Origin of the sequence: Flavobacterium bernardetii, assembly GCF_011305415.1 — a bacterium.
Classification (GTDB): domain Bacteria; phylum Bacteroidota; class Bacteroidia; order Flavobacteriales; family Flavobacteriaceae; genus Flavobacterium; species Flavobacterium bernardetii.
Genome location: NZ_JAANOQ010000001.1, coordinates 517,302 through 574,972, shown reverse-complemented (window position 1 = coordinate 574,972; position 57,671 = coordinate 517,302). Strand labels below are relative to the sequence as shown.

General features: G+C 29.0%; 51 protein-coding genes, 1 other RNA gene and 1 riboswitch (2 of these 53 cut by a window edge). Of the genes, 20 read left to right on the top strand and 32 right to left on the bottom strand.

Features of this window, described 5'->3' with window-relative positions; translation table 11 throughout:
* Nucleotides 1-1,627, top strand: partial view of a molecular chaperone DnaK gene (dnaK, locus tag G6N05_RS02640; protein WP_166125009.1) — the 3' portion only. Its footprint begins 254 nt before the window's first position; the window shows 1,627 of its 1,881 coding nt (coding positions 255-1,881); its start codon lies off the left edge, out of view; the stop codon is at nucleotides 1,625-1,627.
* A 94-nt stretch (nucleotides 1,628-1,721) separates the two neighbouring features.
* On the opposite strand, the gene G6N05_RS02635 is transcribed toward dnaK, so the two are convergent.
* A complete protein-coding gene (locus G6N05_RS02635) occupies nucleotides 1,722-2,612 on the bottom strand; it encodes a Brp/Blh family beta-carotene 15,15'-dioxygenase (RefSeq protein ID WP_166125008.1) in 891 nt (296 codons plus the stop codon).
* A 120-nt stretch (nucleotides 2,613-2,732) separates the two neighbouring features.
* Here G6N05_RS02635 and G6N05_RS02630 point away from each other — a divergent pair, with 120 nt between their 5' ends.
* The 5 genes from G6N05_RS02630 (at nucleotide 2,733) to G6N05_RS02610 (ending at nucleotide 7,480) form a co-directional block, all read left to right on the top strand.
* Entirely contained in the window at nucleotides 2,733-3,446 is a 714-nt protein-coding gene (locus tag G6N05_RS02630; protein ID WP_166125007.1) for a bacteriorhodopsin-like, read from the top strand.
* Nucleotides 3,447-3,555: 109 nt separating this feature from the next.
* Complete coding sequence (locus tag G6N05_RS02625) at nucleotides 3,556-4,149, top strand: hypothetical protein (RefSeq protein WP_166125006.1); 594 nt, start codon at nucleotides 3,556-3,558, stop codon at nucleotides 4,147-4,149.
* A gap of 175 nt (nucleotides 4,150-4,324) precedes the next feature.
* Complete coding sequence (locus tag G6N05_RS02620) at nucleotides 4,325-5,941, top strand: glycosyltransferase family protein (protein ID WP_187002992.1); 1,617 nt, start codon at nucleotides 4,325-4,327, stop codon at nucleotides 5,939-5,941.
* A 77-nt stretch (nucleotides 5,942-6,018) separates the two neighbouring features.
* Nucleotides 6,019-6,966, top strand: coding sequence for an NAD(P)H-dependent flavin oxidoreductase (locus G6N05_RS02615; protein ID WP_166125004.1), 948 nt, complete (start codon nucleotides 6,019-6,021; stop codon nucleotides 6,964-6,966).
* Between the two features lies 1 nt (nucleotide 6,967).
* Nucleotides 6,968-7,480, top strand: coding sequence for a DUF4442 domain-containing protein (locus G6N05_RS02610; RefSeq protein WP_225875114.1), 513 nt, complete (start codon nucleotides 6,968-6,970; stop codon nucleotides 7,478-7,480).
* On the opposite strand, the gene G6N05_RS02605 is transcribed toward G6N05_RS02610, so the two are convergent.
* From G6N05_RS02605 to G6N05_RS02590, 4 genes are all read right to left on the bottom strand, one after another.
* The gene (locus G6N05_RS02605) at nucleotides 7,481-8,164 is read right to left on the bottom strand and encodes a carboxypeptidase-like regulatory domain-containing protein (protein WP_166125003.1); all 684 of its coding nucleotides are present in this window, start codon (nucleotides 8,162-8,164) and stop codon (nucleotides 7,481-7,483) included. It lies immediately after the preceding gene.
* Nucleotides 8,165-8,173: 9 nt separating this feature from the next.
* Nucleotides 8,174-8,887 (bottom strand): peptidase associated/transthyretin-like domain-containing protein, encoded by a 714-nt coding sequence (locus tag G6N05_RS02600; RefSeq protein ID WP_166125002.1) that lies wholly within the window; start codon nucleotides 8,885-8,887, stop codon nucleotides 8,174-8,176.
* Nucleotides 8,888-8,984: 97 nt separating this feature from the next.
* On the bottom strand, nucleotides 8,985-9,920 hold the full coding sequence (locus tag G6N05_RS02595; RefSeq protein ID WP_166125001.1) for a malate dehydrogenase: 936 nt from the start codon (nucleotides 9,918-9,920) through the stop codon (nucleotides 8,985-8,987).
* Between the two features lie 65 nt (nucleotides 9,921-9,985).
* On the bottom strand, nucleotides 9,986-11,974 hold the full coding sequence (locus tag G6N05_RS02590; RefSeq protein WP_166125000.1) for an endonuclease: 1,989 nt from the start codon (nucleotides 11,972-11,974) through the stop codon (nucleotides 9,986-9,988).
* Nucleotides 11,975-12,077: 103 nt separating this feature from the next.
* On the opposite strand from G6N05_RS02590, the gene G6N05_RS02585 reads away from it, so the two are divergent.
* The 4 genes from G6N05_RS02585 to G6N05_RS02570 all read left to right on the top strand — a co-directional run bounded on the left by G6N05_RS02585 (nucleotide 12,078) and on the right by G6N05_RS02570 (nucleotide 18,817).
* Nucleotides 12,078-14,867, top strand: a complete 2,790-nt coding sequence (locus tag G6N05_RS02585; RefSeq protein ID WP_166124999.1) for a M1 family metallopeptidase — start codon at nucleotides 12,078-12,080, stop codon at nucleotides 14,865-14,867.
* Between the two features lie 166 nt (nucleotides 14,868-15,033).
* The gene (locus G6N05_RS02580) at nucleotides 15,034-17,436 is read left to right on the top strand and encodes an alpha-ketoacid dehydrogenase subunit alpha/beta (protein ID WP_166124998.1); all 2,403 of its coding nucleotides are present in this window, start codon (nucleotides 15,034-15,036) and stop codon (nucleotides 17,434-17,436) included.
* Between the two features lie 74 nt (nucleotides 17,437-17,510).
* Nucleotides 17,511-18,350 (top strand): 50S ribosomal protein L11 methyltransferase, encoded by an 840-nt coding sequence (gene prmA, locus G6N05_RS02575; protein WP_166124997.1) that lies wholly within the window; start codon nucleotides 17,511-17,513, stop codon nucleotides 18,348-18,350.
* 191 nt (nucleotides 18,351-18,541) lie between these two features.
* Complete coding sequence (locus tag G6N05_RS02570; protein ID WP_166124996.1) at nucleotides 18,542-18,817, top strand: ATP-dependent Clp protease adaptor ClpS; 276 nt, start codon at nucleotides 18,542-18,544, stop codon at nucleotides 18,815-18,817.
* Between the two features lie 121 nt (nucleotides 18,818-18,938).
* Here G6N05_RS02570 and G6N05_RS02565 read toward each other — a convergent pair whose 3' ends face one another.
* The 3 genes from G6N05_RS02565 to G6N05_RS02555 form a co-directional block, all read right to left on the bottom strand.
* Nucleotides 18,939-19,208: a heavy-metal-associated domain-containing protein gene (locus G6N05_RS02565; RefSeq protein ID WP_166124995.1), complete on the bottom strand. Its 270-nt coding sequence runs from the start codon at nucleotides 19,206-19,208 to the stop codon at nucleotides 18,939-18,941.
* A gap of 76 nt (nucleotides 19,209-19,284) precedes the next feature.
* On the bottom strand, nucleotides 19,285-19,698 hold the full coding sequence (locus G6N05_RS02560) for a DUF6691 family protein (protein WP_166124994.1): 414 nt from the start codon (nucleotides 19,696-19,698) through the stop codon (nucleotides 19,285-19,287).
* Between the two features lie 2 nt (nucleotides 19,699-19,700).
* Nucleotides 19,701-20,267, bottom strand: coding sequence for a YeeE/YedE family protein (locus G6N05_RS02555; protein WP_166124993.1), 567 nt, complete (start codon nucleotides 20,265-20,267; stop codon nucleotides 19,701-19,703).
* A 143-nt stretch (nucleotides 20,268-20,410) separates the two neighbouring features.
* Between G6N05_RS02555 and G6N05_RS02550 the strand changes: the two genes are divergently transcribed.
* The 4 genes from G6N05_RS02550 (at nucleotide 20,411) to G6N05_RS02535 (ending at nucleotide 23,135) form a co-directional block, all read left to right on the top strand.
* Complete coding sequence (locus tag G6N05_RS02550; protein WP_166124992.1) at nucleotides 20,411-20,887, top strand: DUF4199 domain-containing protein; 477 nt, start codon at nucleotides 20,411-20,413, stop codon at nucleotides 20,885-20,887.
* Nucleotides 20,888-20,894: 7 nt separating this feature from the next.
* Complete coding sequence (locus G6N05_RS02545) at nucleotides 20,895-21,344, top strand: 2-dehydro-3-deoxyphosphooctonate aldolase (RefSeq protein WP_166124991.1); 450 nt, start codon at nucleotides 20,895-20,897, stop codon at nucleotides 21,342-21,344.
* A gap of 71 nt (nucleotides 21,345-21,415) precedes the next feature.
* Nucleotides 21,416-22,234, top strand: a complete 819-nt coding sequence (gene kdsA, locus G6N05_RS02540) for a 3-deoxy-8-phosphooctulonate synthase (RefSeq protein WP_166124990.1) — start codon at nucleotides 21,416-21,418, stop codon at nucleotides 22,232-22,234.
* Between the two features lie 25 nt (nucleotides 22,235-22,259).
* Entirely contained in the window at nucleotides 22,260-23,135 is an 876-nt protein-coding gene (locus tag G6N05_RS02535; RefSeq protein ID WP_166124989.1) for a hypothetical protein, read from the top strand.
* 38 nt (nucleotides 23,136-23,173) lie between these two features.
* Here G6N05_RS02535 and G6N05_RS02530 read toward each other — a convergent pair whose 3' ends face one another.
* Nucleotides 23,174-23,533 (bottom strand): DUF1801 domain-containing protein, encoded by a 360-nt coding sequence (locus G6N05_RS02530; protein ID WP_166124988.1) that lies wholly within the window; start codon nucleotides 23,531-23,533, stop codon nucleotides 23,174-23,176.
* An 86-nt stretch (nucleotides 23,534-23,619) separates the two neighbouring features.
* Here G6N05_RS02530 and G6N05_RS02525 point away from each other — a divergent pair, with 86 nt between their 5' ends.
* From G6N05_RS02525 to creD, 3 genes are all read left to right on the top strand, one after another.
* Nucleotides 23,620-24,246, top strand: coding sequence for a hypothetical protein (locus tag G6N05_RS02525; RefSeq protein WP_166124987.1), 627 nt, complete (start codon nucleotides 23,620-23,622; stop codon nucleotides 24,244-24,246).
* Between the two features lie 27 nt (nucleotides 24,247-24,273).
* A complete protein-coding gene (locus G6N05_RS02520; RefSeq protein WP_166124986.1) occupies nucleotides 24,274-24,570 on the top strand; it encodes a winged helix-turn-helix domain-containing protein in 297 nt (98 codons plus the stop codon).
* A 96-nt stretch (nucleotides 24,571-24,666) separates the two neighbouring features.
* Nucleotides 24,667-25,962 (top strand): cell envelope integrity protein CreD, encoded by a 1,296-nt coding sequence (gene creD / locus G6N05_RS02515; protein ID WP_394351448.1) that lies wholly within the window; start codon nucleotides 24,667-24,669, stop codon nucleotides 25,960-25,962.
* 68 nt (nucleotides 25,963-26,030) lie between these two features.
* On the opposite strand, the gene G6N05_RS02510 is transcribed toward creD, so the two are convergent.
* From G6N05_RS02510 to G6N05_RS02490, 5 genes are all read right to left on the bottom strand, one after another.
* Entirely contained in the window at nucleotides 26,031-27,344 is a 1,314-nt protein-coding gene (locus G6N05_RS02510; RefSeq protein WP_166124984.1) for a Na+/H+ antiporter NhaC family protein, read from the bottom strand.
* A 65-nt stretch (nucleotides 27,345-27,409) separates the two neighbouring features.
* A riboswitch (SAM-I-IV-variant riboswitch) is annotated at nucleotides 27,410-27,504 on the bottom strand.
* Between the two features lie 148 nt (nucleotides 27,505-27,652).
* On the bottom strand, nucleotides 27,653-29,425 hold the full coding sequence (locus G6N05_RS02505) for a sugar MFS transporter (RefSeq protein WP_166124983.1): 1,773 nt from the start codon (nucleotides 29,423-29,425) through the stop codon (nucleotides 27,653-27,655).
* Nucleotides 29,426-29,583: 158 nt separating this feature from the next.
* Nucleotides 29,584-30,036 carry an RES family NAD+ phosphorylase gene (locus tag G6N05_RS02500; RefSeq protein WP_166124982.1) on the bottom strand — a complete coding sequence of 151 codons (453 nt, stop codon included), beginning with the start codon at nucleotides 30,034-30,036 and terminating at the stop codon, nucleotides 29,584-29,586.
* Nucleotides 30,037-30,039: 3 nt separating this feature from the next.
* Entirely contained in the window at nucleotides 30,040-30,498 is a 459-nt protein-coding gene (locus G6N05_RS02495) for an MbcA/ParS/Xre antitoxin family protein (RefSeq protein WP_166124981.1), read from the bottom strand.
* Nucleotides 30,499-30,600: 102 nt separating this feature from the next.
* Nucleotides 30,601-31,806, bottom strand: a complete 1,206-nt coding sequence (locus tag G6N05_RS02490; protein WP_166124980.1) for an NAD(P)-dependent oxidoreductase — start codon at nucleotides 31,804-31,806, stop codon at nucleotides 30,601-30,603.
* 305 nt (nucleotides 31,807-32,111) lie between these two features.
* On the opposite strand from G6N05_RS02490, the gene ssrA reads away from it, so the two are divergent.
* Nucleotides 32,112-32,512, top strand: a transfer-messenger RNA (tmRNA) gene (gene ssrA / locus G6N05_RS02485).
* A gap of 113 nt (nucleotides 32,513-32,625) precedes the next feature.
* Here the strand turns inward: ssrA and G6N05_RS02480 are convergent.
* The 9 genes from G6N05_RS02480 to G6N05_RS02440 form a co-directional block, all read right to left on the bottom strand.
* On the bottom strand, nucleotides 32,626-33,279 hold the full coding sequence (locus G6N05_RS02480; protein ID WP_166124979.1) for a nucleotidyl transferase AbiEii/AbiGii toxin family protein: 654 nt from the start codon (nucleotides 33,277-33,279) through the stop codon (nucleotides 32,626-32,628).
* 4 nt (nucleotides 33,280-33,283) lie between these two features.
* Nucleotides 33,284-33,772 carry a helix-turn-helix transcriptional regulator gene (locus G6N05_RS02475; RefSeq protein ID WP_166124978.1) on the bottom strand — a complete coding sequence of 163 codons (489 nt, stop codon included), beginning with the start codon at nucleotides 33,770-33,772 and terminating at the stop codon, nucleotides 33,284-33,286.
* Nucleotides 33,773-34,015: 243 nt separating this feature from the next.
* Complete coding sequence (locus tag G6N05_RS02470; protein WP_166124977.1) at nucleotides 34,016-34,303, bottom strand: helix-turn-helix domain-containing protein; 288 nt, start codon at nucleotides 34,301-34,303, stop codon at nucleotides 34,016-34,018.
* Nucleotides 34,304-34,672: 369 nt separating this feature from the next.
* Nucleotides 34,673-35,890: an McrC family protein gene (locus G6N05_RS02465; RefSeq protein WP_166124976.1), complete on the bottom strand. Its 1,218-nt coding sequence runs from the start codon at nucleotides 35,888-35,890 to the stop codon at nucleotides 34,673-34,675.
* Nucleotides 35,883-38,720, bottom strand: a complete 2,838-nt coding sequence (locus tag G6N05_RS15520; RefSeq protein WP_187002991.1) for an AAA family ATPase — start codon at nucleotides 38,718-38,720, stop codon at nucleotides 35,883-35,885. Before G6N05_RS15520 ends, G6N05_RS02465 begins: the two co-directional genes overlap by 8 nt.
* 19 nt (nucleotides 38,721-38,739) lie before the next feature.
* Nucleotides 38,740-40,122, bottom strand: a complete 1,383-nt coding sequence (locus tag G6N05_RS02455) for a protein NO VEIN domain-containing protein (RefSeq protein WP_166124975.1) — start codon at nucleotides 40,120-40,122, stop codon at nucleotides 38,740-38,742.
* Between the two features lie 72 nt (nucleotides 40,123-40,194).
* Entirely contained in the window at nucleotides 40,195-41,778 is a 1,584-nt protein-coding gene (locus G6N05_RS02450) for a coiled-coil domain-containing protein (RefSeq protein WP_166124974.1), read from the bottom strand.
* A 15-nt stretch (nucleotides 41,779-41,793) separates the two neighbouring features.
* Nucleotides 41,794-43,482, bottom strand: a complete 1,689-nt coding sequence (locus tag G6N05_RS02445; RefSeq protein WP_166124973.1) for an ATP-dependent nuclease — start codon at nucleotides 43,480-43,482, stop codon at nucleotides 41,794-41,796.
* A gap of 24 nt (nucleotides 43,483-43,506) precedes the next feature.
* Nucleotides 43,507-46,668, bottom strand: a complete 3,162-nt coding sequence (locus G6N05_RS02440) for an Eco57I restriction-modification methylase domain-containing protein (protein ID WP_166124972.1) — start codon at nucleotides 46,666-46,668, stop codon at nucleotides 43,507-43,509.
* Between the two features lie 424 nt (nucleotides 46,669-47,092).
* Here G6N05_RS02440 and G6N05_RS02435 point away from each other — a divergent pair, with 424 nt between their 5' ends.
* The gene (locus G6N05_RS02435; protein WP_166124971.1) at nucleotides 47,093-47,620 is read left to right on the top strand and encodes a hypothetical protein; all 528 of its coding nucleotides are present in this window, start codon (nucleotides 47,093-47,095) and stop codon (nucleotides 47,618-47,620) included.
* A gap of 2 nt (nucleotides 47,621-47,622) precedes the next feature.
* Here the strand turns inward: G6N05_RS02435 and G6N05_RS02430 are convergent, their stop codons facing one another.
* The 6 genes from G6N05_RS02430 to G6N05_RS02405 all read right to left on the bottom strand — a co-directional run bounded on the left by G6N05_RS02430 (nucleotide 47,623) and on the right by G6N05_RS02405 (nucleotide 53,544).
* The gene (locus G6N05_RS02430) at nucleotides 47,623-48,249 is read right to left on the bottom strand and encodes a BfmA/BtgA family mobilization protein (protein ID WP_166124970.1); all 627 of its coding nucleotides are present in this window, start codon (nucleotides 48,247-48,249) and stop codon (nucleotides 47,623-47,625) included.
* A 140-nt stretch (nucleotides 48,250-48,389) separates the two neighbouring features.
* Nucleotides 48,390-49,247, bottom strand: coding sequence for a toprim domain-containing protein (locus G6N05_RS02425; RefSeq protein ID WP_166124969.1), 858 nt, complete (start codon nucleotides 49,245-49,247; stop codon nucleotides 48,390-48,392).
* A gap of 221 nt (nucleotides 49,248-49,468) precedes the next feature.
* Entirely contained in the window at nucleotides 49,469-50,662 is a 1,194-nt protein-coding gene (locus tag G6N05_RS02420) for a VapE domain-containing protein (RefSeq protein ID WP_166124968.1), read from the bottom strand.
* Between the two features lie 99 nt (nucleotides 50,663-50,761).
* Nucleotides 50,762-51,070, bottom strand: coding sequence for a DUF3853 family protein (locus G6N05_RS02415; RefSeq protein WP_187002990.1), 309 nt, complete (start codon nucleotides 51,068-51,070; stop codon nucleotides 50,762-50,764).
* A gap of 204 nt (nucleotides 51,071-51,274) precedes the next feature.
* Nucleotides 51,275-52,255, bottom strand: a complete 981-nt coding sequence (locus G6N05_RS02410; RefSeq protein ID WP_166124967.1) for a hypothetical protein — start codon at nucleotides 52,253-52,255, stop codon at nucleotides 51,275-51,277.
* A 2-nt stretch (nucleotides 52,256-52,257) separates the two neighbouring features.
* Complete coding sequence (locus tag G6N05_RS02405; RefSeq protein ID WP_166124966.1) at nucleotides 52,258-53,544, bottom strand: site-specific integrase; 1,287 nt, start codon at nucleotides 53,542-53,544, stop codon at nucleotides 52,258-52,260.
* 248 nt (nucleotides 53,545-53,792) lie between these two features.
* Here G6N05_RS02405 and G6N05_RS02400 point away from each other — a divergent pair, with 248 nt between their 5' ends.
* Nucleotides 53,793-54,422, top strand: a complete 630-nt coding sequence (locus G6N05_RS02400) for a 4'-phosphopantetheinyl transferase family protein (RefSeq protein WP_166124965.1) — start codon at nucleotides 53,793-53,795, stop codon at nucleotides 54,420-54,422.
* A 4-nt stretch (nucleotides 54,423-54,426) separates the two neighbouring features.
* Here the strand turns inward: G6N05_RS02400 and G6N05_RS02395 are convergent, their stop codons facing one another.
* The 3 genes in view from G6N05_RS02395 to G6N05_RS02385 are tightly spaced (at most 5 nt apart) and all read right to left on the bottom strand, a layout consistent with a single transcriptional unit that may run on beyond the window.
* Nucleotides 54,427-55,716: a phenylacetate--CoA ligase family protein gene (locus tag G6N05_RS02395; RefSeq protein WP_166124964.1), complete on the bottom strand. Its 1,290-nt coding sequence runs from the start codon at nucleotides 55,714-55,716 to the stop codon at nucleotides 54,427-54,429.
* On the bottom strand, nucleotides 55,713-57,386 hold the full coding sequence (locus G6N05_RS02390) for a C45 family autoproteolytic acyltransferase/hydolase (RefSeq protein WP_166124963.1): 1,674 nt from the start codon (nucleotides 57,384-57,386) through the stop codon (nucleotides 55,713-55,715). Before G6N05_RS02390 ends, G6N05_RS02395 begins: the two co-directional genes overlap by 4 nt.
* Nucleotides 57,387-57,391: 5 nt before the next feature.
* A protein-coding gene (locus tag G6N05_RS02385; protein WP_166124962.1) for a phytoene desaturase family protein crosses the window boundary here: on the bottom strand, nucleotides 57,392-57,671 show its 3' portion. The gene runs 1,238 nt beyond the window's last position; the window shows 280 of its 1,518 coding nt (coding positions 1,239-1,518); the start codon falls outside the window, past its right edge; the stop codon is at nucleotides 57,392-57,394.

Below are 57,671 nucleotides of genomic sequence, written 5' to 3'. Positions count from 1 at the left end.
TACTGTTGCTTACAAAGTTGTAAAAGGAGATAATGATACACCACGTGTAGATATCGATGGTCGTTTATATACGGCACAAGAATTATCTGCAATGACTTTACAAAAAATGAAAAAAACTGCTGAAGACTATTTAGGTCATTCAGTTTCAGAAGCGGTTATTACTGTTCCTGCATATTTTAACGATGCACAACGTCAAGCTACAAAAGAAGCTGGTGAAATTGCAGGTTTAAAAGTTATGAGAATTATCAATGAGCCAACTGCTGCGGCATTAGCTTATGGATTAGACAAACAAGCTACTGATCAAAAAATCGCAGTATTCGATTTAGGTGGTGGTACTTTTGATATTTCTATCTTAGAATTAGGAGATGGTGTTTTTGAAGTATTATCTACTAATGGAGATACTCACTTAGGTGGAGATGATTTTGACCAAGTAATTATTGACTGGTTAGCAAACGACTTTAATGCTGCTGAAGGTTTAGATTTAAGAAAAGACCCAACTGCTTTACAACGTTTAAAAGAAGCTGCTGAAAAAGCTAAGATTGAATTATCTGCTTCTGCTCAAACAGAAATTAACTTACCATATGTTACTGCTACGGCTTCAGGACCAAAGCACTTAGTACAAACTTTAACTCGTGCTAAATTTGAACAATTAGCTGATTCTTTAATCAAGCGTTCAATGGAGCCAGTTGCTAAAGCTTTAAAAGATGCTGGTTTATCAGTTTCTGATATTGATGAAGTTATCTTAGTTGGAGGTTCTACTCGTATCCCAGTTATCCAAGAACAAGTGGAGAAATTCTTCGGTAAAAAACCATCAAAAGGAGTTAATCCTGATGAAGTTGTAGCAATTGGTGCAGCTATTCAAGGTGGAGTTTTAACTGGTGATGTAAAAGATGTATTGTTATTAGACGTTACACCTTTATCATTAGGAATTGAAACTATGGGTAACGTTATGACTAGATTAATCGAGTCTAACACAACTATCCCAACAAAAAAATCTCAAGTTTTCTCAACTGCAGCAGATAACCAACCAAGTGTTGAAATTCACGTTATTCAAGGTGAAAGAACAATGGCAGCAGATAACAAAACTATTGGTCGTTTCCATTTAGATGGTATTCCACCAGCAGCTAGAGGAATTCCTCAAATTGAAGTAACTTTCGATATTGATGCAAATGGTATCATTAAAGTTTCTGCAACTGACAAAGGAACTGGAAAATCTCACGATATTCGTATCGAAGCTTCTTCTGGTTTAACAGCTGAAGAAATCGAAAGCATGAAAAAAGATGCAGAATTAAATGCTGAAGCAGATAAAATTGCTAAAGAAACTGCTGATAAAGTAAACGAAGCTGATTCAATGATTTTCCAAACGGAAAAACAATTAGGTGAATTTGGAGAAAAATTATCTGAAGATAACAAAACTGCAATCAACTTAGCTTTAATTGAATTAAAAATGGCTCATGAAGCAAAAGATGTTGCTGCAATTACGCCTGCTTTAGAAAAAATCAATACAGCTTGGACTAACGCATCTGCTGAAATGTATAACACTGGAGACGCTCAAGGAGCTGCACAAGCACAACCACAGGCATCAGGTGATACAACTCAAGATGTTGAATTCGAAGAAGTAAAATAATTTACGATTGAAGATTTACGATTTACGAAGTAAAATTTACGAGTAAAAAATAAATTAAATAATTAAGAACCGAGTAAGAAATTACTCGGTTTTTTTATTGCCCAGATTTATCCTTTAGCATCATTAAAACAACAACCACATGAGGAAAAGTAATTGCAGCTAAAAAAGAAAAAAACAAAGTATTAAAAAGCTTAATATCTTGAAATAAGAAATAAAAAAGAAATAATCCTATAAGCGAAACTACCCAATAAAATAATGCCTCTTTTATGTATTTCATGAAAGTAAAATAATTAAAAGAACCATATAAAAATTTAGTTTGATTTATAATAGAAGGCATACTGTGCCAAACAATAAAATAAATCGTAAAACCCCATATAAGTGAAGAAACTTTAAAAATAATTGCAAAAATCAAAAGATAAAATAGTTCGTTTAAAAAAATACTTTGATTTACTTTTAACTTCTTAAAAACGAAAATATAATTCATTGTAAATAAAATTAAAATCAAATAAAGTGTATTTATAATTAAGAACTCATCAATTGAATATGAGGTAATTTCATACACAACAGCAATTACGTCATTTATATGAAAACCAAACAATAGAAACAACACCAACAACCCATATAAAGTTTTAAAAACAAAATTATATTGTAGTAATTCTCCTTTTAGGTAATCCAATTGTTGTTCTCCAAAATGATAACCACTAATGATTACAAATAGTAATAACGTTATAACTGGTAAAAAATAAAAAAGTACAGCACCAAAAATTACAACCGTAATATATAAGTATATTATTTTCATTTTAGAAAGCTGATTCTTCCTATTCATTATACTTTTTGAAATTAAGATATCGTTAGCTCCATGCAAAATTCCAAAAGACAGAATTAAAACAAACCCAATTCCAACTTGTAAATCATTAGAAAAAAAAGAGGTAATCCATAATCCAAGAAAACTTAGAACTATAGCAATACTTGGATAATTATTCATAATAAATATTTTTTGTTTAAATAATATTAAAAAAAGATAAACAAAGTTAGCTATTCTGTTTAACATTTATTAACTTTGATTAAACAAATTAACATTCACTAATAATTAAAAACAAATTTTATGACAAATTTTAGCTTAATTTCAAAAATGTTACCAAATGATTACGTTGGATTTACTTTCTTCGTAGGCTGTATGGCTATGATGGCTGCTTCAGCATTTTTCTTCTTATCATTAAACCAGTTTGATAAGAAATGGCGTACTTCGGTACTAGTTTCAGGATTAATCACTTTTATTGCAGCTGTACATTACTTTTACATGAAAGAGTATTGGGCAGAATTTGGAGAATCACCAACGTTTTTTAGATACGTAGATTGGATTTTAACAGTTCCATTAATGTGTTTAGAATTTTATTTAATACTTAAAGTGGCAGGTGCAAAAACAAACTTATTATGGAAAATGATAGTTTTGTCTGTAATCATGTTAGTTACTGGATACTTAGGCGAAACAGTATACAAAGATGCTGCAGCCTTATGGGGATTCATTTCTGGAGTAGCTTATTTTGTAATTGTATATGAAATATGGCTGGGATCTGCAGCTAAATTAGCAAAAGCAGCAGGTGGAAATGTTTTAGCAGCTCACAAAATATTATGCTGGTTCGTATTAGTTGGTTGGGCAATTTATCCATTAGGATACATGTTAGGAACTGATGGTTGGTATACTAGCATTTTAGGAAAAGGAAGTGTTGATATTGCTTACAACATAGCTGATGCTATAAACAAAATTGGATTTGGATTGGTAATTTATAATTTAGCCGTTCAATCACAGAAAGATTAAGTTTTTAGTTTATTTTTTTTGAAGAAACCGTGTTAAAGTTTTTAGCACGGTTTTTTTATTGAAAATAATTTGTACATTGGGTGCACCAAAAACCATAAATTACAACACAATGAAAAACGTATTTATAGCATTATTATTAGTTACTACGACAATAAGTTTTGCTCAAAAAGCGAAAGCAACACCTAAAGCTGCTACTGGAGCTTTAGCAACTTTTGAAAATTTAAAAGCAGAAATTATTACTGAAGGTGGCAAACAAAAATTAGCCATCGTAATGGACAACGCTGGGAAAAAAGAAAATATCATTTTAAAAGATATTACTACAAAAGACAAAGCACAACAACCTACTAATTTTAAAATTAAAGCATTTACTGTTGCAGGCGTGAAATTATATCACTTTAGTTATACTGAAAATATTATTACAGAAACCAAACTAAAAAAAGAAAATGCATTAATAACTTCAAATGAAATTTGGGATTTATCTGCTACAAAACTTAAGATTTTAGGAAACATACAAACGGTTACAAATATTAAAGAAATTAAGAAATTAGGTAAATCAGAAGCTACAGAAACGGTTGAAAAAACACGTAGAGAAGGTTTTGAATTTGTTTTAACTAAAGATTTCGAAGTGTTATTATCAACTAAAACACTAACTAACAAATATAAATTTAACGCCACTACACGTCGTTACGATCCAAAAAAATAAATCTTCTTTATAATTTATAAAAGAGTTCCCTTTAGCGGAGCTCTTTTTTCATATACATGCATAATATTTTCACTTTAATTGAATAATTTTATCAATTAAAAAATTATGAATAACAGAATTTGTGAATATTTAAACCACTAATTTGAATAGTAAATACCAAGTTATGAATAAAAAAATGCTATATTTTTATGGATTTTCTATTGTATTATTTCTCTTTTTATACATAAATACTATAAGTTATAATTATATTGAAGGAGACGATGCATGTTCCATTTTATATCATCTTTGTGGGAGAAACCTAGACATCCAACAACCCTATGCAGAATATAATTCAGGCTTTGATTATTTATTAAGTTTTGTGGAAAATAAAGAATCTGAATTACTTTTCTTTTCCATAAATATTTCTTTTTTATCAGGGTTAATTATCTATCAATTAATAGGATATTTTCTTAGTTTAATTTTTGAAGTCAACAATAAATTTGTCATATTTCTTTGTCTGATTCCGTTTATTATTCCAGAGTTTATATTTATAAATTTATTTATGAATACCACAAATCTCGGTTTCCTTTTTGCTTTATTATCTTTAATATTTTACTGGAAATACATAACTAATTATAAATCTAAACATTTACTATTTTCTATATTATTTATTGCAATTGCCATTCCATTCAGATGGTCTATTATAATTTTCTATCCAATTTTTATCTCTTTTTATTTTTTTAAAAATAGGGATAACACTATTAATTACAGAAAATTATTTCAAATAACAACCATTCACTTTTTAATATCTTTTGCAATTGGCTTGTTATTAATAAACATTACAGGTTATAATATTAACGACTTTATAAACACCATGTTATGGGGAAACAATTACATGGAAAATGCACAAAGATCAAAACTTCATTTGATTTCTTCAGCAATGAGTTTCTTTACTTTTCCCTTTGTTATCTTAGTTATTTTTGGATTACTATATCTGAAAAAACAGATAATTGGTTTAACGGTAAATAAAATTATCTTTTTATTTATTGGAATTATTCCTTTCTTAATATTAGGGTTTTTTCCGAGTTTAAAATATTTGGTTAGTTTAATTCCAATATTCTTATTATTAGCATTCTGGGGATTCAATCTCATACTATTATATAAATGGAGTAGATATATATTTTTTAGTTCAATACTATCCATTTGGTTTATAGGAATAAAAATAAGTACAGATTCTTTAACTTTTGGTGATGGATTTTACCAAAAGGAAAGTTTAAAAATTGACAAAAATTATAAATTCAAATATAATGTTGATGAAAGAATCCGCATTGATAAAATTTATTTAGATTTTGATGGTGGATTTTACATGCCAACTCCAGAAGGCCCAAGACCATTATTTGGCTATTTCCATGTGATTTTTGGAAATTTATGGAAAAATAATTTTGATAGAATAAGTAAAAATGAATCTAAAATTGTTGATGATATCATTAAAAATAAAGACAAAAAAATAATTCAATTAAAACCTCATGAATTTATTCAATGCAAATTAATCAATAAGGGATTTTTACCAAATAAGCCATTTATTTATAACTCGAAAAATAAAGAATATTATAGAGAATTCATTAATAAAAAAGATACAATAAGACTTCTATCCGTTCCTTATGGTGTTGAGAAAGAAAAATTTATCGAAGAATTTATCAACAAAAACACAAAAACATACTTTGTTAGTTATTCTTCAAATTTTATTATTTACACATTATTAAAATGTCCAAATACGACATTTATTAATGCAAATACCATTTACAAAAACTAAGGATTTCATCATGCAAAACTCTTTTTTTTATATGCATGCATAATATTTTTTACTATATTTGAAAAAACTTTACACTCATGCAAAAATTACAACTAACAGAAATTCTAAATATAAAACATCCAATTATTATGGCGCCAATGTTTTTGGTGTCGAATACTAAAATGGTAATTGAAGGTATGAAAAGTGGCGTAGCAGGTTGTATTCCAGCCTTAAACTACAGAACTTTAGAAGAATTACGAAGTGCCATCATTGAATTGAAAAATGCAAAAGTGGAAGGTGGAAGTTTTGGATTCAATTTAATTGTGAATAAATCAAACGTAAAGTATAAAGAACAACTACGCATTTTATGTGAAGAAAAAGTCGACTTTATTTTGACTTCGTTAGGTTCTCCAGAAGAAACTATCAATGAAGCACATAAAGTTGGCATCAAAGTTTTTTGTGATGTAACCGATTTAAGTTTTGCAAAAAAAGTAGAAAGTTTAGGTGGCGATGCTTTAGTTGCAGTGAACAACTTAGCTGGCGGACACAGAGGAAATATTAGTCCTGAAGAATTAATCAAACAATTAAACGAAGGCACTTCCCTACCTGTAATTTCTGCTGGTGGCGTGAGTAAAAAATCGGATATTGATAAAATGCTTTCTTATGGTGCGATTGGAGTTTCTGTTGGAAGTCCGTTCATTGCTTCAATAGAATCTGGCGTTTCTCAAGAATACAAACAAGCTTGCGTCGATTATGGCGCAAAAGACATTGTAATGACTGAACGTATTTCAGGTACACCTTGTTCGGTAATAAATACACCTTATGTTCAAAAAGTAGGTACAAAAACCACTTGGTTAGAACAACTTTTAAACAAAAACAAAAGTTTGAAAAAATGGGTCAAAATGATTCGTTTTTATATCGGTATGAAAGCTACAGAAAAAGCAGCTACTGAAGTAACTTACAAAACCGTTTGGGTGGCCGGACCAACTATTGAAGACACGCACGCGATTTTACCTGTTTCAGAAATTGTAAAGAAAATGATTTAAGATGTACGACCAACTTTTTACATTTTTAAACAAATATTTCAAGAAAGCAACACTTTTCAGAGTATTGTTTAATATGTCACCCATGTATAAAAGAAGTTGTGGGAAAATTATTTTCGCTTCCGAAGATTTACATGTAGTGAAAATCAAAATTCCGTTATCGTATAAAAACAAAAATTATGTAGGTTCCATTTTTGGTGGAAGTTTGTTTGCTGCTACGGATCCAATTTACATGATTCAATTGATGCAAATTTTAGGAAAAGACTTTGTAGTTTGGGACAAAAAAACGAACATCAAATTCAAACGACCAGCCTATGAACACGCGTTTGCAACGTTTGAATTTACTACTTCCGAAATTAATGAAATCAGACAAAAAGTTGAAGCTGAAAACGAAGTAGATTACACCAAAATTCTCCACATCACAGATAAAAACGGAACTATTTTCGCCGAATTAGACAAAACCTTATATATTTCCACAAAAGGGTTTTATAAGCAAAAAAGAAGTTTAAAAAAGTAATTAATATGGTTTATACCAATTGGTTTTTTTTCGAAATAATCTTCCAAAAAATGTTCGTTTTTTAAAAGCAAGTACGCCTCCTTCAATTGACACATTTTCATTACTAAGCTGAATATTAATTATGTTTGAACTAACTATAACATTAGCAGTTTGATAACCCAAGTAACTAAATTCTAAAACATCTCCAAGATTTGCTTTTATAGCATAAGTTGATTTTTCATCTGTTTGAACTCCAAATGAAGTGTTTTGAATAACAATAGTCGCTCCTGGTAAAAGTATTCCGTCATTACCTGTAATAACGCCAGTAATAGTGATTTTTGCTAAAGAATCAGTAACTTCATTTAAACTTTTAGAATCGGTCTGTTCCACAATAGGCTTTTCTTGAGCAACAACATTTTCAGTTCCTAATCCTAAAAACGCTAAAACTGATGTCGCTAAATAAGCAAAATAATTAGATTTTGATTTTGTTTCGATTAAATTTCTATTGAGTTGTGAAACATTAATTCTTCCGCATAAAGTATCATTTTTAGAAATCAATTTAATGATTTCATTATCGGATAAATACGTGAAATCTAAAACGGTTTTCTGACAAGACTCACAAAATCTACCCTTCTCAACTGGAGTCATATTTTGCCAACCTTGATGACAAGGTTCTGGAATAGAGATTTGAATGTTTTGCTTCATAATATAAATTTATCTAAACCAATTGCCAATTTTATGAAATGTTCTGCCTAAAAAAGTTCTTTTTTTAATAATTGTCGTTGCTGAAACTTTATAAATAAGACCTGTAGTACATGAAGATCTATGTATTATGGCAGAATTTTCTAATACTATTTCTAAAAAATTATTATCCGAAATTTTACATTCAAAATCATTGTATTCTTCATTTGCATCATTTAAAATAAAAATTCTTTGATTTTTCCTTACACAAATCTCAAATTCTCCTTTTAAATCAGTCAATACAGGTTTTTGATTTCTGATATGTATAAAAATATTACCTATTCCATTACCCAAAGTATCTTTTACAATTCCTCTGACAAGAAATTCTCTTTCATCAAAATCAGTAGAACTTTTACTATTATTTTGGACAACTAAAGGTTTCTCCTGTGCGACAATAGTTGAAGTTCCTAATCCTAAAAACGCTAAAACAGAAGTTGCAAAATATCCAAAATAATTAGATGTTCTTTTGGTTTCGATTAAATTTCTATTTAATTGCGAAGTATTAATTCTTCCACATAAAGTATCATTTTTGTTTACCAAATTGATAATTTCATTGTCTGATAAATACGTGAAATCTAAAACCGTTTTCTGGCAAGACGCACAAAATCGACCCTTTTCAACTGGTGTCATATTTTGCCAACCTTCATTACAAGGTTCTGGAATGGAAATTTGAATTTTAGATTTCATTTTATAAATGTAATTATTTTCGTAAAGAATCACAAATCAAACAATAAAAAAAGCCTACAAGAAAATCCTGTAGGCTTTATATATAGTTGAAAAGTGATTAAGCTAAAACCGCTTTTAAATCTCCATTCATTGCTCTTACTGCATCTGCAGATTTTGCGAAAGTTGCTTTTTCAGCATCGTTTAATTTGATGTCAACGATTTCTTCTACTCCGTTTTTACCAATAATACATGGTACACCTAAACAAATATCAGATTGTCCGTATTCACCTTCTAATAAAACTGAACAAGCAATCATTTTGTTTTGGTTATTTAAAATAGAATCTACTAAATACGCTACAGAAGCTCCTGGCGCATACCAAGCTGAAGTACCTAATAAACCTGTTAAAGTTGCACCACCAACCATAGTATCAGCAGCTACTTTATCTAATTCTTCTTGAGATAAATAGTTAGCCACTGGCGCACCATTATAAGAAGCTAAACGTGTTAATGGAATCATAGTAGTATCACCGTGACCACCAATAACCATACCTTGTACGTCGTTAGCTGGTTTGTTTAAAGCTTTTGATAAATAATATTTGAAACGTGAACTATCTAAAGCTCCACCCATACCAATAATTCTATTTTTTGGTAAACCTGTAGCTTTTAAAGTTAAATACGTCATAGTATCCATAGGATTAGAAACTACCACGATAATTGTATTTGGAGAAAATTTTAAAATATTTTCAGCTACTGATTTTACAATTCCAGCGTTGATACCAATTAATTCTTCACGAGTCATACCTGGTTTTCTTGGAATTCCAGAAGTAATTACTACTACATCAGAATTAACTGTTTTAGAATAATCATTAGTTACTCCAGAAACTTGTGTGTTAAAACCTGTTGTTGTAGCACATTGCATGATGTCCATTGCTTTTCCTTCAGCAAATCCTTCTTTAATGTCTAATAATACTACTTCACTTGCAATTCCTCTGTATGAAATTACGTCTGCACATGATGCACCTACATTCCCTGCTCCTACTATTGTTACTTTCATTTTGATAAATTAAATATTGATGTTGTTATTTTTTACAAAAATATTGATTATGAAACAATTTTACGTTATTTCACTATTATTTTTTTTACAATTTGTTTGTCTTCGTTACTAATTTTTACAAAATACATTCCAGTTTCAAAATCAATTGGAATCATTTGGTCTTCATTAATAGTTTTTTCGAATACTTTCGCACCAGAAACAGAGAAAATTTCCACTTTAGATGTCCCTAATAAACCTGAAATAAAAATATGTTCTGCTGCCGGATTAGGGAAAACTTTTACTTCTGAAACATCAAAAGATTCCGAAGCTAATGCTGCAAACCAAGGCTGACCGTAATTCGCACCAAAAATATAATTAGCCAACAAAGGATAATCGATAAAAGGATTTCTATTATTTTGCCAAGTTTGAACGTAGTTATTTCTATTCATTTCAAAATCATCTCGTGCATCCGAAACATTCCAAGCTAATAAAGTAGCTAAATCTCCAATATTTCCTGAAGATGTGGATGTACTTGGTAAATATTCACTAGGATCACCATTCAAAACATTTAAACCATTGAAACGAACAGCCATATAAAAACAAGCTCTTGCAACATCGCCATGCCAAGAACCTTGTGTTCCTACTGGTCCTGCATAAACTGTTGGTGAATTTACTGTTCCATAATTTTTATTATTCCTAGATGAATTTTCTTGACCGTTTTCAGCTCTAATATGATGGGCATCAGAAACACCGTCAACAGTTGCAGCAGCACTTGTATTGTTCCAAATACTAATTCCGTCAGCATAATCTCCTAAAGCAACATCAAAACCACCTCTCGATTGACAAAAAATATGCTCTCTATTCCATTTTCCAACAATACTGCTTCCGTTTTGTTGATCAATTTTCGACATAGGAACTTCTAAATACATGTCCCAAATTTCTCCACTATTTAAGGGATTCGTATCAGCAACTCTAATAATATCCCACATATCGGCATAACTATGTAAGTGTACTTCAGAAGGATTCGCAATAATCTCTTGTAAAGCTTCTTTCAACTCAACACCAGATAATCCTTCCAAAAAAGCATAATATCCAGCAGGAGCTGTACTTGAAACTAAACCAAATGTTGGCGCAATTGGTGTTCCAAAACCAGCGACTTGAAAATCTGTATCTCTAACTCGACGTAAAATTGAATTATTATTCACTTCAACATCAGCTGGAAATCCAGAAATATTTAAAATCAATTCTTCATCACCTTCATCTAAAACATCATCAATTAAAGTTAAAGTTGTGTTTGCAGTATTAGTACTAGATAAAATAGTAATATTCGTATTTCCTGAAAAATCTGAACTATTAAAGCCTCCATTATCTAAAGAAACATTAAAAGTTGTATTTGAAGTTACAGGTGTAGTAGTTGTAAAAGTAATATTTACAGGTTGACCCTCGGTATAACTTGCAGCATCAAAAGTTGTGGTTATGTAATTAATTGGAGTACCTGTTCCATCATTATTCGCTTTTGGAGTTGGCGGTTTAACTTCGTACGTTCCATCCGATTTTCTTTGAATTGAATGCAAAGGAGAATTTATCGTTCCGTTAATAGCTTCATTATAAGAAACCGTTTCTCCTAATGCAGTCATTAATGCAGTTGGGTCAGGGTCATTAGAAACATTAATTATTGCATCAACTAAATTTGTTGAAGTTGCAGGAGTATTTAAAGGAAAATCACTACCATTTGCTAAATATAGTGCCACACCATCCGGTCCATTTTCTAATTTTGAATCTGGAAAAATAATTGCCGGAGAGGGAAAAACTTGAGAGTTACCAACAATGAAATTTCCATTAATATCAGTTGAATATCCATCTAAATCTATGGAGTAAACACTTAAACTATTCGAACCATTATACAAAACCAACACATAACCATTTAATGAAAAATTAGGTGTCGATGATTTTAATTCAATAAATTCTTTTTGATCTGTTGAAGGTGTATCGGGATCAATTTCATTAATCACAACTTGAGCATAAGAAAGTGAAGAAAAAACTATAAAAAACAATAATCGTAATTTTGTTTTCATTAAAATTTCATTTGAGGTGATTAACAAATATAGATAAGATAACACTAATTTCTTATGAAATTTTCAATTATTTTTAGTAATATTGAAGGCAATTAAGAAAAAGATGACAAAACTTAAAATATTATTATTTTTTATGTTAACAATGGTTTCATTTGCTCAAAATGAAGTGAAAATTAACGCAAAATTATTAGAGAACGGAAAGAAAATGGAAGTGATTCAAGAAATCATTTTAAAAAACACGTCTACTTCCGTTTTAACTGAAATTGCGCTGAATGATTGGAATCATGCTTTCTCGAGTAAAAAATCAGCTTTAGCTAGCAAATTTTCAGATGAATTTAATAGAAGTTTTCATTTATCAAAAAAAGCCGACAGAGGTGAAACGCAAATTTTTGAAATAACTAACCAATTTTCGAAACCGCTTTCCTTTTATAGAAATGAAAACCAAGTAGATATTGTAAGAGTAAAGTTGGAAAATCCGCTACAAATTGGCGAAACAACATTATTAAAAATTAAATACCAAATAACTTTACCCAACACTAAGTTCACCAAATACGGTTATTCGCAAAACAAGATATTGTTGAAAAATTGTTTTTTAACCATTTCTGCTTTCGATACTGAAACACAAAGTGAAGAAAATAGCGATGATTTAACTTCAGAATTCAGCAACTACAAACTTAACATTCAACACGATAACTTATTTTTAACTACAGATTTAGATGTTGCCTTTTCAACTAGTAATTCTTCTCAGTTAATTGGAAATTCACGTACTAATTTTTTTATCGCATTAGAAAAGGAAATTAGTTACGAAGAGTTTAAAAATGAAAAAATCAATGTAATTACAAATTTAAAAACCAAAGATGTAGCCATATATCAAAAGGTTTTAATTATTGATAAAATCACAAATTATGTTGCCGAAAACATAGGCGTTTCCAAACAAGAAAAAATCATGGTTTCCCAAGAAGATTATGACCGTGAAGCTTTTTATGGCTTAAATGAATTACCTTCTTTTATTTCGCCATTTAATGATGATTTTGTTTTTGAATTGAAGTTTTTAAAAACTTATTTGAACAATTTTTTAGCCGCAAATTTGAAAATCAATTTTCGAAAAGACCATTGGATTTTAGAAGGAATTCAGCATTATTACATTAAAAAATACATTGATGAAAATTATCCAGATACTAAAGCTTTTGGAAGATTATCTCGTTTCGGAATTTTAAAAAAATATAAAATAATTAATATGAATTTTTCAGAACAATTCATTTATAATTATTTATTAATGGCAAGAAAAAACATCGATCAGCCAGTTGGAACAGATAAAAACACGCAAATAAAATTCAACGAAAAAATTGCAGGAAAATTCAAATCCGGACTTTCTCTTCATTATTTAAATAACTATTTAGGAAATAATATTCTTGAAAATTCTATTAAACAATTTGTAGAGATAAATGCAACTAAAAAAACTGATAATAAAGTTTTTAAAAATATAATAGAAACTAATTCTAACAAAAAATTAGATTGGTTTTTTGATGAATTAATTTATTCTCGAAACAAAATAGATTATAAAATTAGTAATGCCAATAAAGTTAATGATTCCATTGAGGTTACTATAAAAAATGTAGGTGATGCAAAAGTTCCTGTTTCCATTTACGGTTACAATAAAAACAAATTAGTCAGCAAAAACTGGGTTGAAAACAATACAGAAACATTCAAATTTTCGTTAAAAAATGACAGTATTACGAAGTTTGTTTTAAACGACAATTACGAAATTCCAGAAATTAATAACAACAATAACAGTTATAAATTAAAAAACCGTTTATTAGGAAACAGAAAAATCAGATTTACCTTTTTTAAAGATATCGAAGATGCCAAGTACAACCAAGTTTTTTACGTTCCAACAGCTGAATTCAATTTATATGATGGAATTTTACTTGGAATGAAACTCAATAACAAATCAATCATAAACAAGCCTTTTACTTATGATGTAACACCCAATTTCTCTACAAAAACAAAAACGATAGCAGGAAGTGTAGGCTTTGGTTTTAATGATCAAAATAGAAATAGTGAACATTATAATACCCGTTATGGAATTTCTGGAACACGCTTGCATTACGCTCCTGATGCGTTTTACACTAAAATTACACCAAGTATAAATTTCAGCTTTAGAAATCCAAATTTTAGAAAAAATGAAGGTGAAGGAATTACAATCAGACAAGTTTATGTTAACAGAGAAAAATCAAATATTGTAACCAATCAAAATACAGAAAATTATTCTGTTTTTAACTTACGATATGGTTATGGAAACAGCGAATTAGTAAAGCAGTTTTCTTATGGAACCGATTTGCAAGTTTCTAGTACTTTTGGTAAAGTTTCAGGGCAAATTCAATACAGAAAACTATTCGAAAGTAACCGTTACATCAACTTAAGAGCTTTCGGTGGATTTTTCACACATAACGACAATACTAACGATTTTTTTAGTTTCGCAATTGACAGACCATCAGATTATTTATTCGATTATGCTTTAATTGGCCGAAGTGAAAGCAAAGGTTTGTTTAGTCGTCAATTTGTTAACGCTGAAGGTGCTTTTAAATCTATTTTTGATACTCGTTTTGCTAATCAATACATTTTTACTACAAATGCAAGTTTTAACATTTGGAATTGGATTGAACTATATGGCGATGTTGGAACATATAAAAATCAAGGCTTTAACGCCAAATATATTTATGATAGTGGTGTGCATTTAAATTTAGTTCAAGATTATTTTGAATTATTTTTCCCTGTTTACTCTTCCAACGGATTTGAATTGAACGATAAAAATTATGGAGAAAGAATTCGGTTCATAATTACCATTAGCCCAAAAACTTTAACCTCTTTGTTTACAAGAAGATGGTTTTAAGTATCAATAATTTTACATTATTCATATATAATATGTAGTATTTCGGAAAATTACTGCACTATTTTTACTTAAAACAGAATAAAATTATACATTATTCATAAAAATCACTTTCAAATGAAAATATTGCAATAAAATATTTAAATTTGTATCAAAGCATTGTAATATTATGAGCAAATCAAAAACTGCAGAAACTATATCTTTCGAAGATTTTAAAAAAGAAGTTTTAACCGATTTTAAAATTGCATCCGTTAGTCGTGAATGTAGTCTTCTTGGTAGAAAAGAAGTACTTACTGGAAAAGCTAAATTTGGTATTTTTGGTGATGGAAAAGAAGTACCACAATTGGCCTTAGCCAAAGCGTTCCAAAATGGTGATTTCCGTTCAGGATATTACCGTGACCAAACATTTATGATGGCTATTGGCGAATTGTCAATCGTTCAGTTTTTTGCAGGTTTATACGGTCATGCCGATGTGAATTTCGATCCAATGAGCGCCGGTCGTCAAATGGGTGGGCATTTCGCAACACATTCTTTAGACGAAAACGGAAATTGGAAAAACTTAACCAAACAGAAAAATTCAAGTGCAGACATCTCTCCTACTGCTGGGCAAATGCCTCGTTTATTAGGTTTAGCACAAGCATCAAAAATATATAGAAATGTTTCAGAAATTCCTACTGAAAATAATTTCTCAGTTAAAGGAAACGAAGTAGCTTGGGGAACAATTGGTAACGCATCTACTTCTGAAGGTTTATTTTTTGAAACTATGAATGCCGCTGGTGTTTTACAAGTTCCAATGGTAATGAGTGTTTGGGATGATGAATACGGTATTTCAGTTCATGCTAAATATCAAACTACAAAAGAAAATATATCTGAAATATTGAAAGGCTTACAACGTGATGAAGAAAATAACGGTTACGAAATTTTCCGCGTTAAAGGTTGGGATTACCCAGCTTTAGTTGATACTTACCAAAAAGCAGCAGAAGTAGCAAGAGCAGAACATGTGCCGGTTTTAATTCACGTAAACGAATTAACACAACCGCAAGGTCACTCCACTTCAGGTTCTCACGAGCGTTATAAAAATGCAGAGCGTTTGGCTTGGGAAACAGAATTCGACTGTGTAGCGCAAATGAAAAAATGGATGATTGAAAACAATATTTCTTCTGCAGAAGATTTAGAAGAAATTGAAGCAGCATCTAAAAAAGAAGTTTTAGAAGGTAAAAAAGAAGCTTGGGCAAATTACTTAACTGCAATTAAAGAAGATCAAGCGGCTACTGTTGCTATCTTAAATCAAGTCGCGCAAAGTTCAGAAAACAAAGTTTTCATTGAAAAATACGCAAATGATATTGCTGCGATAAAAGAACCTATTAGAAAAGATTTATTAGTAGTTACAAGAAAAGTTTTAAGAATGCTTTCTGGTTCAAACAGAGAAACTTTAGCGACTTGGATTTCTAATTTCATTGAGAGAATTCAACCAAAATATAGCTCACATTTACATTCAGAATCGAAACAAAATATAGCTTCAACAACAGAAGTAAAACCAACTTATGATGCTTCAGCTGAAGAAGTTGATGCGCGTTTAGTTTTAAGAGATAATTTCGATAAAATTTTCGCAACGTATCCAGAAACTTTAATTTTTGGTGAAGATGCTGGAACTATTGGTGATGTAAACCAAGGTTTAGAAGGAATGCAAGAAAAATACGGAGAATTACGTGTTTCAGATGCAGGAATTCGTGAAGCAACAATTTTAGGTCAAGGTATCGGAATGGCAATGCGTGGTTTACGACCAATTGCTGAAATTCAATATTTAGATTATTTGTTATACGCCATTCAAATTATGAGTGACGATTTAGCAACGTTGCAATACAGAACTCATGGTCGTCAAAAATCGCCATTAATTATCAGAACTCGTGGTCACCGTTTAGAAGGTATTTGGCATTCAGGTTCTCCAATGGGAATGATTATTAACGCAATTCGTGGTATTCACGTTTTGGTGCCAAGAAACATGACAAAAGCGGCAGGATTTTATAACACCTTATTAAAAACTGACGAACCTGCTTTGGTAATTGAATGTTTAAATGGTTACCGTTTAAAAGAAAAAATGCCAACTAACTTAGGGGAATTCCAAACGCCAATTGGTGTAGTTGAAACCATCAAAGAAGGAAAAGATATTACATTAGTTTCTTACGGTTCTACTTTAAGAATTGTAGAACAAGCGGCTAAAGAATTATTAGAAAACGGAATTGACGCTGAAATTATTGATATTCAGAGTTTATTACCTTTCGATATTTCTCACGATATCGTAAAATCAGTAGCGAAAACCAACCGTTTATTAGTCATTGACGAAGACGTTCCTGGTGGAGCAAGTGCTTTCATTTTACAAGAAATTATTGAAAACCAAAACGCGTACAAACATTTAGATAGCGCACCTCAAACCTTAACAGCTAAGGCACACCGCCCAAGTTATGGAACAGATGGGGATTATTTCTCTAAACCAAGTGCCGAAGATATTTTTGAAAAAGTATACGAAATGATGAACGAATCAAATCCGAGTAAGTTTCCAAAATTATATTAATTAAAAACTCAAATATTAAAATAGGAAGTAGTAATTTTGCTTCCTATTTTTTTATGACTAAAATTTAAAACCGAATGGCAAATACCTATATCGCATACCATTTTACAATTGAACCAAATGAACTTGGTTCGGAAATTTTAATTGCACAATTAGAAGAAACCGCTTTTGAAAGCTTTGAAGAAACCGAAGAAGGTGTTTCGGCTTATGTTCAAAAAGACGTTTGGTCTGAAAATATTTTAAACGATATTGAAATTCTTACGAATGAAAATTTCAAGATTTCTTATACAACCAACGAAATTGAGCCTGTAAATTGGAACGAAGAATGGGAAAAGAACTTCTCTCCTATTGATGTAGACGGAATTTGTCATGTTCGCGCACCATTTCATCCAGCAACTAATGCGAAGTATGAAATTGTTATTGAACCAAAAATGAGTTTCGGAACAGGTCATCACGAAACGACTCACATGATGATTCAACATCTTTTAGAATTAGATGTAACGAATAAAAAAACAATTGATATGGGTTGCGGAACTGCCATTTTAGCAATCTTAGCTGAAATGAAAGGCGCGCATCCAATTGATGCGGTTGATATTGACAATTGGTGTTATTTAAACTCCATTGAAAATGCAGAACGTAACAATTGCAAACATATTTCCGTTTATGAAGGCGATGCTTCTTGGTTGAATGACGGCCAGAAATACGATGTGTTTATTGCGAATATCAATAGAAATATCTTATTGAATGACATGGCGACTTATGTAAACTGTATGAATGACAATTCAGTTTTATTATTAAGCGGATTTTACACAGAAGATTTTGAAGCGATTAACGAATGTTGCGAAAAATTAGGTCTGACTTTTGAATCAAAAAAAGAAAGAAATAATTGGTTGGGATTAAAATACTCAAAAAAATAATTCATAAGCGTCAGTTCGAGTGTTCCGATTTTTCATCGGAATGTACAGAGAAAAACTATACTTCTAGATTAAATTTCTTCTCCTAATAAAAAAATGAGAAAAGAAAATCAATCAAAAAGACGAAAAATATAAATTGAACTAACATAAATTACAAAAATTTAGTAATTTTGTACCAGAATAAACTATTAGTTATGAGCACATTAACAGAAACACTAGAAGAAGTATTAGTTCAAGAAGCCGTTGGCGTAAACAACGAAATTGTTTTATACAACGACGATGTCAACACGTTTGATCATGTGATTGAAATGTTAGTCAAAATTTGCAACCATACTTGGGAACAAGCCGAACAATGCGCTATTTTGGTTCATTACAAAGGACAATGTACCGTAAAAACTGGAGAATTACCAAAACTAAAACCGCAATGCATATCGTTACAAGATGCAGGTTTAAGTGCTGTAATCATATAAAAAAATCGACCAATTGGTCGATTTTTTTTTGCTACTTTGTCATTCTGAACTTGTTTTAGAATCTTGAGCAAAAAATTATAGAATCTGAAACAAGTTCAGATTGACAAGTACAACATTTGTTTTAAGAAGTTATTTTTCCAAATGCACAACTCACGTAAGATTTTGCTTTTGACGTTAAATTATTTGCTTCACCATCTTCTGGATAACCAATTTCTGCAAGAGCTTTTTTCACCAAATCTAAAGTATGTTCTTCAGAATACTCAAATGTAACTGAATTGTCTTCTACTTCTATACTAACTTCAGAAACATCATCTAAAGCGTTTAACTTTTTAGTAATTGTATTGACACAACCACCACATTTCAAATTTTGTATATGAACTATTGTTTTCATCTTTACCTATTTTAATAACATAAAATTACGAAAATAGCACAGATAAAAAACTGATAATTATCACTTTAACAAAATATTAATGCGGCAATTTATTTTTCAAAATTCCGTAAATATATGTGCCTAGTAAAGCACCAAGCAATACTACACAAATAGATAAAACGCCATTTCCAATTAAAATAAAAATGGGCCCAGGACAACTTCCTACTAATCCCCAACCTAAGCCGAACATAGTTCCACCAATTATATATCTTGAATACGAGAAATCTTTATCTTGAATATCAATTTCTGCACCTTTAAATCCTTGAATGTCTTTTTTCTTAATGAAAACAATTCCACAAACACCAACAAAAATGGCTGTTCCAATAATACCATACATATGAAAACTTTGAAACATAAACATTTCATAGATTCTATACCAAGAAACGGCTTCTGCTTTTGTTAATACAATTCCGAAAACTACACCAACTATAAAAAACTTTATTAACTTCATAATTACGAACCAAAAATTAACGGAATTAAAAAATGAGCAGAAATTAATCCGCCAAGAAAAAAACCAACTACAGCAATAAGCGATGGAATTTGTAAATTACTTAATCCAGAAATGGCATGACCAGAAGTACAACCACCTGCATAAGGCGTTCCAAAACCAATTAAAAATCCACCAATTAATAAGATAAAAAATCCTTTAATTGTGAATAAATTTTCTAAACTAAATAAGGCATCTGGACCTAATTTTCCATTTGGAGCATCAATATTTAATTGTCTTAAATTTTCAATTGTTTTCGGATTAATTTGAAGAATATCGGGAGAATCCATCAAAAAATAAGAGGCAATAAAACCTCCTACAACAGCACCTAATGCAATAGATAAATTCCATTTTTGTGCTCTCCAATCAAAGTCAAAATATTCGATTTTCTTTTTAGCAAATGTCATACTACAGATATTCCTTAAGTTAGATGACATTCCAAAAGTTTTACCAAAATAGGTTAACACTAACATAATAAGTCCGATTAAAAAACCAGAAACTGCCCAGTGCCAAGTACCTTGAATTACTTCCATATATTGTTAAATATTATTTTTCGAATTAGTATATTTGTTCTCGATTTCACATGTTTCTGCAAAGGTAACACATGTATCGTATTTTTTAACCATAAGTGTTTGCTTACGCAGACTTTTTAATAGAGATTTCAAAGATACAAAAAATGAGTAAATTTAAAATAGAATTTAAATGGGCAATATACTACACTTTTTTAGGAATTATGTGGTTTCAGCTGGAAAAGTATTTAGGTTTTCACGATAAAAACATTGCCAACCAACCCGTTTTTACCAATTTAATCTACATTTTCATTTTCGGGATTTATATTCTTTTTTTAATAGATAAGAAAAAGAACTATTTTAACGGTATTATGACTTGGCAACAAGGTTTAATTTCTGGTTTAGTTCTATCGGTTTTAGCGATGATATTAGCACCATTTTCCATATATTTCAAATTAAAATATGTCAACCCAAACTTTTTCGAACAAATGATTCATGCTTCTACAGCAAGAGGAATTAAGTTAGAAAATGCAGTTACGGTTTTTAATATGAAAGCTTACATCACTTTAGGAGTAGTAGATTGCTTATCCTTTGGTATAATATTTGCAGCTTTGGCTTCAGCACTAGTAAAAACTAAAAAATAATTTCATTATGCACAAAATAGTTGTTTTAAGCTTTCTTGTCTTATTTACTTCATGTATAAGCACAAAAAACACCATTCAAAATATTGATGACACAGCAGTTTTACCCAAAATTGTTGGCGCTCAATTTATTTTAACAGAAACTGCCACAGATTCAAAATATGGTTACAGTGAATTTTACCCAGTGAATTTAGGGTTTTCTAAATTTGAAAATAGTAATAATTTAAATATAAATCGCTTTTTTAGTGCCATTGCTGGACCAAATGGCGAAAAAGTCACTTATAAACTATTAGAAACCTGTTGTCCTTTTCCAAGTAAAAATAATAAAATGGGAGCTGGAACTTTAGATTTATACGAAATTTACTTTGATGGAAATCTAACGGATAAGAAAATTTACATCAATACATTTGAAAAAGGAAAAGTAATTTGTCCGAAAGGATTTTCAATAAAAAAACTTTAAACTTCTAACAACTAAACATATAACTTTAATTACCTTTGCACCAGAATTAAAAATACACTAAACTACTCCACATGAACTTAGATAATATTCCACAAATAAAACATTTAAACAGCGGTAACTTTTTCGTATTAGCTGGACCTTGCGCCATTGAAGGTGAAGAAATGGCTTTACGAATTGCAGAAAAATTAGTTACAATTACAGATAATTTACAAATTCCTTTTGTTTTTAAAGGAAGTTTCAAAAAAGCAAATCGCTCTCGTGTAGATAGTTTTACTGGTATTGGCGATGAAAAAGCTTTAAAAATATTAGAAAAAGTTTCTAAACAATTTGGTGTTCCAACGGTTACAGATATTCATACAAATGAAGATGCTGTAATGGCAGCAGAATACGTTGATATATTACAAATTCCAGCCTTTTTAGTTCGTCAAACAGATTTAGTTGTAGCAGCTGCAAATACTGGTAAAACCGTGAACTTGAAAAAAGGACAATTTATGAGTCCGGAAAGCATGAAACACGCCGCTCAAAAAGTAAAAGATTGTGGAAACGATAATTTTATGATTACTGATAGAGGAACAATGTTTGGTTACCAAGATATGATTGTAGATTTCAGAGGCATTCCTACTATGAAAGAATTTGGAACAACTGTTTTAGATGTAACACATTCTTTACAACAACCGAATCAAACTAGCGGTGTTACTGGCGGAAGACCAGATATGATTGAGACTATCGCTAAAGCAGGAATTGTAACAGGTGTTGACGGAATTTTCATCGAAACACATTTTGATCCAGCAAACGCAAAAAGCGATGGTGCTAATATGTTACATTTAGATTACTTCGAAGGTTTAATGACAAAATTAGTTGCCATCAGACAAACCATAAATAAATTTTAAGAATAAAATAGTACCTAATTCCCAAATGAAAAAATTCTTAACACTTGTTGTAGCATTAGTTTCTATAACAAGTTTCGCACAAACAGAAAACCAAGTTGATTTACCTATAACTAAAGAAAAATACACTGCTCATAATAAAGGTAAATTTTATATTTATTGGGGTGGAAACAGAGATAATTACGCAAAATCAGACATTCATTTTACAGGTGAAAACTATGATTTTACCTTATATGATGTAACCGCACAAGACAGACCAAAAGGTTGGCATGTAGATTATATTAACCCTACTAGAATGACGATTCCTCAAACGAATCTTAGAATCGGATATTTTATCAATGACCATTATAATATTTCTATTGGATATGACCATATGAAATATATTATGGATAATGATGTTAGAGTAAAATATAGCGGATATTATCCACAAGAAGGAGAAATTTCAGGTACAACAGGAAACACATTTGGCGAACATGCAACCGCAGATGAAATTACCTTAACGCCAGATTTTTTAACCTTTGAACATACAGATGGTTTAAATTATGTAAATACAGAAATTAATAGATTTGATGACATTTCACATTTATTGAGACTTCCAAATACAGATAAATTTCAAATAAACTTAACCGAAGGTATTGGTGCTGGATTTTTATTCCCAAGAACAAATGCAAAAGTTTTTAATAAAGAAAGATACGATGAATTTAATGTTGCCGGCTATGGAATTTCTGCAAAAGCTGGTTTAAATTTCACTTTCTTTAAATATTTCTTTATTCAAACAGAAATTAAAGGTGGTTATTTAAATATGAATAATATTAGAACCAGCTATAATCCATCTGACAAAGCCGAGCAAGAAATATGGTTTTTACAAAAAATAATAACTGTAGGTGGAATTTTCAAACTTTAATTCTTCAAACATAAAATATAGAAAAACGTGATAAATTCTTATCGCGTTTTTTTATACAACAGCATTGCTTCTTGGATGACTTCCCTTAAAACTTTATCAGGAATTGTTTCTAAATCAAAATAACGTAACGATTTAATTTGCGTTCGCCCTTCTGAATTTAAATAGTTGATATGATTAGTTAATTGATTACCATAAAAAAATGCAACGTCAACAAATTTCTTTTTATGACTGGCATTAATATAACAAAAAGGTTTTTTTCCAACATAATAAACCGGAATATTCCATTTGAATAGCATTACAACTTCTGGAAATTCTAGTTCGATTACATCACAAACGTAATATATAACATCCTGATAATGTTTAGGTTGATTTAAAATATATAATTCTGAAGGTTTCATTTAAAAATTCATTTAATCAAAAATAGTCAAAAAAAGTTGTCCATTTAAAATTAAATCATTTACTTTGTATTTCAAAGCACTTTAAAATGGAAGATAAAAATTATTTAAACGACTTAAAAGAAATTAAAGAAATGATGAGTAAAAGTTCTCAGTTTATTTCTTTAAGTGGTTTGTCTGGTGTGTTAGCGGGTTTTTATGCTTTAGTTGGCGCGTATCTTGCCTACAAAACTATTTACTTTGATACTTCAACTTCAGGAAATTATGCGAATTTGATAATTTCAGAATATGCGGTAACTAAGTTGTTTCTAATTGCTGCTATTGTTTTGGTTTTATCTATTTCAACAGGAATACTTTTAAGCATTAAGAAAGCTAAAGAAAGTAATGATAAAATTTGGAATGCTACTTCAAAACGTTTGGTTATTAATTTTATGATTCCTCTTGCAGTTGGAGGTTATATGGGTTTGTATTTAATTGAAAAAGAAAATTTTAGTTTACTAACACCACTAACTTTAATATTTTATGGATTAGCGTGTGTGAACGCAAGTAAATATACATTAGGTGATGTAAGATATTTAGGTTTAACAATGATATTATTAGGAATTATAAATACATTTTTTGTTGGTTTCGGATTACTTTTTGGTGCTTTAGGCTTTGGTGTTTGTCATATTTTCTATGGCGGAATGATGTGGTTTAAATATGAGAGAAATAATTAAACTATAATCAAGTTCTAAATACGAAAAATGAAAAACATCATCCAAAACATCAACAAAGCGTTTGACCACAGAATACGACTAGGAATTATGTCGGTTTTGATGGTTAATGAATCTGTGGATTTTAATACGATGAAAGAATTTTTAGGTGCAACAGACGGAAACTTAGCCAGTCATATTAAAGCATTAGAAGCTGATGAATTTATTTCAGTCGAAAAACAATTTATCGGTAAAAAACCAAATACAAAATACAGCATTACTCCTATTGGTAAAAAAGCCTTTCAGGATCATATTGCGGCGTTAGAAAAATTATTACATCAGAAATAACGCTATTTTTTTATTCATTAACTTTGAAAAACAAAGTACTTTAATACATGAAAATCAAACAATAAACAAATAACCAAAACAAGTAAAACTATGGAAATCAACATCAAATCACCAGATCAAACAGAAAACAAATCGTTTTTTCAATCATCAACCGCAAAAATGATGATGGTTGGAATACTAACTTTAGTTTTGTTAATTCCGCTGTTCTTCGTACAAGATTTAATTACAGAACGAAGCATCCGACAAAAAGAAGTGGTTTCAGAAACGACTTCAAAATGGGGTGGCGGGATTTATGTATACGGACCAATTTTAAAAATTCCGTATAAAAATCCAATCTCAGGAAAATCAAATTTTGCATATTTCTTTCCAGAAGAATTGAATAATTCTGTAACGGCAACTATGGAAAAACCTTTAGAACGAGGCATTTTTAAATCGAATGTATTTTCAACTAAGATGAATTTCACAGGTTCTTATTCGCAACCTAATTTTCAAATTCGAAATATTCCGGATGCGAATGTGTATTGGAATCAAGCGAAAATTATAATTAGAACCACCAATTTAAAAAGTTTGAAAGATGAAGTGAAGATAAAATTTGGCAACCAAAGTTTTAAATTCGAACCAGGAAATTCCGAAAATAATGATAGCATTCAAACTTTAGAATCTACTACATTCGATTATAAATCGATTGCCAATTCGAGTCCTTTCAGTTTCGATATAGCTTTCAATGGAAGTAAACAAATTAAAATTGTTCCTATCGGAAAAACAACAGATTCTAAAATGACATCCGATTGGAATTCACCAAATTTTAATGGTAACTTCTCTCCTACTTCACGTGAAATTACGGCTGACGGATTTAAAGCTAATTGGAAAATTTTACATTTCAACAGACCTTTTGCACAACAGTATTTTGAAAACTTACCAGAATTATCAAACTATGCTTTTGCCACAGATTTCATCACGACAGTTGACGAATACCAACAAAACGAACGTGCAAGTAAATATGGATTTTTAGTAATTGGATTAACGTTTTTAATCTTCTTTTTAATTCAATCCATAAGTAAAATCAACATTCATATTTTTCAGTATTCTATGATTGGAATTGCTTTGATTATGTTCTACACGTTATTGATTTCAATTACCGAACACAGTAGCTTTTCGTTGGCATACATTATTGCTGCCATTGCCGTAATTGCACTGATTTCCTTGTATTCGATATCGATCTTGAAGAATAAGAAATTCCCAACCTTTATTGCTATTTCATTAAGTGTGTTGTATTCGTTTATCTTCGTCATTATTCAATTAGAAGATTATGCTTTATTAGTCGGAAGTATTGGTTTATTTGCAATCTTAGCAGCCGTAATGTACTTTTCAAGAAAGATAGATTGGAAGTAAATTGAAAACATAAAAAAACTCCGATAGGTTTTAAATTCTATCGGAGTTTTAAATTCTAATTTCAGAAATTATTTAATATATTTAACAATCCACTTATCCCAAAATTTGGTATAAATGGCTAAAATTGTAACTAAAAATAAAAAGAAATAATACCAAGCGTTAGACACTAAATCTATCCAACTTAACGCTCCTTTTGAAAAACTAATGATTAATAAAACCTGAGCACCGTAAGGTAATAAACCTTGAAAAATACAAGAAAAAATATCTAAAATGGTTGCTGTTTTTTTAGCATTAAGTCCAAATTCATCGTTAATTTCTTTAGCGATTCCACCTGTTACTACAATCGAAACCGTATTATTAGCTATAGCCACATTTACTAAACTAACAAGTGCACCAATACCCATTTGTGCAGAACGTTTTGTTTTTACACGTTTTTTAATCTGATGTAATAAAAAGGCAATACCACCTGCTTTTTCAACCAAAGTAGCCAAACCACCAGTTAACATCGACAACAGAAATATATCTGTCATACTTGTAAATCCTTGATAAATGGCTTTAGAAAAAGTTAATATTGTAAAATCACCAATCGTAAATCCTAAAATACCAGCTGCAACAATTCCAATAATTAAAGTAACGAAAACATTTATACCGATGACAGCTAACACAATTACTAAAATATAAGGCAGAATAGAAATCAGTTGATAACTACTACCAGCTTGTACAGGAATTTGACTGCCACCATAGCCTAAAAATAGTAAAACCAAAAGCGTTAATATAGCCGCCGGTAAAGCAATTAATAAGTTAATTTTAAACTTATCTTTCATCTGACATTCTAACGACTGAGTAGCTGCAATAGTAGTATCAGAAATCATAGATAAATTATCGCCAAACATGGCACCACCTAATAATGCACCACCAATTAATGGCAAAGAAGCTCCCGATTTATCTGCCAACGAAATAGCAATAGGACCTAAAGCAACAATACAACCTACGGAAGTTCCCGTAGCAGTAGATAAAAAAGAGGCAATAACAAAAATCCCTAAAGGAAAAAAAGAAGAATTAATATTTTCTATTCCTAAATTTACAACGGCATCAACACCTCCAGTTACAGAGGTTACAGTCGCAAAAGCGCCAGCCAAAAGATAAATCAAACACATGGTGATAATTTTGGAATCGCCACAACCTGCAATCAATTGATCTACTTTTTCATCTGTACTATTTTTAAATAAAATAAAAGCGGCAATAATTCCTAACGTTACAGCCACAGAAGAAGGCAAAGCATAAAAATCATTAAATAAAATTCCACTTCCTAAAAAAGTGAAAATAAAAACTGCCAAAGGCAACAAAGCATAAAGACTGCCTTGATTTTGATTTGAATTCATAAAATATTATTTTCTATTAAAATTATTTCACACGAATAATTCATCAAAAAACAATAAAAATGAGAGTAAACAACATTTTTTCCAAATAAATTGGCTTATCGTTTTAGCACCTTGCTTGTTGTTGCAGGTTGCTATCTTTGAAAGATTCGTGATAACGGGTGCAAAATTAGGTTAAAAAAAAAATCTAAAAAATATTTTTGAAAAACTTAACTTAATTTTAAAGATTGTTAATGATATAAACAGGATATCTAAAAAAAAACTCCGTAAATCTAAAAGACTAACGGAGTTTATATGAATATATATTGAAATTAATGGCTTCCTTCAACTTCAATTGCATCTACATCAATGTTTTGTTTTTTCAAAATTCCTTTAACCAAAATGGCAAATAAAGTTAAATAAGCAAAACAAACAACAGCTACAATATACGATTGGTGAATCCCAATGATATCAGATAATTTTCCTTGAATTGGAGGAATAATTCCACCACCTAAAATCATCATCACTAAAAAAGCAGAACCTTGAGACGTATATTTTCCTAAACCAATAATTGATAAACTAAAAATAGCTGGCCACATAATACTACATGCTAATCCACCCGCTAAAAAGGCATAAATAGCAACTGTTCCGGTTGAAAACAAACCTATTAACATAGCGATAATTCCAAAGCTTCCGAAAATCATTAAAGTTCTTGCTGGTTTATCTTTACTCAAGAAGAAAGCAATAATTTGAACAAAAATACAAACAACATAATAGTATAGTGGTTTCATATCCTTTCCAGAAATGATATTTACACCTAAAATTACTGCGAAAGCAATTAATGGAACAATGATTAAAGCGATTGTTTTTTTAGATCCTTGTAAATTAAAAACAGAAATAGCTCCAGCCCAACGACCAATCATTAATCCACCCCAATACATAGAAATATAGGGCGCAATATCAGAAGACTGCATACTTCCGAATTCTTGTAATTTTAATAATTCTCCTAAATTACTTCCGATTGCCACTTCTACTCCAACATAAACGAAAATGGCTAACATTCCCAAAACCAATTGCGGATATTGCATCGCTCCCCAACCGTTTACATTTTTCTTAGCTGATAAATAGGAATATAAAATTCCGCCTAAAACTACTAATAATGCTCCTGAAAGCCATAACATACGAGATTGTTCTAAAGGAACTTTTAAGGCTGAAACTTCAGCTTCTTTTTGACTTATAGCGGCATTATGATTTATCAAACCTTCTTCTGTGAATCTAGCCACTTTTAAAGTTTCTTTGGCCTGATCAATTTCTTTATTCAAAGTTACTATTTTCAAAGCTTCAACACTTTTATAACTTTGGAAAATTGGAGTAAACATTGCACCTAATAGAACCGTCATAATTACCAAAGTTCTTAAAGCTTTATTGGCTTTTTCCATTGGTTCTGTAGCAATTCCAGCAGGAACTTTTTTCGAAAAATAAAATAATGCTGCTGAGCCAACAAACAACAAACCAACAACTACATACAAAATTACTACTTTATCTAAAGGCAAACTTTTAATCTGTTCATCTGAAACGGCTTTGGCACTTCCAAATAAAGCGAATGCTACTAAAATCGGACCTATAGTTGTTCCTAATGAATTAATTCCACCACCTAAATTGACTCTACTCGCACCTGTTTTTGGATTACCTAATAAAATCGCAAACGGATTTGCAGCAGTTTGTTGTAAGGAGAATCCTAAAGCCACAATAAATAATCCTACTAACATTCCGGCATAAACACTTGCTTCAACAGCTACAATCATAGCGCCTGCACCTAAAGCAGAAAATAACAAACCGTAAACAATACTTTTCTTGTATCCCCAAGTTCCTACAATATCTTTTCCTGAGCTATTTCCCATGGCAAAAAGCAATAAAGCACCAATATAATAGGCCGTATAAAATGCAAAATCAATTAATTGCGATTGAAATTGATCTAAGGAGAAAAAGTTTTTACAAAATGGGATAAAAATACTGTTACCAGCAGCAATAAATCCCCAAAAGAAGAACACTGTAATTAGTGTATATAAAGCTGGATAATTAGTTTGTTTGTTTTCTAAATTCATAAGTAGTAGTTTATAGTTTTAAATTTTAGTTGGATGCTAAATAACAAAATAATATGACAAAAATTTATAAAATTGAAGTTTAATTTTTAAGGAAATGTCCAATATTGTGTTTTTATATAGTTTCTAATTGCTTCAAATAATAAAAATGACGTTTAATACTATTTTGTTAATCGTTTATCGAAGGCGAATTCTTGAATGGTAAATTTAATTTTCTTAAAATCGGGATGATTTGGATTAATTAACACATTTCTTTCCTTTGGAATAATGGCTGACGGAACAAACAAAATGGCAGATTGCTGATTTCTTATCCAAGAATCGCCTATGACTCTACAAACTAGATGTCCATTCTCCGTTGCATTATCCCATTCTTTTGGTAAATCTTTTGCATTAATTTCCAAAGTTTTTATGGTATTTGGAAACGTAATCGTTAGTAAACTATAATCTGCATCGCTACCAAAACCATTTCTGTGCACCAAGTTTTCCAAACACGCTAACGAACAATTTTCGGCTGCATAAATGACAAATAAACCTGTAGAATTCCATCTTGCGGCATAACCCGAAGCCGTTAAACTATTCGCCCATTTCGTATGAACAATTCTAAAAACCTCCATAAATTATGCGGTTGCCCCGAATTCTATTCGTTTTAATTCTTCGTATATTAAATGAATACCCGTTGAAGTATTTAAAAATTGAGCCGGTTTATTGTTATTAAAAAAAGGATTTTCTTTATCTAACCATTGATTAAAAACTGTTGAATTACCAAAAACAACATTCCCTAATTCATATAAAGTGCTTAATTCTATGGCTAATTCTGCAATTCTTGAAGGGATTTTAGTTTCATTATTTTTATACTTAATGAATGTTTTTGGTGTAATTTCAAAAATATTTTCTGAAAGAATTTTTATGGTTAAACCAGTAATAGCAATCACTTTAGTAAATAATTCTTTTGAGTTTTGAGCAATATTATCTAATACATTATTTTTAATAAATGATGAAGGCAAATAAATAGCCATGGGTTCAGAAGCCATATTTAAGGTATCTTCTTGAACAATATAATTTTTATCTTTTTTCATAATATGTATTTTTACATCTAACAATAAGCAAATTTACATATATATTTTGAAGTTTTAAAATTTATTGCTAAAAAAAAATCCCAATTACTTGGGATTTTAAAATTATTCTTTACCATCTAAATAGTCTTGCAAATAAGCAAAACGAGGTGTGAGTTTTCCGTTTTCAGTAATTTTAGCTCGAGCTAAAACACCTGTTGCATCATTATTAAAGAAAGCCGGTATTACATGTTCTAAAAACATTTCTCCAAAGCCTTCGCTGGCGTCTTTTGGTAATTCACAAGGCAAATTATCTACAGCCATTACTACGATAGCACTTGGATGAAACATATCAGCTTCCTTGTGTTCGCTAGGTAAATAACCATAATTTGGTTCTGCAATTGTACTTGCTCTTAAGGTACAAGCAATTGGTCCATCAATATCACAAGAAATATCTGCCACAACTTTTATTTTACATTTTGGAGAAGCCAACATTTCTTTCGATAAAATTACAGGCGCACCATTTCCATAAAAATGTCCAGCCATAAAAATATCTGAAACTTCTGCAAAACGTTCAAAATTTGAATTATAATTTTGTGGATTAGCATAAAAATCTTTCTTATCGAAAGCAGAACCATCTTTATGAATGTTGTAATCTTTTACATCAATCATTGTATAAACTGGATAAGTATAAGTAGTTGACAAATAATCTTCAACCGATACTTCCTTTACTTTCATACCGTCCAACATTTCTTTCGCGCCCATAGCTACTTTACCTTTACCAGATAAAACAATTTTAATTGGTGGCAAGAATGGTTTTTTAAGTTGCGTAATTAACGCTTCTTGATTGGGAAGGTTTTCTGCTTTTGGTAAATTAAAAATTTCGTATTTTAAACCGAAAGCTCTAAATCCGTTGTAAGCTCCAACAATACCTGCGTAACGACCAAAACCAATTAATCGGGTATTGTTTTCATTAACAATCGTTTCGTGATCATATAATTCGATATTTTTATCGATACATGCTTTAAGTAATTTTCTATTATAAGCTTGTTTTTTTATAGTATGAGAAAAGAAAAAATATTTTTTATTTGGAATTAAAGCATCAACTGGAACTTCTTTTACTCCAAGCAAAACATCACAATCGGAGATGTCTTCTGAAACTTCAAAGCCTTTTTCTGTATATTCTAAATCTGAAAAAACTCTTATATCTGATGCTTCCACTTTAATTTCAGCATCTGGGAATTGATTTTTAAAATCCAAAAGCTCTGTTGGAGAGAAAACAACTCTACGATCTGGTGGATTTTTTCTTTCTTTAATTATTCCGAACTTCATTTTTTAAACATTATTTATTCAATAGTTTACAAATATAACAAATTAACAATTAAAATTAAAGATCACCATCACTTTATAAATATTCATACAGCAGAATAATCAATCTTATTGTTTTTTAAGTTATTCATTGATATTTACATATTTTTTTAACATTTTTATTAAAACTCTATAAAAAAATTTAAAAATAATAAGGTTAATAAAACAAATTTAATTAAATCGTCGTTTCCTTTCAAATATTATGAAATTTAGTATCTTTGGCATTGAATTTGTGGAATAGCGTTTGTTGAAAAACTATTTTTCAAAATGGGGTCGACTGGTTTTGACAGCGAGTGGCACTGAAAAGTAAGCATGTCGAGCATTGTATTTTTGGCTCGTAAATATCAATTATACACACTTTTTAAACGGCGAAAATACTTACGCTTTAGCTGCATAATCCGAATTATAGTACGATAATGCCATGTCCCAACCAGGTTGGGAAGCTGGATTTCTCTCAAAAGCCTTGGTTTGTGGCGGTTGATCAAGAGGAATGGTAAAAATAAACCTAGGAACGGTAAAACTTTAAATCCGCTCTGACACTGATAAAGTTAAGCATCGAGTGGCTGTTTTTGGCCGGGCTAGTTGTCGAAAATTTAAACAAAAACTAAACATGTAGAAAGCTCTTTGATGGCTTGTTTGGACGAGAGTTCGATTCTCTCCGACTCCACAATTAACACTGATTTTCAGTGTTTTACAAAATTTACACCCAATTTTACACCCAGTTATGTAAAATTGGGTGTTTTTTGTTTTAGTGCATTTATTTAATTTTTAGAGTTCTAAAACTTAATTATTGCTTTTAAATTTCACAATAATTTCTTCTATATCTTCTTTTATGAATTCCCAATATTTGCCTTTGAAACAAATAGGATTGAATTCATCATCTGCTAAACTAAAATCAGTAAAGTTTTGAATAATCAAATCTCTATCGTGAGAGTATGGATATCTTTGCTCGTGTAACTCTAACATTTGGGTTAAACTATAATTTTCAAATAGTTCATGTAAATCCCAAAAATCTTTTTTGCGACCACCTCTTTGAACTACATCTAACTTCATAGCAATGATTTCTTCAATCGTAGCCATTCTAATAGTATCTTCTAAACAATAAGGTTGAATGAATTTATCTGTGTAAAAAATATCTAACTTTAAGGTATTGTCTTTATCCTCCCCTACTAAATAGGATTTACCCATTCCTGGAATAATATTTGAAAGATGGTCTAAATATTTGAAATTAGATTCTAAATACTTCTCAATGGCTTCAAAATCAATTTCACCATAATCCACATCACTAAAAAGGTCAATATCTATTGACTCTCTATGCCCGATTTGTAAACTCAATGAAGTACCTCCAACTAATCTAAAGTTTTCAAACTCTTTAGCTGCCATTAATTGAAGTAAACCTTCTTTTAATAAATCATTTACGGTTTTGTAGTAAAGCATTATTCTATTTATTTTTATAGATAGTATATGGTTTTCCTGTTGAAGTATAAAGCGCAATGTTTATTTTATCAGCACCATAAAAATGAATTAATTCTTGTTTTTCCGTTTCATTTCCTCGTTCAAAAATTCTTCTGATAACAGCTTTATAATGCTTATCCCAATCAATCATAGTTATATCGGTATCCCAAAATAATGATTTTCGTATTAAAGATAAATTAGGTGTACTGCCTTCTCTTTTGTGTTTTTCTTCATTTATATCAAAATAGGTTTGAAGTATTGCTAAAGTTCCTTCTTCTAAACCAAGTCTTTCTTCAATCTTAAGTGCTAAAGCTGTATTCAATTTACGCTTACCTTTGGTAATTGCATTAAGTGTTTGTGGATGTTCTCCTATGGACAGAGCAAAAGGACGCTGTTGAAGCGCTCTTTTTTTAAATTCTCGCTCCAAAATAATTCCTGGGTGAATCCCTTTGTATTTTTCTAAATAGATATTCATAGTACAAATGTAAACAAATTTGTTTACATATTGCGAAAATATTGCCAGAGTTTTTATTAAATAGGAATTTGATTACTGATCAGTAATTCAAATAAATTTTCAATTTTAAGTTCAATATTTTTCATATGTTCAGAACTTCAACATCACAGAAAACTCTGTAAAATACTAATTTTACAAGTTTTTTTATTTATGGTTGCCGTTTTTGTTGCCGTTTTGTTTTGTATAAAAAGATATAACTTTTACTTATAAAAGCTCGATATCTTGAAGTTTTCGACCTAAAATATCATCAGCAGCTAACTTTAAAAAGTCATCTTGAAGTCCTAATACTCTCAAAACATTAAAATAGGCTCCCATTGCTACACCAGGATTTCCAGATTCTATTAAGTACAAAGTAGATCGAGAAATATTAGCACGCTCAGAAACTTGTAAAGTAGTTAATTTTCTTCTTTTACGAGCCAATTTTATATTTTCACCTAATTTTTCAAGGAGTAAATTGTACTTAGGGAAAATAATTTGCTTTTTAGTATTCATACAAAAATGATTGTTATTCTACATGAAATTAGTCTTTTTGTTTTAAATAACAATCATTTTTGAAAGTTAAACATTAATAAAGTAATGTATTTATATATAAATCTTAAGTTTTTTGCTCAAAAAACTTAACAAAACAATTAATAGATAATCAAAAAAAAATTTCGACTATTAAAAAAAATGGATTAGTATTCTAAATAAAGAATATTATTTTGCGAAAAAAATATTAACCTTAATTATTTACTAACCTCTGTATCTATTAGTGAAACAAAAAAGTTTGACTATTTAATAATTATTATTTGTCACAAATTTGGTAAGTATTTGTGACAAAATATAATCTTTATGAATGTAAAGGACAAATACAACTCTACACTAAATCAACTTTTGAAAAATTGATTTACTAATAATACTTGCATCTATTAATACAGCATTTTCAAGTATTTTAACAAAACCTAATTTACATTTTTTTTCCAGTCCATTATAATGGAATTTACCAAACTTGGTATCTTCTTGATTTACTTTCGGATATAACAACATACTTTTTTCTGCTTCCCAATGAAGATTATAAGTAAACATTTGCTTTAAATCATCATCAGAGGGTTTTTTAACATCAATAATTTTCCATTTTGTATCAATAACAAAATTTTCATTATTATCGTTTGTAATTACAATATCAGGTCTTATGGTTTTATATTCCCAAAATTTATCAGAATTTTGAAAACTTACTGAAAAACCAACTGGTTTATGTTTTTGTAGTATTCTATAAATGTATTCTTCCCATAACTTATTCATGTCAAATAACAAGGTTAGCATATTGTCATTACCTGAATTTAAATTAGGTGAATAATTTAAAATAATCATTTTAGCAATATCTAAAGCTCTGCTGTAAGAAACCGAATTTCTATTTAATATTACTATATCAAAATGGCTTTTATTAATATTAACTTCTTGATAATCTTGAAACTGAAATAATAATCTGTTTAATTTATCTTTAAATTCATTATTTAGTAAATCCTTTAAAATGATTAATCCTTTGAATAATATTTGATGAATTAAATGGTCTTTGTCATAAACTTGATGCTCACAATAAAAACGTTCTTTATGAATTAAGTTTTTTTGAATGTTATGTGTAAAAACAAGTTTACCTTTTAAAGCTAATTGATTACTTTGAACTCTTCTATATTTTTTAATTAATCCTTTCTTTATTAGAATTTCAATTTCATTAAGATACATTTCAAAATAAATGTCCAGGATCGAATTATATTTTTTCTTCAGATTGGTTTCGGAAACATTATCGATATTAATGTGTTTACAAACTTTAAGCATCTGAAGTAATACACTTTGCCACGTTCCTTTTTCAGGATTATCATTATTATCAGCTTTTGGAAGAATTTCTATAGTTAAACCACCGATTTGAATTACTCCAACATAGCTATTAAATAATATTCCATTATGAATAATTGTAAAATATTTGTTTTCATTTTTTTCATTAAAACGCACCATTGCATCAAAATGATTTTTAGAAAAACCAAATTCTCCAATTTTTAATTTTTTGTATTCAAATACTTGTATAAGTTTCGTGTTACTCATAAATTGAAGTAAATGTTTTAGCAGTCCAATTAGCAAACGATGTGAATTCGTATACGATTTTATCTGTAAAATTACTTATATCGTTCTCTTCACCATATTTAAAATTACTAGGGAATTTCGGTTTAGTATCTTTGTGCTTTATAAATTCGCCACCGATAACCAATCCAATTTTACCAAAGTCGCCAAAGAAATACTCTTCTAACAATGGAATAATACTATCTTTAAATACTAATTTTAATTCATCAAAAGAATTTGTATTTATAAGGAATGAATGTCCTATTTGATGGTCTTTATCAATTAGAAGCTCTATTCTTTCGTTAATGATTGTTAGTATTGAAATTAAATTAATTTCATTTCTTTCAGAATCAGTAATTATTCCTTTTGAAATATGTTCAGTAAGTAATAAATTAGGCTTTGAAGGCATTTCAATGAATGAGAATCTTCTTCTTAAAGCAGTATCTAATGCTTCTACACTTCGGTCGGCAGTGTTCATTGTACCAATAATATATAAATTATCAGGTACAGAAAATTTATCATTCGAATAGGGTAAATCTACTACTAAAGCTTCTTTATTTGGCTTTAAAACTCCTTTTCTTTTATCTTTTTCAAGTAGTGTAATTAATTCTCCGAAAATAGAAGATACATTACCTCTATTGATTTCATCAATAACTAAAACATATTTTTTTGGTTCTTCAATTTTAGTTTCTTTTTTGAAGTTTTCATTAAAAGCTTCAATTTTAACATCATCATTATAAAACTGATATATAGTTTGCTGTGATATTTCTTTACGTACAAAAATATCAGTTGTAGAATTCATATTAGTAGCTAACCATTTTACTGTTCTAAATTGATAATTATCAATCTCTTTCGTGTCATCATAGAAATAATCACTTTCTATAATTCCAATTGCATCAATAATTTTATTTCCTTTAGATATAACTACTATATCACCAATTTTCATTTTTTGGAAAGTATAAACGGCTTGAATTACATATTTTGTTTCCTCAACTAAATCTGGAAAATCTTTTTTAAATGTATCGCGAAATAATTTCCAATCCTTAATTTTATTTAATTCGGTAAAATCTTTATCTCCACCCCAACCAAGAAAAATTAAATTATTTTTAATGCTCCAATTGTGTTTTTCTAATCGGTGTTTTCCACCTAAACTCATTTTATAGAAATCTTTATTTTGAAAATCAACGTTATCTACAACTTCAACTTTAGCAGTTACACCTTCAGCAAGTTGACACATTTTTTTAAAGATTCCATTCTTGATTTCGTACTCAATTGATGCTTCTTTTTTTTCTTTTTCATCATCTTCATCACTTTCATCATCCGACTTTAAAACAGGCTTTATACCTTCAACAAAATCCTCATAACTTATACTTTGGTGAAAAGTTGTAAAATTGATTTGCTCTGCTTTAAACAATTTTTCATATCTATCAGTAATGAAGTCTCTATCCTTATCATCATAACTAATTCCATCAATAATTTCAACGGCTAACTTTTTAGTTGTATAAGTTTTTCCTGTTCCAGGTGCACCAAATAGAATTTGATTTAAAGGCTGTTTCATAACTTCTTGATTTGTAATTGCTCTGTAAAAAATGGTTTTAATATCTTCAATTCTGTCATTACCAATATATGGTTCAATTTGAAAAAAATTAATTGGGCCTGGATTTGCATTTAATTCAGGACAAAATTCTTCAAATTTTTTATCCCAATCAATTTTAAATTTATAAATATTTCCAGAAACTGATGTGTTTATTATTGTCCCTATATTTCTGATACATAAATGTCCGCTTTTTGCATATCTTATTGCTATTTTATAACCTATCTTAAATTTATTTAAGTATGATTCATACACATTTATTTTCCCTTCACTACTCCAATATCCGCTTGATATGAGTTCCTTAAGTTCATTATCACTATCTACACTTACTAAAGCATATTTTATATTTAAATCAATTCCTGTATCAATTTTTATTTGGTCAATAGTAAAATAATAATATTGTTCTACATTATAATTAAATTTATTTGATGTATCATCATAGGCGGGATAATTGTAAACCTCATGCAATTCAGTACATTCATAAATTGATTTATGATAATTTTCAACCATTAAATTGTTTTGTGATAATTCATCTAATTCATCCGCAATTTCAATACTTAAATTATTTAATTTTAACCAATTAATAAATAACTGCTTTCTCTTATTCATAACTAAAATTTCTTTTTTATTTCCATCTTCGTATTGTCGCCAAAGATTATGTGCGAATTCAAAATAGTCTTCATCATCTTTTTTCAAGCTTAATAAATTCTTTTGGAATATAGAGATAGAAGTTTTTTTAATAAAATCAAATCCATTATTAATTGAAAGGAATTTTAACGCTTCATATTTGAAAATATTTAAAACTTTATAATTACTATACAAAAAAGCAATTTTCCATTTGTAAGCTGGACCTAAATCTATTTTATCAATTTTTTCAATGTCGTTTTTAGTTGCTGCATCAATAATTTCTAAAATAATATTTTTAATTGTTTGAAAAGCAATTTCTTTGGTTTCACCATATTTTATAAACCAAGCATAAATACCGTCAGTTCTTCTATTATCAGCATCTACGACTTTACTAATATCACTTCTTTTGTAAACACCAAATTTATAAGCAGAACCACCCCAAATACTTCCTAAATCGGTAGTTCTACTTTCTAACCAGTAACAAAAAGAATCTTCTTTATTAAGATTTGTGTATTGCTCAAGAGTCATTTGTTTTACTTTTTCTACACTCCAAATAGAAAGGAACTCTTCTTTTAATTTATATAAATTTTCCATTAAATATTTTTGACTAAAATCATTTATTTATTTGAAACAATATTCTATCAGCTTTAACTTTTCTATTTACACTTGAACATGGAATTAATTTTCCGTCGCCCATATCAACTAATAAGTCTTCAATTCTGATTATCTCTGGATTAGCTGCATTAATTTCAGAAACAAAATACAGTCTGTAATTATTACGATTTTGAAGATAAAACTGCCATTCATTTTTAGTAAGAAAAAATTCTTTTGAATTATTAATACTACCTTTACATTCTATGTAATAATTAATTCCACTAACTGTTACTTCAAAATCATATGGTTTACTCTGCTCATTTAATTCATTAAGCCAATTTACCTTTTCCCAATTATTTGTTTTAAAAATAGAATTTAAGAATTGCTCACATTGGTAACCAATTTTCTTATTTAATTCTTCATCTTCATTTGAAACAAATTCATCTTCTATATTCAACTTATCTTTACGTAAATAGCTTATTTCTTTAACTAAGCTTTGCATTTGAGTTTCTATTAATCCTAATGACTTAGTATTAAATTCTACTTGCTCTGCTATAGATTCTACATTAATATTATCATCAATTTTACTTTTTTTGTCAGAACTTTGATTCTCATTTTTAAATGAAACATTGTTACTTATAGCTTCCAATTTTTTGTCATATTCATCATCTCTTATTGTCAACGGAATTATATGCTCAACATATAAATCTTTTTGATTTAAATTATTATACCATTTTAAACCATTAGTAATAATAGATGCATTTAGACTGAATAATAAACTTTCAAATTTTTCTTCACTATAATTTACTAAATCAATATTTACATAAAATCCATTTGTTTTTTCTGCTAAGTTTTTAGATTTTTTTTGTGACTCTTCATCTTGGTCAATCCCTATGAAATAAACCGTACACTTTTTTTTGCATATATCAATTTGTCTCAAAATTTCTTCATCAAAGTTTATCTTATCATTTGCATCCCCATCACTCAAAACAATTATATTAAAATCATCTTTGTTTTTTTGATGTAAAATCATTGAAATTGCCCAAAACAAAGGAGTACCTCCTGATTTTGGGTTCTCGATTTTTTCAATTTCATTTTTTATTATTTCAAAATTATATTTACCAGAAAAGCATGAATAGTTTTTGGGAACTTCCAATACTTTATTGTTAACTATTATTTTTTGACCTTCAGAATCCAAAGTTGCTTCTTGTCTGAAGGAATTAATTTCTAAATTTTCTACAAATGATAATTTAGGTATAATACTATTAATTAATATTTTTTTTACTAATTGTGTACGAGTAGATCCATCAGGAAGAAGATATTTATTTTCATGCTCAACTCCAGCCCTTTCCATAAATCCCATACTCCCAGAGGCATCAATTAAAATATTAATGTTTTTCATAAACTAATTTATTTTTCATTCTTTTACTTATGTGAGAAGTTTTACTTTAATCTCTCTAAAAACCAATTTTCATCAATCCCATTCTTTCCAAGTTCCACTTTTAATAATCTCAATTCCGCTTCTGTATCGTAAAAGAGTCTCTCTTCCATTTTCATAATTGTCAAATACTCTCCATAATTCAAGTATGGTTTTAATTCTGGGTGACAATTCGTCTTGTTGTAATATATCTCTTTGGCTAATTCTCTCAGCAATTTGTTTGTTAATTCCTTCGAATTCAGCTCGAATTCTTCCTTCTTCTTCGTTTTGAATTTCTCTAAATCCGCTAATTTTTGATTCCAAATCTTGTCTTTTTCCTTCAAAACTTTGTTCAACTTCACTTCTTCTTTGTTCAAAATCTCCTGGAATGGAAGATTCTTCTCCAATAGAAACGTCAATTTCTCTCTCTTGTTTTGCAAATCTTCCTTCTTCAGTTTCAATATGGATTCTTTCGAGTTCAAGTTCTCTTTTTCTTCCTTCAAAATCTCTTCTAATTCCGTCCTCAGTTCCTCCAATGCCTTCTCTGAAGTCGATATCTCTGTTAATTGAAAAGATCTTTCCGTTAATTTCGCTTCTCTTTCTAGTATATCTTTCTTCCAAATCAGTTTTCTCAGTTTGAAATTTTCGATTTCTTTCTTCAAATCCTGTTCTGCTTCCTCTAAGTTCTGAATCGATTTCTCTTTCAATTCCTGTTTGTATATCTGCCAGTCTTGTTCGCTCTCCTTTTGTAGCGTTCTCAATTCTTGATATTTCCTGTTTAAATTGGAATTCAATTCTTCTGTAATGTTCAGATTCCAAGCATCTTTTAATTGACCGTATAAGGTTAGCAACTTGTGCTGCTCTGCAGAAGTAAGATTCTTCAAAAAGCTTTCTTTGCTCTTCATCAATTGGTGGTATTCCTTCTGTATTTCCTTCGAAAACTGGAATGTATTCGGCGTTGGATTCGTTTTCATTATACGTCCATTTTACTTTTGATGCTTTACTTATTTCTTTTTCTAATTCAACTTCGTTTAGTTTAGGGACTATTATTTGAACTGTATTTATCCCTAAACGCTGTAATTTATTCAACTTAACTACATCTGGTTTGTGAGTGACAATAAACTCAATAAATAAAATGGGCTTATCATCCACATCATAAAATACTGCATCTGGTCGAATAGATAAATAGCGTTCATCTACTTTGGTGTTTTTACCACTATGAATTACACCATTTTCATCCTCAAAAAAAGTTACTTCTCTATCAACTCTGTGTGCATAAATTGTTTGCTTTTCTTCAATTAAATAAGGAAAACCTTCAACGCCTTTAGGCGGATATTTATAAACCGCTGGAACTGTAATCATTTTAACTCGCATAAAATAATTATATGCTAGCTTTTCTCTGTACACTCTACTGCTATTTACACACTCAACTTTGGAAGTATCTAAATCTTTAACATGATGTCTAAAATAAGATTGATAATGCGCTATTTTCCTTTTGACTGCTTGCATTTCTTTACCACAACCCATACAATAATAACCCTTTGCGCCGCTTTCGGCTTGGGATATGTGTATTGGATTTCCTTCTAGGTTTTTTGCCCAGTCGTTGTCTTGCTCTGTGTTTTTTTGATTTTTGTAATTCAACTTTAATATAATATTTTAAACTTCTTGTTCTTCTTGTTCTTGAAACAAACTCTCAATTTTATCAAAAATTAAACAAAAATTCAAAAAACATCCTGGTGATAATACATCTAAATTTTCAGCAAATCTATTTTTATCACCATTTATTTCAAACACTTCAGTATCAAGAATATGGTCTCCTTTTAAATTATTATCTATTATAATTTCATCTGAAAAATAATGTTCCATCACCAAATACCTCTGAGTTAATTTATTATTTGTAACAAATTTTATCCTGTTTTCAGGAATTGGTAAGCAAAGTCCATAAATATCTTTTGTTTTATGTTTTATTTGAAAAGAGTTAATATCAAATGGCTCAAAAATTTCTTTTCGAAAACCAGAAAGTTGTTCATTTCCTTCTCTATCGTTATCGAAAAGTCCTACCAATTTTATATCATTAATAATTGAGGAAACAAATTCAACCGTATTTCTAGCATCTCTAGCATTACCTGTTTTTTTTTCATCTTCCAAATGAAAACCAGAAGCAATGAAATGCATAGGACAATCTAAATCTGGATATAATTTTTCCCAAGCTTTCTCTAAAATTTTTTTATCAGTTTTACCTTCTGTAATAACTATTATTTTTTCTTTTTCTTCTATTGACAAACCTAACAGTTCACCAGCTAATTGAATTGACACATCGTTATAACAATCTTTAGGTAAGCTTCTTACTAAACCTTCTTCCACAGATACTAAATTTACATAAAACAATTCTCCATCAACTGCTTTATTAATTAATCTATCATTATGTGAAATTAAAAAAACTTGGCTTCTATCATCATTTCTTAATTCATCAATTATTGAGGATTGAACGTTTGAGTGAATATGAGAATCAGGTTCATCAATAAGCAATATATTTAAACTGTTCTCATTTTTATTTATCAACTCTAAAGTTGAAAATATTTCTAATATTTGAATAACACCACTACCAATTAATGCAATATCTACTTCTTTTTTATCGTTTTCTTGTAAAGTAATTCTAACGAACTCTTCTTCTTGTCTATTTCTGTTTTTCAGGCTAATTTTAAAAGTACTAGATAAAACTTTGTTTAATCTTTTTTCTAATGATTCAAACTTGTTTTCATGTTCACATCTCAATATTTTATTTCTTATTACTTCACTGGATTTACCTAAAGCAATTTTTTTTAAAATTTGTGCATAGTTATAAAATGGTTCATTTTTGGTAGCTTTAAAAACAGGAATTGTTTTGTTTAAAAAAATAGCATTTCTCAAATTAAGACCTAATTCTGAAACTTTATTCTTAAATAAATTGAAACTTTCAAAATTATATTTTACTCTAAAATAAGTATCTATTTTATCAGGTTTTTCTAATTCAACTTCTAAAACAAACTCATCTAAATTGTGAACAATTATTAATGTGATTTTGATGTTTTTTTTTGTGTTGTGAAATAAATCATCTACATCAGATATTCTTAAAAATATTAAATTCTCTATCGGTAAATAGCAAGGTGTTGAATTTCCATAAAATTTATTTCCACTTTTTTGAATAAGGGTATCAAAAGATGCTTTCCATAATTGAATAGCCTCTAAAATCGTAGATTTCCCAATATTATTCTCACCAACAATAAAATTAAAATTTTGATTACATTCTATTTTAACTTTTTTAAAAGCTTTAAAATTTTCAATAATGACTTCTTTTATTCTCATATCACTTTTATAAGTTTATAACTTTTAACTATTCTCAACAATCACAATTTCCTCTTCACTCAATCCATACAACTCATAAACCATTTGGTCTATTTCCTTATCTGTTTTGTCAATTTGAGTTTTTAATTCTTGTGCTTTTTTACTTTCAACTTCAAAATAGTCTTCCCATTCTGCTTCCTGAGACAAAGTAAGTTTTACTTTCTTTTTGGATAATTCTTTTATAAAATCTGTATAAGTCAATAAATACCAATCCTGGAGTTTTTTTGGTAAATCCTCTAAATTAAATTTACGCTGAATAGTGCGTTGGAATTTTTGGATAGATGAATTAATATTATCAGTTAAGTTTATTAATGTTTCTCCTAAAGAACCTAATTTTTCTTCGTAATCTAAAAATATATTACTTACTGGAATTGTAGATATTTTATCTCTTCTAAAGTCATAAAATCCACCTTGTAGTGTAGTACAAACATTTTTCAAATAATAATAAACTAATTTGGAATTTAATAAAGCTAGTAATCCCTTTGAATCTGATGAAATGAAAAAATTATTATCCAATAAAAAAACCTCACCTTTTGTATCTAAATAAAAATTACACTGATTATTAATTCTAGGGTAAATAATTTTAGGTAATTGCATTTCATTATAATAAGCACAAGCTCTTAAATTCCAATAATTTACTCCTTGGTCGTATCTTTTTATTAAATCACTTTTAAACTTATCCAATTCTTCTTGAATATCTGGATATTTTGAAGGAATATCATTGTCAAAGCCTGTAAATAGTAAATATTTATTTTGAAAATAAAAGGAGTTTCTTTTAACTTCTTTTCCAGTTGCCAAAACTTTAATTAATTCCGAGTTTTTAAAATTCTTACCAATTAGTTCATCTTTTTTTATTTCATCAATTACGAAAGCTTCATTTTTTCCAGTTGTTAATCCTCTGTATATTTTTTTATTAACCAAACTATTTAAAGAAATTGATTTTTCTGATAATTTATCAATCAACTTTAATGAATCATTATTTATAAAATTCCACATATCGTCAGTTAAAGACAAGTATGGCACTTTAATTTGTTTGTTTTCCAATGATTCAATTGGATTTCTATTTGCTAATCGATTGTTAATTTCAGAATAAATAAAGTAATCATCTTTATATTCATTTTGTCTATTTAAAATATAAATAATTGGATATGTAGTGGCATCATCAAAAACTGGATAATCATCAAAATCAAAAAGTAATTCTAAATTACTTTTTGATTTTATTACTTTCCTAATTTCCTTACCATAGGCGGATTTTAAAAATTTATTCGGAAGAATAAATGAGAATTTACCATTTTCATTTATTAATCTGATTCCAAGTTCAATAAAATAAGTATATAAATCTGCAACACTATTGTAACATTTATAATTTTTTTCTAAATAGGGTTTTATTTCCTTAAATAACTCTTGTCTTACATAAGGCGGATTACCAATAATCACATCAAAACCACCTTTTTCAAATACTTCAGGGAAACTTTCTTGCCAATTAAAAGCCTTATCACCAGCAACAGCTTTGCTTTCAATTAATGAGTTACCACATTTGATATTATTGTTTAAACTGGTTAATTTACGTTTCGGTTGTGCAGTGCGTAACCATAAAGATAGTTTTGCAATTTCAATACTTTCATCGTTTAAATCAACTCCGTAAATATTATGCTCTAAAATTTGGTTTTCAATGTCTGGAAATACAAAAAAGCCACCAAAAAGCTGTTTATTTAATTCATCAATATAACTGTGTTCTCTAATTAAAAAGTCTAACGCCTGGTTTAAAAAAGCTCCTGAACCACAAGCGGGGTCACATATAGTTAATTGTAATAACCAATCTCTATAATCCTTTAATTGTTGGTCTAATTTAACAATAGTTGTGGTCTGACGGTTTTTTCTGCCTTTAGCATATTCTTCGTCAATGATGCCTAACTCTTGTTTTTTATCGGTACATAATTTCCCAATTGTGTTGTCAACTATGTATTTTGTAATGTATTTTGGAGTGTAAAAAACACCATCTTTTTTACGTTTGGTTTTTTGTTTATCGAAATCAGTTCCTTCAATTTCCGCATTAACGCTTTCAATTTCGTTTAATGAATGTTCAAAAATATGTCCTAAAATATTAACATCAACTTGACTTTGAAAGTCATAAGTAGTCATTTTTTTAGTGTGTTTGTACAATAAATCATCATCGATAATCATTGCATCTAACAACGCATCTGGTTGAAATAATCCACCATTATAAGCAAAGATTTCTTCTTTCTTATCTGTACCTTTTCTTCCAGTATCTAAATAACTGAAATATTGTTTGTATCGGTCATACAACGGTACAACCATATCTAATTCTTCCAAGGCTTTCCATTCTCCTAAAATTGTAGAAATGGAGTTTGGTGCTAACAATCCTCTGTCTTCAGCAAAAAGAATAAAAAGGAATCTATCAATTAACTTTTGAGATTTTTTAAATAAGGAGAGTTTGACATTCTTTTCGCTTAATTCACGAAAAGTCTCATTCTTCATGTTTTGTTTTACCAAATCACGAAACAACTCACGTTTAAAAACAGAATAGTCACCATAGAATTTTTTGGTAATATTTTCTTCTTCAACAATAGAAGCTTCCTTTATAGATAAAGGTTTATTGGCTAATAAATTATCTTTTGCTAAACACAAATAAAACAATTCAAATTCGGCTTCTGTTAAAGTAAATAAATTGAATTCTTCAAAATCAACCGCATTATTGATATAAAAACGAAGCTTTTCAAAATTGGAAGTTATAACATAAATACAACCAATTTGATTAGCTTTATAATCAAATGCCTGTTGACGAATACTTTCTAAATCTTTTGTATTTGTACCTTTTAATTCAATTACAGCAAGTGCCTTGTCGTCTTTTTGAATAGCACCATCAACCTTTTTAGCTCCTTTTAAATTTTTAAGTTCAGTAGTTAAATTGAATTTTGGAGTAGGATTTAAAGTATAGCCTAAAACATCAACAAAAAGTTCTCTTAGAAATCCTTCTTGAAATTGTTCTTCTTTACTATTACGTATATTTTCTTGAGTTTTAGCATCATGAAAAAACTTGCAATATTTTTTATAGGCTTTTTGAACAGTTGGTTTATCTAACTGGCTAATATATTTTTTAAGGACGGATGCTTGAAATAATGGCATTGTATATAGTTATATTTTTAATTGTAAATATAAGTTTAGTTTTAATACAGGTTTTACGGAAAACCGTATTCAATTGGGGAGTTATCAAATTTAGAAAAGTATTTTACTTTTAAGAGTAAATTCTGACATAAGTTATCAACATTATAGTAAAAAAGGAAATCATAAGAAATCAAAGACAATCAATAAAATAATGTTTTTATACGTGTTTTATTTTGTCTATTTTTACATCAGAAAATTTTAAACATCAGCGTAAGCTATCTTTATTTGTTACTGAAAACTAGGAATCTTCAAGACAACAAAATAATAGATAGACTTACGCCTGTGCCTAATACTGGCGTGGGCTAAGTCTTTCTTGTTGTCGGGTCTTTCCTAGTACCTCAGTAACGGATTGATTTTAGTATCACGCCTTTTTTATTTGGTACTTATGAAAGGAAAAGCAACAAAAAAAAGCAGTAAAACTGCTTTTCAAAAAATTCTAAACTATTTATTGTTTCAAGATTTTAATACTCCAGATTTTAGTTCTGGTTATATCAAGCTATCTGAAAGTTTTATTGAGAGCAACAAAACTGGTGCATCAACTGACGAAGCTCTGAATTCAAAATTAATTGGCATTTTAAAAATTCAATTACTTAACCTGGACTATGAAGATAGAGGAGAAATCATTGATACCATATTAGAGGACAAAAATAGTTATGATGTTTTATTGTTTTTTTTCGCAATGGAAATTGAAAAACAATTCAAAAATAAACCTGATAATATTCAAGCTGAGTTCTTAAAAATGTTACTTTATTATCAATCAGACAATCAATTGAATATGTTTATTCTTATCTATTTCAAATTATATTTCGTTGATTTATACGAATCGAAATTTTCAAAACTTTCTCAAATTTCAGAGCAAGAATATAAATTAGTTTTAAAAATTTACACCACAAAAAAAATCCAGCTTGAATAAAATTATTTCAATTTAATCAATTCTTTAAATTCATCTTCGCTCATTTCGAAAACAATTTTATTTTTTCCAAATGTGCTTTTTTCTACTGAAAATAATGAAGATAATTTTTTCAATCTGTTGTAAAAAGTACCATGTTCTAAAGTTACTATATCATAATTTTTGTTTAATTCTGCATAACTTTTTCTATGCTCATTTAACTTATTTTCGTATTTTTTAGTGAGTTCTGCAGTAATTTTTTCTTCAATTTCCTTTTGAATTTTATTATTGTTTTCTGTTGGAGTTTTAAACTCATCAGATAACAATAATTTCTTTTTTATTATTCGTAAATTATCTGATATATCAGTATTTATTGAGCGAATTATTGGGTCTAATTTTACCTTTTCAATATTACGAACAATTGCAATAACTCGATTATTATCTGAATTAAATTCCTTTATTTTATCATATAATTCTTCCAAAAGCCCCTTGTAATTTTGCCTTGGATTCACAGGATTTGTTTCAAAAAAGTAGATTAAATCTTCTAATAATTTTATGTTTGTTCTATACCCAAATCTGTTTTGTAATGTTATCCATCTGTCTACTAAAGTTCCTGACAAACGAATGTCAATATTCTGTCTCAATTTTTTCATTTCCGTATTGTTAAATTATTGATTATAAATTAATTAATTTGTATTTCCGTATTATTTCCGTAAGATTAAAAAAACTAATGTCGTATTCATTGAGAATAGAGGACTTCCCTCTATTCCTTCTTGCGTATCTTAAACCACCCTCATAAAATCGTATTTACAAGCCATTCATTTAAGTCTTTAAAGTCCTTATAAAACCCTCTACAATCTTTTGCAATTTTAAATTTTTCTAATGTCGTTTTTGTATATAAATTCCCGGCTTCATCTTGATCAAAATAAAGCTCAATTTCATCATAGTTTGATAAAATTTCATCGCACCGATTTATCATTGCTATTGAATTAAGAATTAAATAATCACTTGAATTTTTTTTTAAATGTTTAAAAGAAATATAGTCAGTGAAGCCTTCAAATATTCGGATATTTTTTTTGTTTTTATCACCTTTTACAATTAAAGAAATGTCTTTTTTTCCAATGCAAATTTTTGCATATTTGGAACGAATTTCAAATCCATTACTACGATTTTGGAATCCAATTCCGAAATATTTTTTTCCATTTACTTCATAATGCACTTCTCTTAAATTTGGTTCGTTTTCGAAATGATAAATTTTTCTGTTTTCTAAATATTGTTTCAAAGCAAAATGTTGTATTTCAATTACTTTAATTATTTTAATTTCAGTTGTACTTTTAATAAATTTTGTTTCACATTTTTTTTGCTTTTGAAAAGAAAAAATAGATTCATCTGAATAATTTTCTAAGAATTTTAAAACTTCTGGAATCGTATAATTGAATTTAAATGCAATAAAATCTATTATGTTTCCGCCTTTCTGAAGTCCATGATCGTACCACCTATTAATTTTAGTATTAATCTTAAAAGATGCCGTTTTTTCATCGTGTAATGGACTTAAATACCAAACATCAAATCCATTGGTTTTTGAAGGTGTATAATTCATTTTTTTAAGGACTAATTCTATCGGAATTTGCTTCGCTTTTTCTATATTCATTTTTAGTTTTATCTAAGTATTTGCCATTTTTACTTACCTACTTACCTAAACCAGTAAATTCAAGTGTTCGCAACATTTTTATAAATTACCTAATACTTACCTACCTACCTACCTGAGTTTTTTAGGTAAGTATAGGTAGGTTAATTTATATATACTTACCTTAAAAAAAGTCATATTCTATAAGGGTTTAGGTAAGTAGGTAAGTTAGGTAAGTACATTTTCTAATTATTCATTATTTCAACAGGACTAATATTGAACTTTGGTTTTGCCAAGTAGCCATATACTTGCTTTTGTGGATGTTTTATCCTAGAAAATTTAAATCCACTAAGTGCCTTTCCAATTTTCTCTCTGCTAAGTTTTAATCCCAATGGAATTAGCTTTGTCATGATTTCAGTTGATGTATTGAAATAGATTAAATTCTCCGTTTTTTCGAAATATTTAATTATCATTTCTTGCTCAATTGTCAGACTGGTATATTTTTCATTTCTCTTTTCATTATCAATAATATCTTGCTGGGTTAAATCCGGTTCAAAGTCTTTGTCATGATAAGCCAAATAATAAGCTTGTGACCAAACATCATCAATCAATATTTCTTTGGAATAATTGAAGTCTATTCTTCCAATAACATCGAAAATAATCCATCTAACAGAACCAGTTTCATCAGTAAGAAAATCAACCATATTTGTAGAGCCTACAAAAGAGCAAATACGAGGTAAGTTTTCAGCTCTACGTTCGTATGGAAGCCGTTCATTAATGAAAACCTTACTGATTAGGGATTTCAAGTAGTTTACTTCAGTTTTTCCAATTACAGATAATTCCTCCAGGTTAATTATTAGGTTCTTACACATCTTAACCCGAGAATCTTTGTCGGTTCCTATATCTTCAGCAATGTAATTAGACAGCTTTTTTGGAATGAATTTTTGGAAATAGGTTGATTTACCAGCGTGTTGGTCACCATTTGCGAGAACAAGACAATGTTTGTTTATTTTATCTTTTTCAAAAGCACAAATAACCGCTCTCGCAAACCATTTTTTCAAATGATAGGCAAATGCTTCATCATCATTAGTTTTTACATAAGAAGCAAGCTTTTTGATGTAATCAACTTGATTATTCCATTTTGGCAACTCTAAAAAATATTCTTTGATAGGATCATATCGTTCAATAAGGTTCGATTTGATTAAAATTTCGAGCTTATTATAATTGGTTTCTATGTTATTCCTGGTTAACTCAATTAAGAGCGAATTAAGATTTAACGACTCCCAATTATCATTTCCGCTAATATTTATTTCATAGTCTAACGAAATAGTATTGAACCGAATTCTATATTTAGAGTTGATGTATTTGATAATTCTATCAAATATGGTATTTGATGCTATATCAGACTGATACAGCACATTTTGTGATTTGTTCTTCATACAATAAAAGAATTATTGTATATTTGCAGTGCACATATACAAAGAGATTAAAAAATATAAGCACAATTGAACTACGAATTCAATTGTGCTTTTCTTGTTTTAGGAATCTTTTCTTCCTCCAGTTTTTGCACCTGCAAGTTTTATTGCTAAATCGGCATCAACAATAATTTTTCTTCCAATTTGTGTAATAGCTGCATCAATTTTTTTACTTTTCTTAATTCGGTTTGCAGTTGGTTTACTACAGCCTAATAAAGTTGCAATACCTTTGATTCCATACACATACTTTTTAGTAGGTATTATTGGTTCGTTTAATGAAAGAGTATTTTGATTACTACTTTTATTTACAAATAAAAACTCTTCAGTTGTTAATTGAAATAGTGGCTTTTTTAATAATTCTTGAATTTCCATAATAATAAACTGTTGTATTAAACAATAGCCTTGTACAGAGGCTTTCGATGTTCGAACAGTGTAAAATTATTAATGAATTTAGGTGGATTGTAGGTGGATTTACATAAAACTTCACAACACAAAAGCTTTATTTTCAGGTATTTGAAAAATATTTTAGGTGGATATAAAGATATTGGTCTACTTAATGACACTTAATGAAACTAATTACTTCTTTTTTTTAGATAAAATAGTCTTTATATCATTCATAAAGGCTTTTAAGGTTTCTGTTGGTTCTTTATCAATACTTGAAGCTTTTGAATTATAATTTTTCATTTTTAATCCTAACTTAACAAGTATGTTTTTTATCCATTCAGTCCTTTTTTTATCTTCCTCAATTTTGTCTTTAAGTTTGAATATTAAATAATAAACTTTCATTATGTTATCACCTTTAATGACTAATTTGTTTTCGGTATTTATTAGATTAATTTCATAGTAAAAACTTATTTCATCCATTGTTTCAAAAATAAAATCATTGCATATTTTATAGAGTGCGCCTGTGAGTTCTGAATCAAAATAAACTTCATTCTGAGACAATTTTATTTTTAGCTCATATGAATTTAAAATGCTTAAAAAAGAATTACTTAAAATACTGATTTCAGAAAATTTATTATAGATATACGGCAAAACATAATATAAGATATGCTCTCTTTTTTTATGTAAAGCATCTAATTCTTCATTTTTCCAATCATAAAGCTGCTTCTTGTAAATGTACTCTTCCCAAATAGGGTCATGTTCATTTTCTTCTGCTTTTTTAAAAAACCTATCCCCTAAATTACTTCTGCTTAACCAATAATCTTTAAATAAAACATCAACTTCTTTTTGTTTTAAACTAATGTTTTCATCAAAACAACTTGATTTAATTCCACATAATTTATCAACGTCAAGAGCATCAAAAAGTTCTTTATTTCCTTCATATAGTTTGACATTATCATTCAAAACAATATTAAAAGCATTAAATTTTGATTGAAAATTTAATGCTTCACTACTTTCAAATAAAACCTTATCTAACTTTTTTATATCTTTTATTTTTTCCAAAAAATTAATTACTATTTCTTGTTCATCAAAACCATAAAGTCCAGTTTCAATAAACTTTGCATAAATTGAATTAACTTCTCTAAATGAGGGTATATAAGTGCTTAACTCCATACCTAAACGAGATTAAATTTTTTCATTTCATTAGCCTTTAACTCATTAATAACATCAATGTAAGGTTTCATTGACGCATAGCTAGAATGTCCAGTCCATTTCATTATAATTTGAATAGGAATCCCAATGGAAAGCGCATAACATATAAATGTTCGTCTCCCTGCATGTGTACTCAAAAGTTCATATTTTGGTGTAACAGTCTCAATTCTCTTTGCTCCAACATAATAAGTTTCGTGAATTGGTTCATTAATTTTTGCTAATTCAGCCAATTCTTTTATGTAATCGTTCATCTTTTGATTACTAATAACAGGTAAAGCTCTATCCTCTTCAAAATGAACATCTTTATATTTTTCCAGTATAGCTCTTGAATAATCATTTAAATCTATAAACAAGCTATCAGCCGTTTTAACTGTAGTAACTTCTATATGATCATTTTTTATATTACTTCGTTTTAAATTATAAGCATCTGAATAACGAAGTGAACTATAACAGCAAAAAATAAATACATCCCTAACTCTTTCTAGATATTGTTTCTGTTCAGGGATAATAAATTCACGAAGGCTTTTTAATTCATCTGGAGTAAGAAAAATTACTTTTTTTGGAACAATTTTTATTTTTGGCTTAAATTTTTCAAATACAATTGAATGATTATACCCTTTTTCAAAAGCCCAACGAAGAAACCATTTAAGAAAGCCCAATTGTTTAATGATAGTACTATTTCTCATTTTCTTAGTATCTCTGAGAAATAACAAATAATTATTCAATCCCTTTTCATCAAAATAGTCAAATGTCAAATCTGATTTAAAATCCGACAAATGAACCTTAACACTTTCAAACTTTTGAAATGTCGATTTTGTCCAGTTATTTTGTCTTCCATTTTCTTTATTAAACTCTTCAAATGCAATTTTAAAATCATTTTTGAGAGATTGTTTTGAATCACTTGAATTTGACTTATTTAATTCAATGAATTCCTTTTTTAATAATTCTGCTGTTGGAATAATATTTTTAGTTTCGAAAATTTTAAAAATATCTTGAATTTGAGTGTAATATTTTTGAAGGTCGCTATTAATATCAGATGCACTTTGTTTTAATTTATTTGTACATCCATTTTTTACTTTCTGCATATTATTATCCCATTTAGCTAAATCAATACGATAACCAGTAAAAAAATCAACTCGATTATTTAAAAAAATAACCCTCATTCTAATAGGTACGTTCTCTACTACTAGAACTCCATTTTTCTTCCTTTTCTCTAACGAGAAAATTATGTTACGTTTGATATTTGCCATAATAACATGTTATTAAATTAAACCCAAATCTACACCCTGATTTTGAGATATGCAATAATATTTCATGATATTTTAATTTATTAAAATTTCTAATACCTTGTTTATTATCAGATTATTGAGTATCTTTGATTTTTAATGACACCAAGGGTGATAGAGTCTCCGACTCCACTAATGTGGACAACTCTAAATTTTTATAGATTTGTCCACTTTTTTTATATGAACATCTAATTCTCAATTTATAAACAAAAATGCCTTTTCATAAAAAAATTTCACTTCCTAAAGACACAACCATTTATTTGTGGAAAATTGATGAGGAAATTTCCGATTTAAAAGAGAATCTTTTTTTAAATGAAACTTCTTTAAATCGATTAGAGAAGATGAAATCTTCAAAACACATAAAAGGATTTTTGGCAGTTCGACAACTTTTAAAAAGTATCAATTATTCAGATGTTGATTTATTTTATGATTCCTTTGGAAAACCTTTTTTAAAAGATAACAAACACATCTCTATTTCTCATTCTAATGAATTTGCTTGTGTCATTATTAGTGATAATCCTGTTGGGATTGACATCGAATTAAAAAATGAAAAAATCTTAAAAAATGTTGGTTTACTTTTTAATGAAGATTTCATTCTTAACTTTAAAGGAAGTAAAAATGACGAAATGTCACTTACTACGTTTGGCTGGGCAATTAAAGAAGCTATATTCAAATTAATTCCAGAAAACGATGTGAGTTTTAAAGACAATATTTTAATTCAAAATTTTCAATTGAATGAAAGTTCGTGTGTTGTGAATGTGACTATTAATGATATAATCACAAGTTATACCGTACAATTAGAAGAAATTGAAAACTACGTTTTAACTTATGTAATTCAATAAATAATTATTTTCTTGAATCTATAAAACGGGTTGGTTTTCTGTTCATTGGATTAAATACAATTGGATTTAAAACTTCTTTAGTAACAAATTCAATCTTAGGTGTCACACGTAATTTTGCTCTAAAATGATCTTTAACTTCATTCAAAAAGCCTTCTGACGGATTAGAAACAACAATTTTAACTACAATTTCATCTGTACCTAAATCGTTCGTGTAAATTTCAATTAAGTAATTTTCAATCAAGTCAAAATCGTTTAAAACTTCATTCATTGCTGGCGGATACAAAGTTGTTCCTTTATATTTAATCATTTGCTGCTTTCTACCCTCAACAGGTCCAACTCGAAGTGTGTTTCTACCACAAGCACAAGTATCAGTATGTAATTTGACAATATCACCCGTTTTAAAACGAATTAAAGGCATCGCTTCTACTCCAATTGTAGTAATTGTCAGTTCGCCACTTTCTCCTTCTTTAACTGGTTTATTTTCATCATCTAAAACTTCCACAATAATTAATTCTGGATGATGATGACCACCAACTCCGTGTTCACATTCTGTAAAAGCAGTACTCATTTCTGTAGAAGCATAAGTTGAAAACAATTTTATGTTCCACTTACTTGCGATTTTATCTGCTAATATTGAATTTGTAAAATCCTGGTTACGCAATGATTCTCCGATGCAAATCGCACCTTTAATTCCTAAATTATTATAATCAATTCCGTGTGAATCGGCGTATTCAATAAGTTTCAACAAAAATGATGGAACTGTAATTAAATACGTTGGTTTATACTTTAAAATGGAATCCCATTGTAATTCAGGAATACCTGCTCCTACTCGAATTACGCCAACTTTCATTTTTCTAAGTCCTAAAAAATAAGCTAAACCAGCCATAAATCTTCGGTCCATTGTGGTCATTAGTTGCACAATATCACCTTCTTTTATTCCAGCACAATCGAATGAAATAGCTTCATTATAAGCTAATCTATCTAAATCGTTATCGGTTAAACCGAAAGTTACTGGATCACCTAAAGTTCCAGAAGTTGTAGCAAAATCAATAATTTTATGCGTTGGAACACACAAAAAGTCATCATTGTTTTTTTGTAACTCTTCTTTATTTGTAGTTGGAATACCTTGTAAATCTTCCAAACGAGTTATTTTAGAAACATCTATATTATGTTCTTTAAATAAGTTTTTATAATACACTGAATTCGTATTCATATATTGCAACACTTCTTGTAATTTCAATTCTTGAAATGCTTTAATTTCAACTAATGATTGTTTTTCAATATGTGGTATCATTTCAACTTCTTTTTTGATTTTTTTATTAATTTTTCAACCTGCAATTTACTTGTTGCTGTTGTAATTTCACACAATAATGCTTTTTCAAATTGCGCTGAAGCAGCTGTGAAATTTTTATTGTTGTAAAAGTATAAACCTGCTTTGTAATATACCAACCAAAAATGTGGATTTAAAGATTGGTAGTCATTTATTTGAGATAAAGGTAAAACTTTCTTTTCATTTATGGCTTCATCTATTTTACGATCTTCAACTCTATATTGCTCGTATTTTTTATAATCATCCGTGTTTAAAAAAGGATCTTTAGCAATGGATAAATCGGCGCGTTCAAACGAAAAAATCTCTTCTTTGTTATTTTGCTGATTAAATATTTGATTTAAATCGTAGCAAACAAATTCCCCTAATTGATACGGATTGGCCGAAACCCAAACCAATAATTCTTTAGGTTTAAAGATAATTCCATGATGCGCTAATAATTGATTTAGTGCTTTTTCATTTCCAAAACCAATTTCTTTATCGTTTAATCCTTTTGTATTTCTTAAAATATCTGCAGCAATAATTGGATTTATTTTCGGATTGGCTTCAAACAATTCCGTCATTTTATCAAATCGATATTTAGAATGGCTATCACTAATTTGTTTCAAATTTCGTTTATCATTTTTAAGTTCTTCACTTTGAAAATGATTCGCACAAATGATTTTATTACTATTCTCTACTTCAAAAACGCCAAAATTATTGGGCGAAACTTCAATTAAAATAGCTTTATTATCAACAGCACTTCCAACCATTATAGATTCGGAAACAAAAACTTTTCGCTTTTTAGCTATGGCAATAGCTTCTTCAATATTTGTAGCATATTGCAAAATTTCTCGTGCTAAAATTGAAATTGGTGTTTTCGCAATTAAAGGAATTTTAGATTTTCCAGCATTTATAGTTATGGTTAATCCCTTTGTATTCATTCCTGAAACCGCTCCAATCATTCCTGCCCAAGTGTAAATCATAAACGGATTTCCTTCAGTTGGTTTGATAAATGCAATTACTTTATCTTTTGCAAAATCGTCACCAGCATAGAAATCAAAATTTCTTCCTAAAATTAAATTTCCATCTTCTGACTTTGTATCCCAAGCTGCGAAAGAAGAACAACCAACTAAAGCTAAATCTTGTAGTGCATGACCAATATCGTGTGCGCCATGTAAATATAAACTTCTTAAATAAGCTGGTGCAATAGCATCATACTGTTTAGAAGAATATCTTGAATAGCCATAAACTTCTGTTTTATATTCTTCAGGAATGTTTAGATATAATTTTCGATTATACCATTTTAAGAAGAAACGTAACAACTTTTGTTTGGATTCTGAAGGCACTAAATCTTTAATTTTAGAAAAGAAAATGGTTTCTTGTTTTTTCAGTAAAGAATCTGTTAAAGCACCAGAAATTAAACCCACTTGTAACGGATCACCTTCTACATATAACTCCCAAAGTTGGTGTTTATTTTTAAGTAAAGAATTCTTTCCAGACACAAATAATGTATCAGCTTTTTTATCTATTTTCGGAATAGTTTGGTTATAACTAGCCGTTATTGGCTGATGTTTTAATGATTTTGAAATTCCACAGGAAACAAGCAACAAAAAAACGACAGATGAATAAAAAAAGAAAAATATTCTATTCTTCATAACATTTATTTAGATTCCTGATTTATTTTATCCACTAAATACTCTTTACCTACAATCTCTGAACAAGTTAGAACTGCACCAATAGTTACACCTAAAACACCATGCATATTAATACTTTGTCCAGTAAGATACAAGTTATCTAATTTTGTTTTTGGTGCGATGAAAGTTAGCATTGGGTTGTTGCAATCTTTCACATAACCGTACATATTGCCGCTATTTCCACCGATATAATCTCTGTAAGAAAGTGGTGTTGACGTATGAATCGATTTGATACAATCTCTAATG

Bases quoted from the DNA above. Each gene is read 5' to 3' on its own strand.
- G6N05_RS02530 (WP_166124988.1), bottom strand. From the start codon at position 23,533: ATGAAACCTTCAGAATTATATATTTTAAATCAACCTAAACATTATCAG.
- G6N05_RS02600 (WP_166125002.1), bottom strand. From the start codon at position 8,887: ATGAAATCTAAAATTCAAATTTCCATTCCAGAACCTTGTAATGAAGGT.
- G6N05_RS02605 (WP_166125003.1), bottom strand. From the start codon at position 8,164: ATGAAGCAAAACATTCAAATCTCTATTCCAGAACCTTGTCATCAAGGT.
- G6N05_RS02420 (WP_166124968.1), bottom strand. From the start codon at position 50,662: ATGAAGAACAAATCACAAAATGTGCTGTATCAGTCTGATATAGCATCA.
- G6N05_RS02480 (WP_166124979.1), bottom strand. From the start codon at position 33,279: ATGCTTTACTACAAAACCGTAAATGATTTATTAAAAGAAGGTTTACTT.
- G6N05_RS02490 (WP_166124980.1), bottom strand. From the start codon at position 31,806: ATGAAGTTCGGAATAATTAAAGAAAGAAAAAATCCACCAGATCGTAGA.
- G6N05_RS02405 (WP_166124966.1), bottom strand. From the start codon at position 53,544: ATGGCAAATATCAAACGTAACATAATTTTCTCGTTAGAGAAAAGGAAG.
- G6N05_RS02455 (WP_166124975.1), bottom strand. From the start codon at position 40,122: ATGAAAAACATTAATATTTTAATTGATGCCTCTGGGAGTATGGGATTT.
- G6N05_RS02505 (WP_166124983.1), bottom strand. From the start codon at position 29,425: ATGAATTTAGAAAACAAACAAACTAATTATCCAGCTTTATATACACTA.
- G6N05_RS02495 (WP_166124981.1), bottom strand. From the start codon at position 30,498: ATGAAAAAAGATAAAAATTATATTGTTCAAGAAGATACCTTAAATATG.
- G6N05_RS02510 (WP_166124984.1), bottom strand. From the start codon at position 27,344: ATGAATTCAAATCAAAATCAAGGCAGTCTTTATGCTTTGTTGCCTTTG.
- G6N05_RS02625 (WP_166125006.1), top strand. From the start codon at position 3,556: ATGAAAAACGTATTTATAGCATTATTATTAGTTACTACGACAATAAGT.
- G6N05_RS02470 (WP_166124977.1), bottom strand. From the start codon at position 34,303: ATGAATACTAAAAAGCAAATTATTTTCCCTAAGTACAATTTACTCCTT.
- G6N05_RS02390 (WP_166124963.1), bottom strand. From the start codon at position 57,386: ATGAAGAATAGAATATTTTTCTTTTTTTATTCATCTGTCGTTTTTTTG.
- G6N05_RS02590 (WP_166125000.1), bottom strand. From the start codon at position 11,974: ATGAAAACAAAATTACGATTATTGTTTTTTATAGTTTTTTCTTCACTT.
- G6N05_RS02570 (WP_166124996.1), top strand. From the start codon at position 18,542: ATGAGCACATTAACAGAAACACTAGAAGAAGTATTAGTTCAAGAAGCC.
- G6N05_RS02550 (WP_166124992.1), top strand. From the start codon at position 20,411: ATGAGTAAATTTAAAATAGAATTTAAATGGGCAATATACTACACTTTT.
- G6N05_RS02580 (WP_166124998.1), top strand. From the start codon at position 15,034: ATGAGCAAATCAAAAACTGCAGAAACTATATCTTTCGAAGATTTTAAA.
- G6N05_RS02500 (WP_166124982.1), bottom strand. From the start codon at position 30,036: ATGGAGGTTTTTAGAATTGTTCATACGAAATGGGCGAATAGTTTAACG.
- G6N05_RS02635 (WP_166125008.1), bottom strand. From the start codon at position 2,612: ATGAATAATTATCCAAGTATTGCTATAGTTCTAAGTTTTCTTGGATTA.
- kdsA (WP_166124990.1), top strand. From the start codon at position 21,416: ATGAACTTAGATAATATTCCACAAATAAAACATTTAAACAGCGGTAAC.
- G6N05_RS02555 (WP_166124993.1), bottom strand. From the start codon at position 20,267: ATGGAAGTAATTCAAGGTACTTGGCACTGGGCAGTTTCTGGTTTTTTA.
- G6N05_RS02560 (WP_166124994.1), bottom strand. From the start codon at position 19,698: ATGAAGTTAATAAAGTTTTTTATAGTTGGTGTAGTTTTCGGAATTGTA.
- G6N05_RS02615 (WP_166125004.1), top strand. From the start codon at position 6,019: ATGCAAAAATTACAACTAACAGAAATTCTAAATATAAAACATCCAATT.
- G6N05_RS02545 (WP_166124991.1), top strand. From the start codon at position 20,895: ATGCACAAAATAGTTGTTTTAAGCTTTCTTGTCTTATTTACTTCATGT.
- prmA (WP_166124997.1), top strand. From the start codon at position 17,511: ATGGCAAATACCTATATCGCATACCATTTTACAATTGAACCAAATGAA.
- G6N05_RS02400 (WP_166124965.1), top strand. From the start codon at position 53,793: ATGCCTTTTCATAAAAAAATTTCACTTCCTAAAGACACAACCATTTAT.
- G6N05_RS02595 (WP_166125001.1), bottom strand. From the start codon at position 9,920: ATGAAAGTAACAATAGTAGGAGCAGGGAATGTAGGTGCATCATGTGCA.
- G6N05_RS02475 (WP_166124978.1), bottom strand. From the start codon at position 33,772: ATGAATATCTATTTAGAAAAATACAAAGGGATTCACCCAGGAATTATT.
- G6N05_RS02425 (WP_166124969.1), bottom strand. From the start codon at position 49,247: ATGAATATAGAAAAAGCGAAGCAAATTCCGATAGAATTAGTCCTTAAA.
- G6N05_RS02415 (WP_187002990.1), bottom strand. From the start codon at position 51,070: ATGGAAATTCAAGAATTATTAAAAAAGCCACTATTTCAATTAACAACT.
- G6N05_RS02610 (WP_225875114.1), top strand. From the start codon at position 6,968: ATGTACGACCAACTTTTTACATTTTTAAACAAATATTTCAAGAAAGCA.
- G6N05_RS02465 (WP_166124976.1), bottom strand. From the start codon at position 35,890: ATGAGTAACACGAAACTTATACAAGTATTTGAATACAAAAAATTAAAA.
- G6N05_RS02435 (WP_166124971.1), top strand. From the start codon at position 47,093: ATGAAAGGAAAAGCAACAAAAAAAAGCAGTAAAACTGCTTTTCAAAAA.
- G6N05_RS02565 (WP_166124995.1), bottom strand. From the start codon at position 19,208: ATGAAAACAATAGTTCATATACAAAATTTGAAATGTGGTGGTTGTGTC.
- G6N05_RS02520 (WP_166124986.1), top strand. From the start codon at position 24,274: ATGAAAAACATCATCCAAAACATCAACAAAGCGTTTGACCACAGAATA.
- G6N05_RS02535 (WP_166124989.1), top strand. From the start codon at position 22,260: ATGAAAAAATTCTTAACACTTGTTGTAGCATTAGTTTCTATAACAAGT.
- G6N05_RS02430 (WP_166124970.1), bottom strand. From the start codon at position 48,249: ATGAAAAAATTGAGACAGAATATTGACATTCGTTTGTCAGGAACTTTA.
- G6N05_RS02410 (WP_166124967.1), bottom strand. From the start codon at position 52,255: ATGGAGTTAAGCACTTATATACCCTCATTTAGAGAAGTTAATTCAATT.
- G6N05_RS02440 (WP_166124972.1), bottom strand. From the start codon at position 46,668: ATGCCATTATTTCAAGCATCCGTCCTTAAAAAATATATTAGCCAGTTA.
- G6N05_RS02620 (WP_187002992.1), top strand. From the start codon at position 4,325: ATGCTATATTTTTATGGATTTTCTATTGTATTATTTCTCTTTTTATAC.
- G6N05_RS02395 (WP_166124964.1), bottom strand. From the start codon at position 55,716: ATGATACCACATATTGAAAAACAATCATTAGTTGAAATTAAAGCATTT.
- G6N05_RS02445 (WP_166124973.1), bottom strand. From the start codon at position 43,482: ATGAGAATAAAAGAAGTCATTATTGAAAATTTTAAAGCTTTTAAAAAA.
- G6N05_RS02585 (WP_166124999.1), top strand. From the start codon at position 12,078: ATGACAAAACTTAAAATATTATTATTTTTTATGTTAACAATGGTTTCA.
- G6N05_RS15520 (WP_187002991.1), bottom strand. From the start codon at position 38,720: ATGGAAAATTTATATAAATTAAAAGAAGAGTTCCTTTCTATTTGGAGT.
- G6N05_RS02525 (WP_166124987.1), top strand. From the start codon at position 23,620: ATGGAAGATAAAAATTATTTAAACGACTTAAAAGAAATTAAAGAAATG.
- G6N05_RS02630 (WP_166125007.1), top strand. From the start codon at position 2,733: ATGACAAATTTTAGCTTAATTTCAAAAATGTTACCAAATGATTACGTT.